Origin of the sequence: Sutcliffiella horikoshii (assembly GCF_044809035.1) — a bacterium.
In the GTDB taxonomy this organism is placed as follows: Bacteria; Bacillota; Bacilli; order Bacillales; family Bacillaceae_I; genus Sutcliffiella_A; species Sutcliffiella_A horikoshii_G.
On sequence record NZ_CP085237.1, the window covers coordinates 2,173,664 to 2,231,334 of the forward strand.

Here is a 57,671-nt window from a genome sequence, read left to right on the forward strand (position 1 = left end):
TGGACACCTGGCTTGCTTTCATATCAATCACACCAGGGCCATAAGCCCTGTCACCTTCTACCTTGAATGGCCGGCACTGAACGGTACCGTTAGGAAAAACAGTATCCATATGGGCAACAATAATTATTTTTGGTTCTTTTGCTAGCGGATGTTGAATGACCAAATGATTTCCATACTTCTCTTCTTCAAGAACTTGAACAGAAAATCCTATAGCTCTATACTCCTTTGATAGGATGGATCCTATTTGATCTATCCCTTCTTTTGAAGTAGAACCACTATCAATATTGACCAGTTTTTCGAGGAGTTCCAGCATGTTAAATTGGTTGTTTTTTAAAAACTCTTTCATCTTACTCTCTCCTGACATAATAGACGCATAAACCTTGTTCTTCTATATACATATATTTATTTACCTATACCATTATACCTTTTCTACTTATTAAGTCCTATATTTCCTTTATTCTACCTATTTTAAGAATTCAAACCTATTTTCTCATAAAAATTAATTTTATCTGAATAAACAATATATTACGCATTACTGTAAATCTATGTTATAGTAGTTAGGCGATGAGCTGAATTGTGTAAGTCGACGGACCCGCTCTTTGAGCAAGGCATGAATGTGGTCATGCTGTCCCTCGCCTCAATACGCAAAGAAGGTACCTTTTTAGGTGCCTTCTTTTTTTTTGCTACCATATCGTCATTTCTGCTATACTGTCTACATCTATGAAAGAAAGAAGGAATCACATTGATACGTTTTGGCGTAATCGGAACCAACTGGATAACAGAATCATTTATCAATGCAGCACTAGAGTCTGAAGATTTCCGTTTAACGGCTGTCTACTCTAGAAGAGAAGAAACAGCAAAAGAATTTGGAAGAAAATTCAATGTAACTTCTACATATACTGATCTGAATGAGTTTTCAAGAAGCAACGAATTCGATGCAGTTTATATAGCCAGCCCGAATTCTTTACATGCAATGCAAGCGATTGCCTGCATGAGCCAAGGTAAACATGTGTTATGCGAAAAACCGGTAGCATCAAATACTAGAGAATTATCGGAAATGATAGATACGGCAAAAAGAAATAACGTAGTTCTGATGGAGGCAATGAAAAGCACCCTCCTTCCAAATTTCTTGGCAGTTAAAGAAAACCTACAAAAAATCGGGAAAATCAGACGTTATGTAGCGAGTTATTGTCAGTATTCTTCTCGCTATGATAAGTACAAGGAAGGCACGGTACTTAATGCTTTCAAGCCTGAGTTTTCCAATGGAGCTTTAATGGACATCGGTATCTATACCATCTATCCGATGGTGGCGTTGTTTGGGAAACCGAAAGCTTTATTTGCCATGGCCCAAATGCTTGAATCGGGCGTAGATGGTCAAGGGAGTATCTTGTTCCAGTATGAAGGCATGGATGCTTCGGTTGCCTATTCTAAAATAGCAAACTCCTACCTTCCATCAGAAATACAAGGGGAAGAAGGAACCATCATTATGGATACTATCCATACGCCTGAGAAGGTGCTGATTAGATACAAAGACGGGACAGAGGAAGACATTACGGTCCCTCAAATCGATCACTCTATGTATTACGAAGCAGAAGAATTTATTCGGCTTATTAAATCTGGTGAAAAGGAATCTTCAATCAATTCTCTCACTGCCTCCCTGCAAACGATGGAATTAATAGAAGAAGCTCGATCTCAAATCGGACTGGTTTATCCAGCGGACAATTAATAAATGTTTATTCATGAAGGAATCGCCTGTTACACAAGGGCGGTTCTTTTTTATTTGAAGACCTCTCGTTCTCTTTTCGAGCTAGAGAGGTTCTCATTCTACGGAAGGACCTCTCCTCTTCCTATTTCACCCTAGAGAGGTCCTCATCGCCCAGGGTGAAACTAATCCCCTTTTAGCAGAAGCCAATCAAAAACTATTGTTTATAGCATATTTTTAATAGGCTTAACGCCTATTTTGTAAAATCTAGTAAAAATGGACGGTTGATAGAGGACATGCGTCCACTCTCTTCTCTAGTAAATACATAGTATGTGGTAGATAAGAAAAAGGGGGTGTAAGAATGGCAGATAGCAAAGATATGCAACGAGAGATTTCAAAACTAACCCAGGCAACAACTAACATGATGCTTCAAAATGTTTTAAAGAAACACAATGTAAAACTAAGTGGAGATAACTTCTCCAAAGAGCAAAAAGCGCAACTGAAGAAATTGGTTGCAGATATCCAAGATTCTTTCGGGAAAATGGAAAAACTTCAAAAAGAAGAAAAATAAAAATTTTTAAAAATGGGGGATTTAAATAATGAGTAAAGATTGGTTATTCGGTGGAAGAAGCTGCGGCTATGATAATGGCTGCGGTAATAAGGGTGAATGGAATGCTTTAGCAGCAGGAAGCAGACATCCACTTGACAATGATGGTGTAGCTCAAGAAGCTGACCAAGTAAACAAAATGATTCAAAAATCCTATGAGCAAATTGTAATTAAAGATTCTTGCGATATTGAAGTAACAACTACTGATACAAAAATTGCTGTATCATTGCAGGCTGCAATTCAAGCTGCCATCGCTTTGGTAATCAGTGTTAGTATCGCAGACAGCAATAAAGCAGAGCAAGTAATCCAAGAGTTGCTTCAAAGTTCCAAATCCGTACAAGTAAACCACCAACAAACGTATATTCAAAACTCTCGTGGTGTAAAAGTAACTACTACTGACACTGACCTAGTATTAAACATTCAGCTACTTCTTCAACTATTGATTGCCCTTGTTGTTGCTGTAGACATCTTATAATTTTGCTGAAGAATTGCCCACTTCAGCAAAAAACTGCCATGTAACACTCCTTCTTATCTAAAGTGCCGGAAAAACACCTGCAATTCCTGCCATAGCATATCATAGCCTCCTTGCTATACCCATCTTACACCACACCTACAAATAGTTCGGAAAAAAGAAGATCAGAAAGTTGGTCTTCTTTTTATTTTTCAACATTTCCAATCTAGTCATTTGCCTAGTTTTCTCTAAAACGAGCGCAAATTGAATACTATCTCATAGTATAGTATAGTTCAAAAACCTATATTAAAGAAGGAGTCAACTTATGCGAGAGAAAAATGACAACCTGCTTCCCCACCCTAAATTATTCCATCACACCACGTCCATTTCGTCTAATCAGCAGGAATTCCGAAAAAACTATTTAGAGGATATTATAAATCGGCAAGAAGAAACGAATTTGACTGTTTCTAATACAGTTAATGAAATAAATGATCATTTACAACAAAGTATTTCCATGCAAATAGACAATCATCAACTTCTGCTAAATAAGTTTAACACTCAGGAAGAAGCTCATCAGGAGCTTTCAGAATTGATAGCAACTCAGGACAATGATGTTCGTCAAGTTTATGACAAAGTACTTTTGCAAGCAAAAAGTCATGAAGACCTAGCAGAAAAAGTAAATGATCACGATAAAAACTACGAACAGCTCCTTGAATTGTTAAGAGTTCAGTCGCTAGTAAGTGAAGAACTTCAAGGTAATATCCTAACAAATGAAGAAAGCAGCAAGAAAGTAGAACAAAGACTGGATAACTTGGAGTTGTTGGTGGAAGAAGAAAAACTGTTGAGTCAAGCCACAATAGATCAATTGGCATTTCAAGAGGATTTGACACGAGGCATACACTTAAAATTGGAAAAATATGAAGAATTGTATGGAGACATTCAAGCAAAATTACATGACCAGGAACATTTTTATCAAGAGATAAATAAAAAACTGCAGGTACAAGAAATGTTTCATCAGTCTGTAATGGAACGCCTTGACAGTCAAGATATTGCCTCTCAAAAAATTGCCGATCAATTAAATATATTAAGGCAAACACTTGTTGATAAGTTGGAAACAGCCATAACATCCATTGATAGTAAATATAAACAAACCTTGCACTATCTGAGTGGCAGTATGTTTGGATTAAAGGAAAGAATCATTCAAAAGGCTCCCCTTGAATCTGACAACAATGAAGTGAAAAAAGTAGAAGTAAAGCAAGAGTAGTCTTCGGGCTGCTCTATTTTTTTGGTTTGATTTTTCTGAAGATTCATACTAATATTTAACTAGCACTTACTTTTCTATTTGGAGGTTGAAACCATGGCAAAATTAGTACATAAAACAATAGGAAATCTATTGGATGAAACAGTATCACGTTATCCTGATAAAGAAGCAGTAGTGTATATGGAAACAGGGCTACGGTACAGTTACAAAGAATTTCAACAAATTTCCAACCAAGTAGCAAAGGGTTTTATGAGTCTTGGCATTAAAAAAGGAGATCATATTGCTGTTTGGGCTTCCAATAAACCTGAGTGGTTAATTACCCAATATGCGAGTGCGAAGATCGGTGCAGTTTTAGTAACCGTAAATACTAGCTATCAATCTAAAGAACTGGAATATCTATTGCGTCAATCAGATTCCACCACCCTTCTTCTTATGGATGGTTTTAAAGGGGTCAGCTACTTGGATATGCTTCATGAACTATGTCCTGAGTTATCCACTTTTGCCCCTGGGGAACTTACCTCTAGTAGACTACCAAAGTTGAAGAACGTTATTTATATGGGAAGCGAAAGTCATCCAGGTATGTTCGTATGGGATGACCTATTGAAGGATACCTCGTCCATTACTGATGAAGAACTAATGGACCGACAGAACAGCACAAACTTTGATGAAGTGATTAATATGCAATATACTTCTGGTACGACTGGCTTCCCAAAAGGGGTTATGCTTACCCACTCAAATATTATTAATAATGCCGTTAACGTTGCGGAATGTCAAAGACTGACCGCTGATGACAGAATATGCATTCCCGTTCCATTTTTCCACTGTTTTGGTTGTGTAATGGGCACCCTTGCTGCTGTTGCTACAGGGGCGACGATGGTCCCTCTTATTATGTTCGATCCTCTTTTAGTATTAAAAGCAGTTGAACAAGAAAAATGCACGGCGCTTTACGGAGTTCCAACCATGTTTATCGCAGAACTTAATCACCCTGAATTTGAACATTACAACTTAACAAGTTTACGAACCGGTATTATGGCAGGGTCTCCTTGTCCAACGGAAATTATGAAAAGAGTGGTTCATGATATGGGAGCAAAGGAAATTACCATTGCATATGGACAAACAGAAGCATCCCCCGTTATTACACAAACGAGACCATATGACAGCATTGAGAGGCGCGTGTCCACTGTTGGAAGCGCTTTAGATAATGTCGAAGTGAAGATTATAGACCCTGCAACAGGTGAAAATGTTCCAAATGGAGTGCAAGGCGAACTTTGTACAAGAGGTTACCTTGTTATGAAGGGCTACTATAATATGGAGGAACAAACGAGAGATGCAATTGATAGCGAAGGTTGGCTCCATACAGGGGACCTTGCGACAATGGATGATAATGGGTATGTTGTCATTACAGGCAGACTAAAAGATATGATTATCCGTGGTGGGGAAAATATTTATCCGCGCGAAGTGGAAGAATTTCTATACACCCACCCTAAAGTATTTGATGTACAAATTGTCGGTGTCCCTGATGAAAGATTAGGAGAGCAAGTTGCAGCATTCATTAAGGTTAAACCAGGGGAAACCTTGAGCAGTCAAGAAGTAAAAGATTATTGCGCTGGTAAGATATCCAAATACAAAATACCTTTTTATGTGGAAATCCTTGAAGAGTATCCCATGACGGCATCCGGAAAGATTCAAAAATTCAAACTTAGAGAACATGCCGTAAAGACACTAGTCAAAATCTAAAACAGGGAGGGGCTATAAACCCCTTCCCGCTTTATTTTCTTGCATTCACAATTTCATCAATACTAGTAATGACCCTCTCCATATCCTCTCTATTCACATCATAGTGAGTAGTAAGGCGAACAAGCGTAGGTCCAAAGGTAACGGCCAACACACCTTTGTCTCTTAATGCTTGTACAAACTGCTCAGCATTTAAATCTAACTCTGCCACATCCATTACGACAATATTGGTATCAACCGAATTCACTATCTTCAATGAAAGGATGTTCCTTAATCCTTCAGCAAGAAACATAGCATTTGCATGATCTTCAGAAAGTCTTTCCGTCATTTTGGTTAACGCCAGTAATCCAGGAGCAGCGATGATGCCAACTTGCCTCAATCCACCGCCAAGACGCTTTCTCCACTTCCTGGCGCGTTTAATAAATTCATTAGGACCTGCTATGATTGACCCTACAGGAGCACCCAAACCTTTGGACAAACAGATCTGTACCGTATCGCAATGTTTGGTGAATTCTTCTATCGGGATTCCCGAACTTGCTGCAGCGTTAAACAGCCGGGCCCCATCCACATGCACGGGTATGGAATGATGTTGAGCAATTTCATAGATTTCTGCCATGTTTGTGACAGGTACTACTGCCCCGCCTGCACGATTATGTGTATTTTCGATACAAATAAGTCCAGTTTCAGGAAAGTGTTGATCTTCCCCTCGTATTGCAGCTTCTACGTCTTTAGGATTCATGATCCCGTTAATACCTGGAATTGTTCTAGTTTGGACACCCGCCAAGGCGGCTACCGCACCAGATTCATAATAAAAGATATGAGATTCTTGTTCTAGTAATATCTCGTTTCCCGGTCGGCAATGTGTTAGTACGGCAATCTGGTTTCCTTGCGTACCGCTTGTAACAAAAAGGGCCGATTCCTTCCCGAGAATCTTAGCAGCTTTTTCTTCTAATAGCGTGACCGTCGGATCTTCTCCGTACACATCATCTCCCACTTTCGCTTCATAGGAAGCCTTTCTCATTTCTTCTGTGGGTTTTGTTACCGTATCACTTCGTAAATCAATCATAACCACACCTATCCCCTTCCTTTTTTACTTCATTTTAACAGAATCCTATTTATTTCGCATTCCGTAAAATAATCTACCACCCATCCCATTCACGTGCTATGATAATTCAATATACATATGTTGGCTATTAACACCTATTACCATTAAAGGAGTTTAAATGAAAAATGCAAGCACAAAAAATTAAACTAGATACCGCAAATACCGAAAGCTCCACCGTCTATCCGATCCTTTTTATCATAGGACTCGTCCACTTGCTGAATGATGCCTTGCAGTCGGTGGTGCCCGCGTTATTCCCTGTGTTGCAAAATTCCATGGGGCTAACCTTTACCCAACTTGGACTAATTGCATTCACGCTTAATGCTACATCTTCCCTTATTCAACCTGTAGTTGGCATTATGACAGACAAAAGACCGTCCCCTTATGCACTGCCATTTGGTCTTACTTTGTCTTTATTCGGAATTATTGGCTTGGCATTGGCTTCAAACTTTTGGGTAATTATAATTTCTGTAGTATTTATTGGACTAGGTTCCGCTGCCTTTCACCCAGAAGGTTCCCGAGTAGCCTATATGGCTGCGGGAAACCGCAGAGGCCTGGCACAATCCATATACCAAGTAGGAGGCAATTCGGGTCAGGCTTTAGCTCCGTTGATGGCCGCTTATATCTTGCTTCCATTGGGTCAAATCGGCGTACTCTGGTTTACTGTGGTCGCTGCTGCCGCAGTAATCTTACTTTTCTACATTGCTGCTTGGTACAAACAACAAGTATCAAATCCTATTAGACCGGTAAAGCAAAAGAATACCACATTAACTAAAAGATCCGAAAAAGGCATCGAAAATAAACGCATTATCACCTTTTCGATCTGTTTGCTGATTTTCCTTGTATTTGCGCGGTCATGGTTCCATGCTGGTATCACCAATTTCTACGCATTTTATGCCATTGAGAACTATGGAATACCTATAGCAGACTCACAACTATATATTTTCGTATTTTTAGGTGCAGGTGCAGTGGGAACATTCTTTGGGGGACCGCTGGCAGATCGTTTCGGCAAGAGACTTATTATTTCTCTTTCCATGCTTGGTTCCGCTCCACTTGCCTTGCTGTTACCTTTTGTAGGTCCTATATTTGCCTATATACTTGTTGCCATAATTGGATTCATCATTCTTTCTAGCTTCTCGGTAACAGTAGTATATGCACAGGAATTAGTCCCTGGCCGGATCGGGTTGGTTTCCGGACTGATTGTAGGACTTGCATTCGGAATGGGAGCAGTTGGATCTGTAGCTCTTGGGGTGCTGGCTGATTGGGTAGGATTAACAGATACCATCCTTTTCACTGTATGCTTACCATTCATCGGATTATTAACATTCCTCCTTCCTAGTGATCAAAAGGTAAGGGAAATGCATCAATAATGTAGAAGAAAGGGTTCCTGTTGACCCTTTCTTTTCTTTTGCCTATACTTGGTTAAGTGCTTACAGATACCTTAGTGAAAATGGTGATAAAGATGGATTTTGATATAAAGACATTAGCCTTTTACCTGATTGAAGTAGAAGGCAGTGGAGACAATGCAAAAAAACAAATCAAACCTATGGCAGTATTAGATGAAAATACATATGAAGAGAGCGCATTAAAACCTTTCCTGGATGGGGAGTTGATGAAAATTACAAAAAGGAAAGTAGATCGGCATCCTAAAAATGAACAAGTACCAACGAAAATTGGCAGATTTATAGTGGAACCTGGTTACGACCTTGGTTCAAACCCCAATTATAATCAATTTAATCGGATCAAACAGGCCGATAACTTAGAGACATTTTCCGCTGCTGCTGAAGAAATAGCGACCACGTATACGGACACAACTGCAGTAAGAGGCGGCGTGCTTATTGTTACTAGGGCTAAATTGAATAAGTATTTTGACGAACCATTTGTATTTATATTGAAATGTGATTTTGAACAAAAGGTAGCCTCCATCACAGATGAACGGACGCTTATCCATAACGTTCAGATGGCAATCACCACAAAAAACATGAAGTCCATCCAATATCCTTTTATGGTTGAGGATGGAATGGTGGAAGAAGGAGAATTAAAGATTCACCAGTCCTCTCATTCCCGTTACTTTGAAGACTTCTTGAAGTATGTAGAATATGGTGAATCGATGCCTGAAATCATTAAGAACCAAGTGATGGGAATGGTGCATCAAGAAATCTCCGAAACCTATCAAGAGGAAAGCGAAGAAAAGGAAAAAGTGGAGCAGGCAATGGAAGCCTGGGCAACTTCACCTAAACGCGAACTTCAGGAGCGTTGGTCCGACGAACAAGTGATAGAGGCTTCCTCCTCCATCATTGAACAGACACCTGATATTGAACTGAAATTCAAGCTCGACCATATTTCTGTTAAAAGCTTGCTGGCGGACTTTGGTGAGAATGTTCATATAGCAAAGATCAATGACCGATATGTTGTACTTCTTGAAGGAGATTTTCTTCAATTTGAAAAGAATATCTCGCCTGTTGAAATGCTAAAGCCGAGTGAATTGACGATGATATTAGAGCGATTAAATAAAAAGTATAGTTCGTAAACGAAGGTAAGAATAATTTTAACAAACATTGAGAAAATAAGAACAAATACCTTTTAGGGGTGACTCTCATGGAATGGATGTCCATCATTCGGTATACTTGTTCTCTCACTGGAATTGTTTGTCTTGGCTTCACTTATAAACATATGCTAAAAAGTTCACGAGAAAAAGGAAAGTCTATGGATAGGAAGTAAAAAGACTTGGCAATCGCCTGGTCTTTTTCCCAATTATTTTAGTTGGTTGGGTAATCGCCGCTGTTCCTTTCCGCAAATGTCTTCGCTTTCCGCGGGACGGTGCTTGAGCCTCCTCACAACGCTTCAGGGGTCTCAACCTACCGTTACTCCCCCGCTGGAGTCTCCGCCATTTGCTCCAATCCACAGCTGAGAATTTCGAAAATGCTCTGTAAATGCTTATCCAGTTAATTAGGTTAGATGCCTTTTCTTTACCTTTTAGATGAATGAAACCACCTAGTTGATTGGAGTGGAAGGCGCGTAGACGCCCGCGGGAGGAAGGGACAGGTGAGACCCCGGAAGGCGAAGCCTGAGGAGGCTCACGGACCGCCCGCAGGCAAGCGAAGCGCCGGAACGGAAATCAACTGTTTTTCGGATTCTTATCATAAAAAAAGGGCGGGGAATTTATCCCTGCCTTCTCTTTATGTTGCCGGTGTTTCAAATAATTCTATCCATTCTCCGTCAGGCCCTGCAAAAAAGATATATCTTGCGCCATTTGGCAATGTCGTAATCTCTTGTTCGATAAACGTAACATCCAGGCTTTTCAACCTTTCATGTTCTGCCTCTACATCATCCACCGTTAATGCAATATGATGCACCTTTCCTTCTACCGGCAAATCGGAATTGTAACCCTGAATAAGCTCCAACTCTGTTTCATCACTTTCATTAAATCCTAAAAATGCAAGCTTTATTATTCCATTCGGGTGATCTAACTGACCTTTTAAAGAAAACCCGACCACTTGTGTATAGAACTCTATCGATGACTGAATATCTTTCACCATAATTCCCACATGTTCTAATCTTTTAATTGCCATAGTTATCTCTCCCCGGTTCTTCTTTTAGTTTGCTCTTAACCTTCTAATGTTTTCAACTAAGAAATTGACATATTCTTCGTCTTTTACCAACCATGCCGCATACTTTCTTTTAATGAATGTTTCTGCTTCTTGAAAAGAGGAAAACAATTTATCCATAAATTTTTCTTTGTTTTCCACCTTCCATGTCCCGTCCTCTTTTGGCAAAAGAAATAATGTCCCTTTTTCTTTTGAATCATATAAAACTCCATTAGATGATTCTTTAACATTAAAAACGTTATGACGAGCATCTTGTTTAAGTGATTCTAACGGAAAAGCTTCCGCAACAAATAGTTTGTACGCCTGGTCATTCAAACTGCAGCCAGATGCCTTAGCATGGCCTCCCCCGTCAAACTTTCCAGCCACTTGTGAAACATCTACATCATCATGAATCGTGCGAAGACTGATTCGTTTGCTTCCCATATTAATCATTGCTATATAGTCCAAATGGGGATTCTCTTTGCCTAATGCATTACCAAGCTCTGAGAGAAAAGATTCTGCATGGACAATTCCTACCCATTTGTCTTCTACAGGCTTTTGAACAATTTCTCTGCGTTTTTTACGCAAATATCTTTCAAGTTTTTGCTCTTCCATGTCGAGTATTTGTGTTTCAAAGTCATCGAAATCGAATTTCGCTGCACTTGTCAACTTCTGGAGCATTCTCTCTTCAAAATCTTCAATGGAAATCATGTAAAGAAGATCGTTTAACCTTTTTGCCTTTGTATTATTATTCTGATCCCATTCCCAGGTATCATATTGACGGATAAGTTCCACTACTTCATCTAATGGTTCAGACTGTGTAATTAAACCTTTTTCTAATAAATACTCGTAAAATAAGGATGTAGCACTTGTTAATCTACCATCTTCATATTCGACGGTAACAGACGCCCAATCGTACTCATTAAGATGAAGGGCTGTTTTATGATGGTCAATGAATTGAACAGATCCTTCCTGTTGTTTCACGAAGTATTCCAGTTTTTTAGCATTTTCTTCGTTGACCGACAAATCAGTTATGTATATTTGATGCCTTGGGGTTGCTTCCTCCATAAAATCAGCAACCTGATAATTTAAACTTCCCACTGAGTTATAATGAACCTTAACCTTTTCTTTAAACGCAAGTTTTGCTAATATCCCGCAGCCTACCCCGTCCAAATCATTATGTGTAAAAAGATGAATCAAATGTAGTCCCCCTTATGTGTGATGGGCAAGCCTTGCTCAACCCAATCCTTACTTTACTTTGTATATTCTTCTCCCCAATATGTTTTTATATGAGCATCTCTACCGGATTCTTGGCGTTCCTGCTTATATTTTTCAGGGTTTTTCTGATAAAATTTCTGATGATATTCTTCCGCTTCATAAAATGGCACGGCCGGCTTTATTTCCGTTACAATTGGTTTTTTAAATCTTCCGCTTGCTTCTATATCCTGTTTAGCTTTTTCTGCAAGTTTTTGCTGGTTATCATTATGATAGAAGATTGCCGTTCGATACTGACTTCCTCTATCAAAAAATTGTCCTCCGTCATCGGTTGGATCTATTTGTGGCCAATACAACTCCAACAATTTTTCATAAGGAAAAACATCTGGGTTAAATTCAATTTGGACTGCTTCGTAATGCCCGCTATTCCCTTTTTTAATTTCTTCGTATGTAGGATTTTCTGAATCCCCGCCCGTATAACCTGAAACCACACTTTCTATTCCCGGCATCTGATCAAAAGGTTTGACCATGCACCAGAAACACCCTCCCGCAAAGGTGGCTAGTTCTGTATTGTTTGATGTCATAGTTTCGTGTTCCTCCTTCTTTAAAGTGTGTGTTTGATGGAATTTTACACTATCCCAAAGTTAGATACAATAACAACGCTCATAACAGACGCAAGATGTTTACATAATGAAATTATATAACACCTTATATTAATTAAATAGTTAAACATTTTTATGGTGACGTTTACATTGATTTACACTTTGTCAAGAATATTGTACGATATTTCTTTGTGAAAAAATGAACGATAGGAGTCTGATTGATAAGATGATTGAACAATTTTCAAATATTGAATTAATAAATCAGTTCTGGCTGATACTATTCTTCCTAATTCCCATAGTATTGGTATCCAGGATGGTTGTGGCAGGAACAAGATTTTCCCCCATTCTTATTATTGTAATACTAGGTTTGGGTATGGGCTACTTACTTGTAGACACGGGAGTTGCGACACCTGGTTTAAGTGAATACCCCTTCATTGATTTTATGGCGAGAACCACAATTATCGCCTTGACCGTATCATTTTTCGTAGGTGGTCAAGAACTGCGAAAAATTTTAGGTAATAAAGACTTGGATGTGGAAGATACGGTGGTCGTTTCAAATGAAGAGACCTTCCTAGGTACTTCAAGAACACAATTCTTCTTTATTGTACGTGCTTTTTTCCTATTATTCGGACTTGAAGGAATTACGCGCATGCTTCTTTCTGACGGTACTCAAAGTTTAGATAGTGTTTATCCTTTGATTGCTTTCATTGGAATTATTGGATCCATCCTTTTCATTGATAACAAAGCTAAAATTCAAAATAAGAAACAATATATGAAAAAAGGCATAGTGGAATTGCTGGCGATTATTCTATTACTAGTGATTTCTTATCACATTGCCATGTGGGTAAAGCCACTTATTGCCTTGCCACAAATTTTCTTTGCTATGATGATTGCTGCTGGTTTTGGCGCAATTTTCTATAATTGGAGTTTCGGTCCCACCATTCGTGCCCTTTTAATCGCAGGTATTCCAGTTGTATTGGCAGCCAACTTTATGGTTGGTGGTTCAAGAATTGGAGACGCTTTTGCAATTGACGGAATGAATGCAGTATTGGCCTATGGATTCTTTGGACAATTGTTCTGGATGTTTGGTGGAATTGCATTAATTATGTTCTTTGCAAAGAATGCCAACACACGAAACCTAGCACCTGGTATGGCTGGTTCTCTGTCACATTCAGGATTAACAGGCGCTTGTACAGCAGGTGATTTTGGAAAAACTGCTGCCCAACGTGCTCCAATTATGATTAACATCCCGTTTTTCGGTCATATTTTTGTCTTTTCTGTGCTAGCAATTAGTGCGGAAAGAGGAAGTCTTTGGATCCTCCCTTCCATGTTAATTGTTGCAGTAGGGGTTGGTTTGACCATTCTGGCATTGTTTAACTTGCGAAAGGCCAATGGCGAAGATAAAAAAGAAGTAAAGGCATTGATGCAGTTTTCTTTTGGCTGGCAAATGTGTGCAGTGTTTGGAGGATTGGCTTTACTAAGCCTAAGTACCATGACGATTGACTATGCTGCTATGGCTCAATCATCTGCAATATCCCATTTCGGCTTATTCGCCGCAATACAAGGAGAAATGTTCGGAGCTGATGCTGCCGCTTTAATTCCATTCATCTTCTCTATGCCATTCCTAGTTCACCCGCTTGTATTTTTCCTGTTCGGAAAGGCAATGGAGAACAATGGCGAAATGCCAGTAAAACCTGTTTACTCTCTTGCTTTAGTAGGAGTAATCGGTGTGGCTTACGCGATATTTTTCGTTTAATGTCCATGGAAAAGGCGTTCGGTTTATACCGAACGCCTTTTTTTATTGCATTTTTTTATTATAATACTCTACTGAATATTGGGCTCCCTCACTAACCATGTTGTTATCTTGAATATCTTCTGGATCAGGGTTGCCTGCTTTTTCTAGTGGCAAATCCGTCTTTCTGAATTTCAACGGTATTAGTTTATTTTTAACTTTCTTTGAGTACTGAACAATTTTTTCTCGATAAGGTTTATATGCTAACAGTCCTGCCCCGGTGAGGCTTGCAGCTCCTGCCACGATTAAAGGTTTCTTTAGTTGACGTGCATTCATTATAAACGCCTCCTGTTTAATAGTAATATCTATAAAACTGATATTCCCGACAGGAAAAAAACTAAACATTTTAAGGAACGTCTACCTAAATATTTTTTATATCATTTCATGCTTAGCCATTACCGCTTTTATGGCTAAATAATCAACTTCCTCCGGTAAATTGTCCTTTATCGGCTTCAATTTTTCAGTGCCTACTTCCTTAATGACTCTAATTATATCTTCCTCATAATTTTCTGGAATAAGAGAGTCCCAGTCAACATTTACGTCTTCATCACTTGCACATTTAAAGAGGTGGTTTTGGACAGTGATCAAGCTCATCCCGCGTTCCTTGGCTATTTCTTTAAAGGACATACCCTCTTGTAGCAGTCTAAAAGTAAACATATGACTTGATTCCCCAGGGTTCATTGGAATGGAAGGCTTCTGGATCTTTTTGGTGGTAACTGTTTTTGGGATGGAGGTATTTGTGGTAGAGATTTCTTCCCCCATAAACTTAGCTATCTCTCGCAAAAATAAGTCTCCATACTTCTCAAATTTTAAGGAACCTACCCCTTTAATTTCTAACATGCCCGATTCATCTCTTGGCAGGACCTCACTCATTTCCCTTAAAGTGCTGTCAGAGAATATAACATAAGGAGGTACCCCTTCTTCTTTTGATAGGTTTCTCCTTAACTCACGCAAGGAATCAAATAATTCATTATCCTCAACGACAGATTTGACTTGCTCTTTCACTTTAAAAAGTACCTTTTCCTTGCCTTTTAAAACAGGAACAGCACGCGCGCCCAACTTCACAATCGGATATTGCCCTTCAGTCAGGATTAAATATCCCTCTGCAATCAAAATATTAATCAGATCAACCAATTCCTTTTCTGTATAGCTATTCATTAATCCATAAGTCGGCAAGCTATCAAAACGGAATTGCTGGATGCGTTTATCTTTCGATCCTTTTAACACTTTAGCTACCAAGATTGCTCCAAACCTTTCGTTCATACGATGAATACAGCTAAATATCTTCTGTGCTTCAAGCGTAATATCCTGTTCAACATAGTCAGTGGAACAGTTACTGCATTTACCGCAAGTTAGATCTGTCTCTTGGCCGAAATATTGTACAATATATGCTTGCAGGCAACGCTGCGTATAGCAATAGTCCATCATTGCTTGAAGTTTTTTATATTCTTGCATTTTTCTTTCCGGTGAGCGGATGCTCTCTTCAATCAAAAATTTTTGAATCTGAATATCCCTCGCATTAAATAAGAGGATGCACTCGCTTTCCTCTCCGTCCCTTCCGGCTCTTCCTGCTTCTTGATAATACGACTCTACATTTTTGGGCATATTGTAATGGATAACGAACCGTACATTAGACTTATCAATCCCCATACCAAACGCATTCGTCGCCACCATCAGTTTTAGGCGATCATGTAGAAATTCTTCCTGATATTCTTTCCGTTCCTCTTCTGAAAGCCCAGCATGATACTTTCCGATCTTATATCCTTTTTTTGATAAAGTTGAAAATATCTGATCGACCTCTTTTCTGGTAGTTGCATAGATTATCCCGGATTCTTCCTTGTTCGCTTTCAGGAGTTTCTCTAGAAAATTGTCCTTATTTTGCCCGCGCAAGACGGAGAATGTCAGGTTATCACGGGAAAAACCTGTTACATATGTATGTTCTGGTGCTATTCCCAGCATCATTTGAATGTCTTCAATAACCTGTTTGGTTGCAGTCGCAGTAAAAGCTGTTATGGTTGGTCTTCCTGGGATCCTTTTTATGAAAGTTCCCACTTCACGATAACTTGGTCTAAAGTCATGGCCCCATTGAGACATACAATGTGCTTCATCGATTGCAACAATCGAAACCTCAACAGTTGATAAAATGGATTGGAAATCGTAAGAATCGAGTCTTTCTGGAGCAAGGTATAACAGTTTGATTTCGCCTTGTTCCACTTGCTGAATCCTTTCTCTTATTTCTCCTGCATTTAAAGAACTATTAATATAAGTCGCCTCTACTCCTATATTAATCAAGGAGTCTACTTGGTCTTTCATTAGAGAGATTAGTGGAGAGATGACAATCGTCAATCCACTTTCCAAAAGGGCCGGCACTTGATAGCAAATGGACTTGCCTCCACCAGTCGGCATTACCCCTAGCGTATTGGATTTATTTAAAATACTTTTAATAATATTCTTCTGGCCAGGTCTAAAATCTTCATAACCAAAATATTTTTTTAATATAATTTTTCCTTGTTCGTACATAGTACACCTCGTTTTTATATGGGAAATGTTTTGAAGGTAAGTGGGGTTAAGTAAATGAAGGAGTATTCCCTGTTGCCATTTCATTTTAACTGAATGAGTAAGGACCTGCAACCAAAGTGAGATGGAGCATAATAATCATTATTTACTGAGAAAATCTTTTCTCTTGCAATTTATTATCAGAATGTTTAAAATTCATTTTACAGTAGGTTGTCTAACCTCTTTCTTTTTTTGCGTAAATTGAATGCGCTTACATAACGAAGGTTACTAAGATAATCTATTAATCTATTTTGAGGGGGAATTTTCAAATGATTTATACTAATCCAGGTGAAAAAGATTCAAAAGTCTCTTTTAAAAACCGCTATGACAATTTTATTGGCGGCGAGTGGGTCGCTCCAGTAAAAGGTGAATATTTTGAAAATGTCACTCCCGTTACTGGCCAGGTGTTTTGCGAAGTTGCTCGTTCCACTGCAGAAGACATTGAATTGGCATTGGATGCAGCACATAAAGCAAAGTCAGCTTGGGGACAAACCTCAGTAGCTGAAAGAGCCAACATTTTGAATAAAATTGCTGATCGTATGGAAGAAAACTTAGAGATGCTTGCTGTTGCGGAAACATGGGAGAACGGAAAGCCTGTTCGTGAGACAATGGCAGCAGATCTTCCTCTAGCAGTCGATCATTTTAGATATTTTGCAGGTTGTATTAGAGCTCAAGAAGGCTCGCTTGGAGAAATCGATAACGACACTATTGCATACCATTTCCATGAACCATTAGGGGTTGTCGGTCAGATTATCCCTTGGAACTTTCCGTTATTAATGGCCACTTGGAAGCTTGCTCCAGCGTTAGCAGCAGGTAACTGTGTGGTTTTAAAGCCAGCTGAACAGACACCTGCTTCCATCATGGTATTGGCAGAACTAATTTCAGATTTGCTCCCTCCTGGTGTGTTGAATATCGTTAATGGGTTCGGTGTGGAAGCAGGAAAACCTCTTGCATCCAGTGACAGAATTGCAAAAATTGCCTTTACCGGAGAAACCACAACCGGCCGTTTGATCATGCAATATGCTTCTCAAAACATAATTCCTGTAACATTAGAACTTGGCGGAAAATCCCCGAATATTTTCTTTGAGGACGTCTTGGCGCATGATGATGATTTCTTTGATAAAGCGGTGGAAGGGTTCGTAATGTTTGCGCTCAACCAGGGAGAAGTATGTACTTGCCCTTCCCGTGCCCTGATTCATGAATCCATTTATGATAAGTTTATGGAGCGTGCACTAGAGAGGGTTTCTCAAATCAAACAAGGAAATCCACTTGATACAGAAACGATGATTGGAGCACAGGCCTCTTCCGAACAGCTAGAAAAGATCCTCTCCTATCTCGAGATCGGAAAAGAAGAAGGTGCTGAGCTTCTTGCAGGCGGAGAACGTAATATGCTCGAAGGCGACCTTGCTAACGGGTATTATGTGAAACCAACCGTTTTTAAAGGCAATAACAAAATGAGAATTTTCCAGGAAGAGATATTTGGTCCTGTTGTTTCTGTCACTACTTTCAAAACGGCTGAGGAAGCATTGGAAATTGCCAATAATTCTTTATACGGACTTGGAGCAGGCGTTTGGACGAGAGATGTTAACACTGCATATCGTTTCGGTCGTCAAATTGAAGCAGGTCGTGTTTGGACTAACTGCTACCACGCCTACCCTGCCAATGCTGCATTTGGCGGATATAAGATGAGTGGAATCGGACGCGAAAACCACAAAATGATGCTTTCCCACTACCAGCAAACGAAGAACTTACTTGTAAGCTATAGTCCAAAGAAATTAGGATTCTTTTAATATGGATAAAGTACTGGCTACCGATTCTGCCCGTGAATTGATTAATAAGTTGGTAGGGAAACACGGACCTGTACTATTCCATCAATCTGGAGGCTGCTGCGATGGCAGCTCCCCTATGTGCTATCCAAAGGGAGACTTTATGATTGGTGATTCTGATGTTCTTCTTGGCGAAATAGGCGGGGCTCCCTTTTATATGAATAAAAAGCAGTATGAGTATTGGAAGCATACACAGCTAATTATTGATGTTGTTCCTGGAAGGGGTGGCATGTTTTCCTTAGAAGGTCCAGAAGGAGTCCGTTTTCTAACCAGATCAAAAGTCTTCCCTAAATGACGAAAGGCGTCCGTAGATGGACGGCCTTTCGTTTTCTATTTTGTGCTTTTTATTGACTGCGGGGGTTCTTCCATCCAGCCGTTCTTAACCATTAACTTTCCGCCATCTTTGGCAAAATCAAATATATCTTTTGCAATTAATGTCATCTTTCTCGGTAAATCCGAGCGAAGACTGAATGATGTGCCTAGGGCATTACTTGTAAGTCCAAAGCTGCTTAGCAGGTTTGTCAGGTACATCATGAGCTTCTCTGAATATGGGGATTCTGTTGACAAGGTTGGATTTCCCCAAGCAACTTTCGGTGGCTGAATATCACTCACATCGCTTTCGACCTATCCAACAGGCACTACAATATTTTCTTGATTAAACAGCACCGTTAAATCATTTATAAAATTAATTTCTTGATCGTAGTAGGTTTGTACCAAATTGTGTACTTCTTCATTTTGTTTGTTCGCAAGAAAGTGCTCTAATAGCCTTGCCAGCATCGTTTTTTGTTGGTGCGTTATCCACAGATTACCTATTTCAGACGAAGACAGCTGCTTATCCATTTAGACTTGCCCCTCCCAAGATTAATTTTTTTAGTATATCCCACAAAAAATATTCGTCTCTATTTAAAAAAGTAGACAACCCTCTCCCCTTCCCAGCATACACATCTAAGTAGAAGACAAGCAAAAGAAGGGGTGGCGTATACATGAGATTTTTTGTGATTAAAAAAAGCTTTGTAATTATGATTGCACTATGTTTAATTGCTGGATTAGGCGGATGGTATGTTGTTAATAAAGGGGTAATCCCCACTACTGGCAAACCTTCTGAAGAAGAAAAGTTAGTATTTAATATGATTACTTCTGAGTTTAAGACGAAATTGGAAGACGGTACAGAAATCGAAGCCTATCGCTTCGATCCTGGTACAATTACCGTTCCAAGAGGCAAAGAAGTAACACTAAGTATATTTGGAGTCAATGGAAGTGAACATCCTTATTCGATTGAGGGAACAGATATTAACGGAGTTATAAAAAAAGGCGAGGAAACATTAATTGATGTACGCTTTGACAAAGCTGGTGTATACAAACTAATCTGTTCTACCCATTCTCACCATAACGGACATCATAGCCCTCCAATGGTGGCATATATTTACGTTTATTAATTGATATAATCTCCAAATGACCAGTCAAAACGGTGACTGGTCATATTTATTTACATAAATAATGCTTCTATAGTAAATGAATCTTTTGCAACGTCCTCATTTAATGGTATAATTTCAACGACATTAATTTTGGAGGAAACTAAATACATGCTTACAGTTACGAATATAGGATTACGTTATGGCGATCGAAAGTTATTTGAAGATGTTAATATAAAATTCACCCCTGGTAACTGCTACGGGTTAATTGGCGCAAATGGTGCGGGAAAATCAACGTTCTTAAAAATCCTTTCCGGTGAAGTGGAAGCACAAACCGGCGATGTACACATGAATAAGGATGAGCGTATGGCTATCCTGAAACAGAACCACTTTGAGTATGAAGAGCACGAAGTTCTTAAAGTCGTAATCATGGGTCATAGCCGTCTTTATGAAGTGATGCAGGAAAAAGATGCTATCTACATGAAAGAAGACTTTTCAGATGAAGATGGCATGAGAGCTGCAGAGCTTGAAGGAGAATTTGCTGAATTAAATGGTTGGGAAGCAGAATCAGAAGCGGCAATCCTCTTAAAAGGTCTAGGAATTTCTGAGGATCTTCACACAAAGAAAATGGCCGATATCACTGGTGGAGAAAAGGTAAAAGTACTTTTGGCACAAGCTCTTTTTGGTAAACCTGATGTACTATTACTGGATGAGCCTACCAACCACTTGGACATCAAAGCAATTCAATGGTTAGAAGAGTTCCTTATCAACTTTGAGAATACAGTCATTGTAGTATCCCATGACCGTCACTTCTTAAACAAAGTTTGTACACATATTGCTGACTTAGACTATGGAAAAATTCAAATCTATGTTGGTAACTATGACTTCTGGTATGAGTCCAGTCAGCTTGCGTCAAGATTGGCATCTGATGTAAACCGTAAAAAAGAAGAAAAAATTAAAGAGTTACAAGCGTTTATCGCCCGATTCAGTGCAAATGCATCTAAATCCAAACAGGCTACATCGCGAAAGAAGCTTTTGGATAAGATTTCTTTGGATGATATCAAACCTTCTTCCCGTCGTTACCCTTACGTGAATTTCACACCGGAACGCGAAATTGGAAATGACCTTTTACGTGTTGAAGGGTTGACTAAAACCATTGACGGAGTGAAAGTCCTGGATAATGTAAGTTTTATCATGAATAAAGATGATAAAATTGCCCTTGTTGGTGGAAATGAAATCGCAAATACCACTCTTTTAAAAATCATCTCTGGTGAGATGGAACCTGATAGTGGAACATTTAAGTGGGGGATCACGACAACCCAGGCTTATTTCCCAAGAGACAATTCCAGTTACTTCGAGGGTGTAGATATGAACCTTGTAGATTGGTTGCGTCAATACTCCCCTAACGACCAAACCGAGAGCTTCCTGCGGGGCTTCCTAGGTAGAATGTTGTTCTCTGGTGAAGAAGTAATGAAAAAAGCAAGTGTACTATCTGGGGGAGAAAAAGTACGTTGTATGCTTTCTAAGATGATGCTTTCAGGATCAAACGTACTATTGCTTGATGACCCTACGAACCACTTGGATCTAGAATCTATTACTGCTCTTAATAATGGCCTAATTAATTTCAAGGGCTCCATTGTTTTCACGTCTCATGATCATCAGTTTATTGAAACGATTGCAAATCGAATCATTGAAATCACACCTAAAGGTATGGTAGATAAACAGATGACGTATGATGAATATCTAGAGGATGCAAGTGTACAAAAGCAATTAGCTGATCTTCAATCTTAATATTGTAAAAGCCCTTTTTATAAGGGCTTTTTTCAAATTTTGAAACCTTTTTATGATTATTTCGTATTAGTATTATTCCCTATCTACCTATATACTTAAGACTAACAATTAAATATTTAGAATGAATGAGGTGTAGAAATGCCGCAAACGAAGTGGTTTAAGGTTGGCTATGGAATTATTGTCATACTGTTAATTATTTTTTTAGCATCACTGGTAGATTTTATCTTCACCCCTCTCACCGTGATGATAAGCACGTTATTTGCACCAATTATTCTTGCAGGTGTGCTTTACTATTTACTTAGACCCCTTGTAAATCTTGCTGATCGATATGTACCAAGAGGGTTGGCTATACTAAGTATTTACCTTATGTTTATAGGGCTAATTACTTTACTCTTGTTTTTAATTGGTCCAACGTTACAACAACAGGTTAACAGTCTTGTTAAAAATACGCCTGAAATTATTAATGAAATTAGAGATTACACGATCGAATTGCAGGAAAATGAATATATCGCAAGATTTCAACAGGATGAACGTTTCTCCTTGGAAGAAATTTCAGGAAAGATTGCTGATAATTTGAATGCTTACCTTACAGCGTTCGGCTCTAATGTGGTAAACGTCATTAGTGCGATTACAGGATTCCTTATTCTGCTTGTAATCATTCCTTTTGTCCTTTTTTACATGTTAAAGGATGGAGATAGATTGCCTGATCAGGTACTTAAAATCATTCCTCGTCAACATGAAAAGGAAGGCCGAAATGTATTAAAAGATATGGACATAGCTTTAAGTTCCTATATTCAAGGACAAATCATTGTCAGTGTTTTTGTTGGTGTTTTAATTTACATTGGTTTCCTTATCATCGGACTTGAGTATTCCCTCGTCTTGGCTTTAATTGCGATGTTTACAAATGTCATACCATTTATTGGTCCATTCATCGGAACGATACCAAGTATTGTCGTAGCCTTTTTTGACGAACCTATTATGGCTTTATGGGTACTCCTAGTAGTTGTCATTGTTCAACAGATAGAGAGCAATTTGATCTCACCGCAAGTTATGGGTAAGAAATTGGATGTTCACCCTTTGACAATTATTTTACTTTTACTTGTGGCTAGTAAGTTTGCAGGGTTGCTTGGCCTACTGCTTGCCGTACCAACCTACGCAGTTTCTAAAGTGATAGTCCTGCATACGATACGATTTATCAAACTGAGAAAAATTAAAGTTACCGAAGATTCACTACTATAATTAGTAATAAGCATGTCATGCAAAGTTGATTTCACTTTCATGGCATGCTTTTTTATTGGAAAAAAGTACTTATAGTTGTTATGATGATAAAGAACGAATTAGTTTAGTTCATTAAACGACAAAAGTGAGATGATAAAAATGGCTCAAACACATACCTTTACAAAAGGAGAAGAAATTGCAAATACAATTACACATGGAATAGGAATTTTAACGAGTATTGCAGCCCTTGTTTTATTGATAGTGTTTTCTGCTATCAACGGAACTCCTCTTCACTTGGCTACTTTTATCGTTTATGGCATTACCATGCTGATGCTTTATACATCCTCAACGTTATTACATGCATTGCCAAAAGGAAGGGCAAAAAATGTTTTTGAGATACTCGATCATTCCTCTATCTACTTTTTTATTGCAGGAAGTTACACTCCCATCACCCTCATCATTATGGATGGTGCCCTCGGATGGACACTTTTTGGAATCGTATGGGGACTCGCTATAGCAGGAACGGTCTTTAAAGTGTTTTTTGTGAAAAGATTTATTTTGGCTTCTACCCTTCTTTATGTATTGATGGGCTGGCTTGCAGTGTTTGGATGGAATGATATTACTTCTACCGTGGATGCTGCCGGTATTGCCTATTTAGTTGCCGGAGGGGTTGTTTATAGTTTAGGAGCTGTTTTTTATGTGTGGCGTGCGTTTCCGTATCATCATGCGGTTTGGCATGTTTTTGTGTTAGGCGGGACTGTGCTGCATTTCTTTTTTGTTTTGTTGTATGTTTTACCTATACAATAAGCTGTCCAAGAACCTGGACAGCTTTTTTAATTCCTATTATCCCTTTAACTGTTGATATCCGTTCCAGCGCGCCTTCCACTCCAATCAACTTGGCTACTGCATTAATTAGTAGGTGGTAAATCTGAATAATTTTTGGAGACGGTACATGGCTTTTTTGGCTATAGTCATTTCATCCTTATAGGCATCGTACGGTAAGGTGTACTCCTGATCTTGGTTACTCCATAACCTCAAGTAATAATCATTCATGTCTTTCATAACCTGCTCATTGTTATTGGCCGTTATTTTTATATCCGTTTCTAAATTAAGATCATAAAGATTTCTTCTTGTGAAGTTCGCAGATCCACTTATAATGGTAGATTCCTCCGCCCTCTTGAAATAAATCATTTTTGGATGGTATTGCTCACCTTGAGTATTATACCATCGTAATTCAATATTTCCTTGTCCTTCTTCAAGCAATTCTGCTGCAACTGGTCGGTTCGGGAGACCGATTTTCTGTTGACCAAATGCATGTTCATTAGGGTCAAGAATCAAGTTAACCGTCACTCCGCGATCTGCAGCGTCTATTAGTTCCTCAATGATCTTTCTTTCAGCCAAATAGAACATTCCTACCCAGATCTCTTCCTTATCCTTTGATTTTTTAATTTCCTCCAGAACATGATCTAATATTTTCCTTTCGGTTAACAATTTTACCGCAATGTCACCTTCTTCTGCCTGGCCCGTATATTTTGGTAGTGTTCCACCTCCGGAAAAATCAAGGATTGCCTGTTCTGTTTTTAAAATATCACCGATGATGTTTCCGGAAACTTCAAACGCGGTATTAGAATGCAATCCGCTTGCATCATGTGGGTTTGCGGACGAGATGATGGCGCTTTTATCAGTCGCAAGTACCTTTCGGTGATTTGCCTTTATGTTTAGTAGCTTTAAATAGGATCTCACGGTCGTCTCAGGGGCGCTTTTAGCCATGGGGTTTTGAATCCAACCAGACCCACCTTGGCCAAACCATTGAAAGAAAACTCTCCAGACACCCGAATATAACGGGTTTGAATCGCGAAGAACCTTGACGTTTGTTTCAATTACTCTTATTCCATTATCTTGGAGTTTTGACAATTCTTCCGCCTCATGTGATCCATATGTGGTATTAACTTCATCTGTTATAAAAACAATATCCACTTCCGGGTTGTCTTGCTTTTTGGAGATAAGGGTATTCATCAAATCAGCACTAAGAGGTGGGTAGTCCATCTCCCCATCGTTATAACCGTTAAACAAGAACATATCAATCACAATAAATTCTTCCGCTTCCTCTATAACCTCAAATATGCGGTTGAATATTTCATGTTCTGTTGTTACTTCTTTCTTTTCTCCGTAAGTTATATCAGATAAAAGATTTACTTCATTTACATAGTGAACATCTCCTTCAAACGAAACCCCCTCCGGCAAAGGCTTATAACTGTGATAGACGCTTGTTACTATTACAATAAGAATGAGAAATATTATAAATGTCAGCATTTTATTTTTCTTTATATAGTTTTTCATCTTGTATTGTTCCCCCTAAAATAGTGGCGAGAGCCCGACCAGTCAATCAACCGAAAGCTCTAATTTGATCAGCTGGTCATCATCTGGGACAGGGTTTCCCCTTCCATCTGTGTTATTGGTTATAAAATAAATAGAATCCCCCTCCTTCCATACATCCCTAATGCGTCCATTATCTTTCCAAAGGACAGATTGTAGTTTGGAGCCAATGTCAAAAGCTCTTACCATTTCACCCCTTAAGCTTGCTGCATATAGAATTCCGTTCTCGACGACAATGCCAGATGGAGCCCAAGTATCAGTCCCAGAGTGAAATAATGGCGCTTCTACTTCTTCCGCATGGTCATCTCCTGTATAGGTTGGCCAACCGTAATTCCCCCCCTTTTTTATAATATTTATCTCATCAAATGCGGATGGTCCATGCTCTGATGCATACATCTCACCGGTTTCTTTGTCCCATGCTATCCCTTGAGGATTTCGATGGCCATAACTGTAAACATAAGATCCTAGAAATGGATTATCCTCGGGAACGCTACCATCCAGATTCATTCGAAGAATGCTACCAGTGAGTAACTCTTTATCTTGCGCAGACTCAGGTACATTGGCATCTCCGACTGTTACATATAACTTGTCATCAGGGCCGACTTTTACACGGCCGCCGTTGTGAAAAATTGCGCCATCTATGTCTTCCAAGAGAACTCCTGTTTCTTTCCAGACTGTCCCGTCGTATTTTAACGTAACAATCCTATTCTTCACTGCTTCTTCCGTCCCATATGTATGAAAAGCAAACGCGAGTCCGTTTTCTTGAAAGTCAGGATGTAGTTCCATACCAAGTAACCCGCCCTCCCCATAGATCAATAACGGTTTTTCCAGTTGGATATCTTCCCTGGTCATGCCGTCTTTATCTATTTTCACAATCTTTCCTGTTCTTTCGGTAATGTAAAATGTATCTCCTGATTTAGTGATAGACCAAGGCACATTTAATTTGGTCGCTATTATTTCTTTATTACTGATGCTAGATTGTTGATCTTCAGGTGAAGTGTTCGTTTCTAACGCCTCTTTATTATTCTCACTTTCCCTTTCCAGCACAGAAGTACAACCTGTTAAAAAGAGACACAGCAAAGCAATAATTAGTCCGAAATTTTTCAAAAAAGTCACCACTCTACTCTTTTCCCCTCATCTTTCAAGTCTAATCCAAATAACGAATGAAAATACAAAAAAACAAGACGTGTGAGCGCCTTGTTTCTTTAAATGTTATGCTTTTTCAAAATAGGTTTTATAATATCCGCCAATATGGCCGCTGTTGTCTTTTACGAAAATAAACTCTTCCGTTTCATTCTTCACTTCGTACGTTTGTCCGACAGTCAGCATATTGCTAACTAGATATTTTTTTGCGTCTGTATGTACACACTTTACGTGCTGTACCGTTTCTTTTTTATCCCAGGAATTATGTATCATTTGCTTTGCACCTCCACAGTTATCTCTCAACTATTTTACCTCATCTTTTATTAATGAACAAACACAACTGTTTTCTCATATGATTAGGTGAGGTGAAAATGTATGACCAATAAAGCGTATACGGATCTACTGGCTTTACTTGGGATTGGTGGTGCTCATCCTGGAGGGATAGAGCTTACAAAAACCATCCTATTAAAAGAAAGTCTTGAAGATAAGAAACTACTCGAAATTGGGTGTGGCACGGGACAAACGTCTTTGTTCCTGCATGCAATGAACGTAGATATTACACCCATCGACAATCATCCTATAATGATTAAAAAAGCCAACCATCGATTGGCTGAACAACAAGCAGATATAAAGGCCCTACAAATGGATATTGAAGAGACAGAGTTTGGTGATAGCACTTTTGATTTAATTCTTTCTGAATCTGTTTTATCCTTTACCAATACAGTCAAAACACTTCCGGAATTGCATCGATTGCTTAAAGCGGACGGTGTTCTGCTAGCGTTTGAAATGACGAAGAAAGATACCATGCAGCATGAGTTGGAAGACAGAATGAAACAATTTTATAATATGCCTAATATTTTCAGTAAAAAGGATTGGAAAGAAGCACTTGAACAATGTGGATTTAAGAAGGTGGAAATCACTCCTCTGGCGATAGGAGAATTAGAACCATCTGAACCAGATATCAACCCTTCTGAAATAATAGAAGAGAAGTATTTTGAAGTGATGCACCAACATGAACAGCTAACTTATGAATCACAAGAACATATTGAATTAAGTGTTATTCGGGCACAACGGTAAAAAGCTGGAGCTTAAGTATGCTTCAGCTTTCTTTTGTGACAGTTTGACTGTGCTCCATAAAGTCTTCCCTACATACGATGGAAATTCCGTTTTTCTTACCAAATAGATGTAATTGATCATACATATTATCCGGTTTAAAATTTATTAATCGAATGGGGAAAAGTTTGTCTGTATAAATGAATGCCCCTCTGGCTGACCATCCCACCCGTTTAAATACGATTTTCCTTATATCACTGGCAACTATTTTTTTCGAATAAAACGTATGTCCTAAAAACAGTATTTCGTACTGCACTGTTGTTTCATCTAACTTTATTTCATATCGAATGAAATAGGAAAACAAGATAATCATTCCTATGGACAGCTGTACCACTCCCCTTCCATAATGAGCTTGCAACATTTGATAGGTTCCTTGGATCAGCATCAAGGATAAAATAAAGCTGTGGACTGCTGTAGGATACTTTGCTATATAGCGCAATAAAACATCTCCCATCAATTTGGATTAGGTTATACTTGGCGTAATGAACTTATTTTCCCACCTTTATCCCAACATTATCCTCTTAATTGTGAAATGTAGGTAATATCTACAATATATATCATCCCATGCCAACATTTATACAGTGAAATAGTTGTATATACTTGTTACGATATTTTCTAGAGCGTCCGAGAGTTGATGATTATCCACAACACAAGGAGGAATTACTTTATGAAAAAACTTATTGCAATCTCTACTGCAGCTGCAGCATTATTTGCCGGAACAGGATTTGATGCACAAGCAGCTGGTTCACATAACGTACAATCAGGCGATACGCTTTGGAATATAGGAAAATCATACGGAGTTTCTGTAAAAGAAATGAAGGAATTAAATAATAAAAACAATCATTTAATTTTTCCTGGAGAAGCATTGCAACTTCCAGATAAGGTTTCTAAAGAAGATAAAGAATTGTTGGCACGACTAGTTCATGCGGAATCCAAAGGAGAACCATATGAAGGAAAGGTTGCTGTAGCAACAGTTGTTTTAAATCGCGTTGATAGTGAGCAATTCCCTGACTCTATCAAGGAAGTTGTATATGAAACGTCTGCTGGTGGAATTTATCAGTTCTCACCTGTTGGGAATGGTCAAATTGATAAAGCAGCAGATGAAGAGGCACTAAAAGCTGTGGAAGAAGCCATTGCATTCCGTGGTGATGGCAACAACTCACTTTATTTCTTTAACCCAGACAAAACAAGTGATGAGTGGATTCGTACAAGAAAAGTAACGAAAACAATTGGTAATCACGTATTTGCACAGTAATTTTACGTAAGAAAGGCACCGGATTTATGTCCGGTGCCTTTTTCCTTATTTATAGCGCTTTGTAGTTTTTATGGTTGATAACGGTACGAATAGGTTCGCCTGTATTAGGATTTTTACCGAGTTCAACGATTACCGAGCTGTCTCTGACAACAATAACCGTGCCTTTACTACCTTTTTTCGACCCTTTATTAATTTGAATCGTATCTCCAACTTGAACGCTAGTTGTTTTTGTTTCTTCCATGTTCTAACTCCACCTTTTTATTGATTCTTTATTCTCTTCTATCCTTATTATCCCCAATGGCTGATAAATATCTTTTAATATGTGTAAAAGTTATATCCCTAATTATTGCCGTTTCATTGAAAAGTTGATGGTTACCCCCATCGATAAGAATACAAGTTGAATTTGGGTATTTTTTAATAATAAAATTTAAATTATACCTCCAATCAACTGTTGTGTCTCTATTCCCCTGAATGATAAGTAAGGCTTTCTCACTACCAGAAAGTTGTTCCGACAAACCGAAGTTCCACCGGTCTAGAGATTGAAGCCAACCTATAGGTAACCTAGTGAATTGAAGCGGATCCCTTTTCACAAGTGCTAAGTACTCTGGATCTGAAGAGTTCTTTCTAAATGTCCTGTTAAAATGAAATTTTTTCTCCCCAATGAGTTTAACACCAAATTTTGAAAATGACCACAAATATGGCTGAATCAAGGGTGCAACTAGAATAATTTTATCAAATGAGCATTCATACTCGTTCATGTAAGTTAAAATGATGGCAGCACCGGTACTATGACCCATTATTGACCATCTTTTATGTGTTATTCCTTTTTGTAAGAGGTGAGAATGGACGACATATAGGACTTGGACATACTCAGAGAAATCTTTAATATCTCCCCGGTCTCCACTTGAGTGACCATGGCCCGGCAAGTCAAACGTGATAACGCCGTATCCATCAGAAACTAATGTATGAATGATCTTGGATAGTGCACCTGAATGGTCAAGATAACCGTGAACAATGGTTACTAGTCCTTTATTCTTTTCAGGTAAAAATGTCTGTATGAAAATTTGGTGGTGTTCGTGGGTAATCATTTCACCACTATGTATGGAACCCAATGTATCCAAACCATAGAAATGTAAATATTCTTCCCTGTCATACGTTACCATAGCTGACCTCTCTTCGCTCATAAAGAAGATTACTTATTCTTATCTTACCTTAATTTTAGAACAAAAAACCGAATAATTCCCTCCCTCTTGTTGAAACATAAAGATAAATATGATGAAAGAGGTGTAGAGAATTGAACATTAAAGGATTTTTAGTAACTGGACTTGTCATGACGATGGTGATGGCAGGATGTGGTAATGTAGATGACTATGGTACAGCAAGGAATGACAATCCTAATGACGCTCTAAATGTAAATTACGATAACATGGGGCGTTACAATAGGAATGTAAGAAATGGTGACATTAACCCACGGAGAGTTAATGATACCAACGAACCAAGGCTTGAAGTGGCGGATGAAGCTACCAAAAATATTACCGATCTAAAAGAGGTAGAGTCTTGCAGTGTTCTCGTAACTAACCGCAACGCTTATGTGGCAGCTGTTTTAGAAGGAAAAGGCAAAAAGGAATTAACGAAAGATGTGGAAAAGAAGATAGCAGATCAGGTGCGTAAATCAGACGGTAACATCCGCAATGTGTATGTGTCTGTAAATCCTGAGTTTGTCGATCGTATGGAAGGTTATACGAATGATATTAGAGAAGGCAGACCCGTTGCCGGTATTTTTGATGAGTTTACGGAAGTAGTACAACGAATATTCCCGACTTCTAGATAATGTAGGAGTGGTATGAAAAGTCAAAAACCCAGATTTAAGGTCTGGGTTTTTGTTTGCATGAAGAAGGTAGTTATATCTCTTTTACTACTTTACACGGGTTTCCAACAGCTAATGAGTTTTCAGGTATAGATTTTGTCACAACACTGCCCGCTCCTATTACAGCATTATCTCCTATCGTAACACCAGGTAGTATGACAGCGTTCCCGCCTATCCACACGTTATCACCGATAGTGACTGACTTCGTCAATGTTTGATACGGCGCCTCATTTGGGCCATGTTGAAGATTAATTCGTTCAGTCGCTTTAAGAGGCTGAGTTGCTGAGTAAATTTGGACATTAGGTGCTATCAGTACATTCTCACCAATTTTCACTTTATTTGTATTTAATATTGTACAATTAAAGTTAATAAATGTATTTTTTCCTATTTCACTTCAATTGTTCATTCAGCCCATGCCAAACATAGTATACCTCATCTGCAAGCTTTGCGGCGTCTTGTGAAACCCATCCTGCAATATCACGAAGTCTTCTTTCCTGTTTATCAATGGGTACAATTCCCCGGCCCAATTCTAGCATGATTAGAATTATTTCTTCGCCCCTCTTTTGTTCTTCCTCTTTCAACTCGGAAAAAAATAAATAAAAAAATTGCCGAATGGTATCATCATTTTGTTCAGATAGTAAAGCTTTCATAATCCACTTTTCCCAGCCTTCTAAAACTAATGAAGTATCGCTTTCCCATTGTAATTTCCAGTCGTTCAAGCTACGTTCATCGTAAGCAGAAACCCAGCTTAGTTCCTCAGAATGAAGGGCTCTTACTGTAGATCTTTTCCCGCTGAAGGCACCACCGATAATGAGTTGCACTCCCACTCCCCCTTCAGATTTACCAATTTCAATAAAACACCCTTTCCATGTGTAACAGCAGGTGATTCCCAAAATGAATTTGAGGCTTTAAACTTACTAAGCATGTAGCGTATCACTCCACCGTGGGTCATTACCAGAATGGTTGTTTTTTCTCCGCAAAGCTTGTCGCTATCCAACATATTCGAAACAAACTCGTCCACTCTCTGTTGGAACATTTTCGCGCTCTCACCATTAGGCGTGGTATGTGATTCCCAATTATCAAGCCAATTCTGGTAATAAGCATCCTCCTTCAACTCATCGTATTTCTTCCCTTCCCAATCACCAAAATTCAATTCTCTTAACCTCGGATCAAGGTTTGAAGAATGGCATAAATGCAAGCACTCCAAAGTCTCTTGACATCTTATCAGGTCACTTGAATAGATGGCATCAAATGATAGACTTTCTAGTTCTTTTTTAAGTAATTCTAACTCAATTATTCCATCTAATAGAATATTTTGGTCAGTGTGTCCAAGGTAACGTTTCTCCTTGTTCCAATCTGTTATCCAATGACGAATGAGATATAGGTCCACATAACGATCAGCCCGCATAGCTCTCCCCCTTCAATGGCTGTCCCCAAAAGATCTCCATTACTTCCCTTAAAATGTTTCATCATCCAATGCCCATAACACCATGTGAATACGAAATAGCTCGGCAATAAGATTAGATATTCGGGAAGAAATAGAAACAGTGCAGCTATAGGCAACAAAGCAACGATTAGATCAATTCTTGTAAGGTTTTTCTTCCATTCAAAGGCTAAACCCTCCTGCTGAGCAGTTGGAAAAAGATACATCAGATAGACCGCGATGCCCCTTGAACAGGCAAGGATGATCACGCAACACATCATATTTTTATAGGACTCATTCAATAGTAAATAGATAAAGGTTGCTTTCCAAACGACCAGAAACAGTAAACTCAGGATTCCAAAGCTTCCAACCCGCGGGTCTTTCATAATCTCCCACTTTTTCTCAAGTGTTGCATTCGAGCCAACTGCATCCGCTACATCCATCCAGCCATCCAGATGCAAGCCTCCTGTAATCCAAATCCAGATGGTCAAAATAAGCAGTGCCAGCATCCATGAGGGCAAAACAGCTTGCAATAGAAATACAATTAAAACTAGAATCACTCCCAAAAACATACCTGTCAGTGGATAACATCTAAGAGCCCACCTGCTTGTACCCTTATTCCAAGGGCACTTTACAGGTACAGGAATCCTAGTTAAAAATTGAAGAGATAAACATAATCCATACAAGCTATTCTTCAAAAGGACACCCCTCTTCCTTTCCAATACTTTGGAATGCCAGCCTTGACCTGTACCGCTATATCAGCTTGCTTGACGATATGTTGATGAAGTAATTCCAACATACATACATAGGAGCGGACCGTTTTATACCGGGATGAAGGTTCTTCGTTCAGGTCATTTGAAACAATCAACAAAGTCAGCTCTTTCTTTCTGGCATGTGTACTCCACTCTTTGACCGCTGCAACTAGTTCTTCTTTTTCCCTTGGGATTCCATCAAATAGCATGTTACTAAGCCAGATTGTAAGGCAATCCAAGAGGATCACATCGCCTTTTTGCGCACGCTGTATGCTTCCGCCAACCTCTACCGGTGTCTCTTCTAATTGCCACTCCTTCCCCCGCTGTTCTTTATGCATCGCTATTCGCCGCTCCATTTCTTTATCACTCTTTTTAGAGGTTGCCAAATAAATCAGCTGAGTGGTGGGATTTTGAATATGTAAGGATAGAGCCAGCTTTTCCGCATAGCTACTCTTACCTGATCGAGCCCCTCCAGAGATAAAAATAATCATTTTTGCTCCCTCCACTTTTTTAAAATGGCAAGCAATTGATCATTCTCTTCCTCCGAACGTATGGCAACCCTTACGTGGCTACCTTCCAACCCTTTGAAATTATATGTATGTCTTGCCAAAATACCGTGTTGAAACAAAAAAGTGAAAAGAGATTCCGTTTTTTCCGGATTTCTATTATCTTGAAGTAGATAGAAATTGACCGATGTGTTAGAAAGATAGAAGTCATTCTTCTCTGAAAAGGTCCGCAATATCCTTGTCTGCTCATCAAGCCAACGGAGGGTTTGCCTAGCAAATTCTTTATCCTTTAATAGAATCGGAGCGATAGCACTTGCCAAAGCATTCACACTCCAAGGTAACTGGAAGCTTTTCATTTCATTTATGACTGTTTCACTAGCCATCATATAACCTAACCGAAGGCCGGGAATCGTGTACATTTTTGTCAGCGACCGGAGTAAAATTAGATTAGGATATTCTTTTAGCAACGGAGTCAACGACTCAGATGGGACAAAATCCACGAACGCTTCATCTATAACAAGGAATGTATGATCATGAAGCCCCTGTTCCAATAACATTTTTATTTCCGCTTTCGGAATGACCACCCCTGTCGGATTGTTTGGACGACATAGGAAGAGGACATCCAACTCTGGTAGTGTATCAAGCAGTTGATTCATCGGCAACCGAAAATCGTCCACAGTCGATGTTAAAAAGTCTGTTACCACTAGATGATAATGCCTGCATGCCCGTTCATATTCCGAAAAAGCAGGATGCACGACCCCTGCCCTTTTCCCTTCAAAGAATTTAGCCGCAAGGAAGATAGCTTCCGCTCCTCCATTTGTAAGAAGCATTTCCTCCTCACGGATTCCCTCCAACCATGCCAATGCACTAGTGCTATACGTATAGTCAGGATCCGGATAACACAGCAGCTTCTTCCACTGTGCCTCCAATTCATCCCGCAACCATTCAGGGGGCCCCAAAGGGTTAAGATTCGCACTAAAGTCCAAGACTTCTTGCTCTTCTGCATGCAATAGCTGCTTCATCAAATCTGGCTGACCGCCATGTTCTGGCCACTTCATCCTCAACCCCTCATTTCTGTCCCAGTAAAAATAGTAATAGAATTTCTAATCCTAAAAACACGCCCCAACCACCATGCATGTATAAAATGGATCTTGGGATATCCCCTGCTACTAGCTTTCTATGAAAATCGCCCATCGTTTTCCTGTTAGATTCAATTCCTTTATAATAATTTACGCCACCTAATTGGATCCCCATCAAGCCTGCCGTCATCGCTTCCGGCCAACCGCTATTGGGACTGGGGTGTTTCTTTGCATCCCGCATGGTAATATTCCATCCGGCTTTTCTATTAGATCCTTTTATAAAAATAGAAGATATCCAGATGGACAAAGCTGTCAACCTGGCAGGGATAAAGTTAGCCATATCATCCAGCCTAGCAGAGGCCCAACCGAAATCCAGAAATCTTTCATTCTTATACCCTACCATTGAATCCAAGGTATTGACGGCTCGGTATGCCATGGCAAGAGGGGCCCCACCAAGCAATGCCCAGAACAAAGGGGAGGTAATGCCGTCTACAGTATTCTCTGCTATGGTTTCCACCGTACCCCTGACAATTTCACTCTCTGACAAGTTCTCTGTATCTCTTCCCACAATCATGCTAAGGGCCTTCCTAGCCTCTTTCAGCTTACCATCTAGTAGCGGGATTAAGACACTTTTCCCTGCATCTGATAATCCCTTGATGGCGATGGTTGTCCATATAAAATAGGTTTCCATCAGTACACCTGCATAAAAATGGAGCTTATAGGATAGTGTTACGATTAGGAATACAGAGCCATATACTATGAGGACCACGCTTAATGCTAGAAATACGCCCTTCCATTTTCGCTTCCGCCCTTTGTTTAAGGACCTTTCCAAGAAGGAGATAATTTTCCCCATCTGTATCACAGGATGTGGCAACCAGCGTGGATCGCCCAGGAGCACATCCAACACTATCGCTGCAACCAAAATAAAAATACTTATATAGAAAACATAAGCTATCATATTTGCTGTCCTATTCTCTTTTGATATTTCTGTATTGCTTTTGTTACCCCTTCATAGACAAGATGTCCGATTCCTTTACCTATAAGGGTTCCAGATCCAGCATAAGGTGTCTTTTCCCCTTGTTGGGTGACAGCTAGAACCATGGCATCGGTGGAAGTCCCTGATGCAATGGTGCCGGTCTTCGGATCTTGCACCTTTAAATCATGGAGCGCCTTCACTTTTGCCTCGGTGGCTGACATCATTGCATTGACCAGCCCACCATCTGTTAAATGTGCATCGATAAAAAGCATGATGTTAATGGTCCCAATGGTCACCGGGGTCTGACACAGCTCAGATTTTGTGATATCAACCGCATTGCCAACACCTGCTGTAACCACTGCCATGAACTCCATTCCCTCGATTTTCTTTTTGCTTATCACAACATCCGAAAGCTTGACCGCCGTCATCATCCCGACTGACTGTTCAGTCGTAATTTCCCTTTCACGTAGCCATTCCCGGATATCTTTTAGAGGATGATCACAGTTATAATCCTTATCTACATGAAAATTGCAGAAATGCTTCTGCCATTGAATCCCTTCGCCAATCACTCCATTGGAGATTGTTCGTAACGTCTTCAAGGATTGCACATGGACGCACTTATCATCCATGTCAAATGTAAAATTATCACCAAAACTATAAAATTCTTTTTTATCCTCCAACTTTGGCGTCATTAGAAGCTGTGGCTTCGGTACAACTGGATGTGGTCCTGCTTTAATTAGCACATCATATACTCTTTCAAGTTGCTCCTCTTTTCGGAGTGTGTCAGAGTCCCCCACCTCCAGAAACCTTCCATTATGTAAAAGTGCCAAACGATCTGCATACAAGGATGCCACATTCAAATCATGCAGGATGGCAAAGACAGTCAAGCCTTTCGTATGCTGCCATTCTTTGATAAGGTCCAACATATGGAAGGTGTGCTTAATATCAAGATGGTTGGTCGGCTCATCCAACAGGAGGATTTCCGGTTCCTGAGCAAGGGACTTTGCAAGAAGTACCCGTTGCTTCTCTCCCCCGCTCAATTTTCGGAACTGCTTATTTTTGTACACGGTCACCTCGGTAATATCCATCACCTGCTGCATGATTTCCTTATCTTTATTAGTAAGGCTCTTAAGCAATCCTTTTTGGTGTGGGTACCGTCCAAGACTGATGATTTCTTCAACAGTATAATCAAAAGAAACCTGTAGTTCCTGTGTGAGCACCGCAATTTTTTTAGCCTTTTCCAACTTTGTAAAAGAGGAGAGCTGCCTCCCTGAAAGCAACAGTTCCCCCTCTACCACCGGAAGCTGGCCTGTCACAAGTTTGAAGAGGGTGGTCTTTCCACTTCCGTTCGGCCCTAGCAGCGCGAAAAATTCCCCTTTCCGTATAGCCAGATCCACCCCGTTTATAATCGGCTTTTCCAGTCGATAGCCACCGACAAGCCGCTTTAGTTCAATCATTTCCTTTCCCCTTCCCAACCCTTTCTCTGATTAGAAGACCAGCAAATACTGGCGCACCAATCAAAGCGGTAATAACTCCTATCGGCAGTTCTTTTGGTGCAATGATGGTTCTTGCAAGTAAATCCGCCAACACTAGGAACCCCCCACCAATAAGCATAGAAAAAGGGAGTACGTGACGATGATTGGGCCCAGTCAGTAGCCTCACCAAATGAGGAATCACCAGCCCGACAAATCCGATAGAGCCTGACACGGCAACAGCGGAACCTGTCAGAAGCGAGGCACTAAATAAGATGAGTATTTTTCCTCGTTTCACATTTACTCCGATATGGTCTGCCGCTTCTTCCCCCAGTGCCATTGCATTCAATTCACGATAATGCAGAAACAAAAGGATGGAACCAGCCAACATAAACGGGAAAATAAGTTGTACATGCCCCCAACTTCTCATCCCCACACTTCCGTATAGCCAATAAATGATTTGGGTCATTGCTTCTTTATCCCCAAGGGCAATGATCAATGAAATGATGGAACTGATAAAAGCGCTGATGATGATTCCCGCCAGGATGATGGTTTCAATCGCCAACGCCCGGCTGCTCAACCTGACTAGCCCGAACACAAGGAGCAAACATAACAGTCCACTGACAATGGCTACAACTGGAAGGGTGTAATTACCCAGCCCGATGATGGTAATATTAAAAAAAAGCACTGCAACCGCCCCCAATGCAGCTCCGGAGGAAACCCCGATGGTGTAGGGATCAGCAAGGGGATTCCTTAACAACCCCTGAAAAGCTGCGCCAGCTAGCGCAAGGGAAGCACCGACAAACATGGCAAGCAACACACGCGGAAAGCGGATATTCCAAATAATCATTTCTTCATTCTTCGGTATGTCAGGTAGCCATCCCATCCCAAGTGTATTTTCCGTCAAGATATGCAAAATAGTTGGAATCGGGATGGAGACACTGCTGTTCAATAAACCAAGGAGGGCTGCACCAAGTACAAACCCTCCGCTACCAAGATATAACCAAAATAGCCTATTACTCAAAAATCTCCGGATAGATAAGTTTCGCAAGGTGCTCCACCCCTTCAATCAAGCGAGGTCCAGGCCTTGTAACAGTATCACTGTCCACATCATGGACATTTCCATCTTTGATCGCAGGAACTTCCCCCCATCCAGAACGGGCCATGACACCCTCTTTTGGGTTGTCCACATAATAGCCATAGGTAGTGATGATTACATCTGGATTTAACTGGACAATTTCCTCTTCGGTCAGTTTCACCCATCCCTCCTGATTGCCGGCAGCATTTTCAGCTTGTATCGACTCCAGCATTTCATGCATGAATGTCCCTTGACCTGTCGTAAAAATATCCGGCGCAGGAGAAACCTCTACCCAAACTCTTTTCTTTTCTGTCACTTGCTTTGCTTTTTCTTCCACTGCAAGTAATCGTTCCTTCATATCGGCAACCAGCTTTTCAGCTTCTGCAGTTGTACCGGTTGCTTTTCCAATCAATTGAATTGTTTCATATACATCTGCAAACGAGGATTCGCTGCCAATGACAATGACACTTATTCCCGCTTCTTCATACTGCTGGAGGATGGCATCATGATTCTGATGATGATAATCCGTTACAAAAATCACGTCAGGCATCAGAGTCAAAATCATTTCCGCATTCATGTCCTGGCCGCCAACCTTTTCCACATCTGCGGTTTCCACTGGATAGTTACAATAATCGGACACACCGATCATTTTGTCTCCAAGGCCAAGAGCATAAGCAATTTCCGTATTGCTAGGTTGCATGGATATGATGCTTTCAGGCTCTTTTTCAATGGTAATTTCCTGACCTGAATCGTCCGTTATTGTGATAGGAAAGGCGGAACTCTGAGATTGCTCCTCACCGCTTGTACTTTCATCGATTGCTGCATCATTAACATTGCCGTTTGTTTGCTCAGAGGTCGACCCGCATCCTGATAAAATTCCAACAATTAAAATTAAAGCAAGACCGATAATTCCCCATTTTTGTTTTATTTGTTCCATCTCTTTTTCTCCTCTACTTATTCTAAATTTTTTCTGCAATACCTGCGGATTCAAATGTCGCCATTTCTTTTACAATGTTAGTTGCTGCCTCTAGGACTGGAAAGGCGAGAGCCGCTCCCGTCCCTTCCCCAAGCCGGAGACCGAGATTCAGGATCGGCTTTTTTTCCAGCAACATGATAGCATGCTTATGACCAGCCTCCATGGATTGATGGCCGATGAAAAGGTATCCCTTTACTTCAGGGTATAGTCTCTGGGCAACCAGGGCAGCAACGGTGCTGATGAAACCATCCACAAGTACAGGGATTTTACTTTCCGTTGCCGATAAAATGGCCCCAACCATTCCGGCAATCTCAAGACCACCGACCTTTGATAGAGTATCGATTGGATCGTTCGGGTCAGGATTTCGTTCCTGAAGCGCCTGGCGGATAACTTGCTGTTTCCTTTTCAATTGGCCTGGAGTTATCCCGGTTCCAGTCCCGATGACATTCTCTACATCCAACCCACTTAGGGCTGCCAGGATAGCACTGCTACTCGTGGTGTTGCCAATTCCCATTTCCCCGATAATCAGACATTTCGCCCCGCTCTCGATGACACTTGTTGCCATGTCGCTTCCCACTTCAATCGCCTGCCATGCCTCCTCCCTGGTCATGGCGTCCCCCTTCAGGAAGTTTGCTGTCCCATGACGGATTTTTTTCCTATGAAGTCCTACCCGGTCCACATCTGCCGCCACCCCTATATCGACAATTTCAACTTTTGCCCCGATATGCTTCCCTAATACATTTATGGCCGCCCCACCATCAAGGAAATTATGAACCATCTGCACAGTCACTTCCTGAGGGTATGCGGACACTCCCTCTGAAGCGACTCCATGATCAGCAGCAAAAACAATGATTCCTGGAGGTGTCACTTCAGGAAAAACCTCACCTGTAATCTGCGCAAGCTGTATGGCAATTTCCTCCACAGCCCCTAAACTTCCTTGGGGCTTGGTCAAGGTGTTTAAATACTCCTCCATCTTCTCCCCTTGCATCTGGTTAATGGGCTTTATGTTATAGACTTTCCCCATGCGCTTCCCCCACCTTCTTTTTGTTTAACCTCTGAAATTCAACCATTTTTCCCTTAATCTTATCCATAGCAAGATGCATGCTCACCACATCTGCCAATCTATCAAACGACTCTTCTCTTTTTCTCTCAAAAGAGGATCTGTTTGTAATGGGAGACAGCCCTTTCTTCCGCCGTAATGTGTTCAACAATCCCTCTCTGAATCTGTCATTATGAAAGAGACCATGAAAGTATGTACCGATTATATTCCCCATTTGTACTCCATCTGTTCGGTCTGCTAACACAACAAACGGCAGAATATCTTCTCTTTCATGGACGGTAGTTACTCCCATATGGATTTCATAACCTTTTAGAGGTAAGTTCTTTCCCTCAACCTCCACCATCCCCTCTGAAAGAACCGTTTTCTTCTCCTTTGTCAGGTGCGTTTTCACAGGGATGAGATGAAGACCGGAAATCACTTTTAGCAAAGATTCCACCTCATATTCATCCACAACTTCCTCACCAAGCATTTGATATCCCCCGCAAATCCCGATTATTTGTGTCTTTTGATCTGCCAGCGTCTGTATCCGGTTCCCAAGGCCACTTTCATTCAAGAATTGCAAATCACCTAACGTATTTTTACTGCCAGGGAGAATGACCAAGTCCGGTTTTCCGAGTTCTTCCGCCTTCTGCACGTACCTCACATGGCAATCTTCCTCGGAAAAGAGTGGATCCATATCAGTGAAGTTCGAGATGTATGGGAAGCGGATCACTGCAATATCCAAGTCTTTCGTATCATCTTTATCTTTGGAAAAACTATCAAGGACGACAGAATCCTCCGCTTCAATATGTAAACCAGTTACATAAGGGATTACACCTAATACTGGCATGCCGGTATATGCTTCAAACCATTTCAATCCAGGCTCAAGCAGGGTTACATCTCCCCTGAATTTATTGATGACAACGCCGATGACTCTTTTGAGATCTTCCTCTTCTAAGAGCTGCAATGTTCCGACAAGGCTTGCAAATACACCACCCTTTTCAATATCACCGACAAGAATGACAGGTGCATCGGTCAATCTGGCAATACGCATGTTCACAAGCTCCCGATCATTGAGGTTGACTTCAGCAGGGCTCCCCGCTCCTTCTATCACCAGGATCTCGTATTCCCTTTGAAGGCGAAGATAGCTCTCTGTTATGACTTGCAAACCTTTCTCGTAAAATTCTTGCCGATATTCACCTGCCTTCATATTTTGAAAAGGTTTGCCATGCACCACAATTTGCGATTGATAGTCGCCGGTAGGCTTAATCAGAATGGGGTTCATGTCAGTGGTTGCCACCACACCAGCTGCTTCCGCCTGAACACCCTGTGCCCTGCCAATTTCCTTGCCATCTCTAGTAATATAGGAATTAAGCGCCATGTTTTGTGATTTGAACGGTGCGGTTTTATAACCTTCTCTAGCAAATATTCTGCACAATGCCGTTACAACAGCGCTTTTTCCTGCATCGGAATGCGTTCCTTGGATCATTAAAGGCGTCCCTTTAAACATGCAGTTTCACCTCCAGACATCTTTGAATCCAGTTATCCACGACCTTTGGGTTAGAACCAAAATGAATATGCGTATAACCAGCAACTAGGTTTTTGCTGATATACCCGTCTGTACCTTTTCCTCTCATTCCTTTTGTTTCGAAGGCGGCGGGTAGCTCTGTTTCGTGATGAAAGATGGAATAGTGGAACTCATGCCCCTTTGCCACCTCTCCCTCCTTCAAGAGAAAATTTCCGTTTAGCCCTTTGATCTCCCTGTATCCAAGGGCAGCGAGCCTGGTTTGCATATGCACAATACCAGGAATGATCCCTACCATTGGATAAGTCTCTCCTCCTGCGGTCACGAGCTCTTTGCATAAGTACATATAGCCTCCACATTCCGCAAAGGTTGGGATCTCCCTTTTTACAACTGCCTGATAGATGCTATCCAAGCTTTTGGTATTAGATGAAAGCCTAGGTGCAAATTCCTCCGGGAAACCTCCACCAAGATACAAACCATCCACATCATGTGGGACCTCCTCATTTTTCAAAGGGGAGAAGAAGGTCAATTCCGCCCCTCTCATTTGCAGAAGTTCTAAGTTTTCTTCGTAATAAAAATGAAAGGCAGTATCATAGGCGACAGCTATACGGACCTTTTTGTAGGGATATGAAGTAAAAACGGTAGGCTTAGTCATGGCTGGAATCTCGGAAGCTTGGTCCGCAAGCTCATATAAACGCTCGACATCTACCGTTGTTGCTACACGCTCACCCAATAGATGAAAAAACCCTTCAAGCTCCCCTCGTTCAATGGATGGTACAAGCCCTAAATGTCGTTCTGGCATCTCAAGTTCAGACTCTCGTGTCATATAGCCAATAACAGGAATCTTACATTCCGATTCCACCGCGGCCTTAATCAAATGAAAATGTCCTTCGCTTCCCACTTTATTCGCGATCACCCCAACAATGTTCACTTGACCTGACAATGCCTGATACCCCTTGACCATCGCAGCCGCACTCCTTGCCATTCCGGAACAATCCACTACAAGCACAACCGGAGTGCCTGTGAGGATGCTTATTTCTGCACTGCTTCCCTCATCAGAAAGCGGATCTTTTCCATCATAGAAGCCCATCACCCCTTCTATGATGGAAATATCGGCACCCTCACTTCCACGGACCAAGACTTCTCTCACACAATCAGGCGAAAGCATCCAACTATCCAGGTTTCGCGACTTTCTGCCTGTCACCGCTGTGTGGTAAGAGGTGTCGATATAGTCTGGACCGCATTTAAACCCTTGAACACAAAGGCCCTTTTTCCGCATCGATGCCATCAAGCCGATTGTGATGGTGGTTTTTCCTACCCCACTGCCCGTTCCTGCTATAAGAATCCTTCTATTCCCCATTTTTATCCCCACCACCTTCTTAAAATTCCACACCTTTAACTGCTGGTATTCCCTTATCGTAATAATGCTTTTCGGCATGAACGACGGAGACAAGATCAGCTGCCTCTTTGACTTGTTCAGGTGCATCTCTTCCGGTAAGGACAAGATGGACGTGCTCAGGCTTGTTCCTAATAAGCTCCAAGACTTCTGTTAATGGTAGGACATCATCAACCGGAAAACCCTGAATCGATAAAGCGTTATTTAATTCATCCAAAACAACAATGTCATAGTCCCCACTCATGACAGCTTCTTTCGCTTTTGGCCAACCGATGCGAAGTGCTTCACGATGCTCCTCAGGAGTCTTTGTCCAGGTGAATCCTATTCCCAGCTGCTCCATCTCCACTCCTATTTTACTCAGGGAAATCTGTTCGCCGTATGTACGATTTGGTGATTTGATGAACTGATATATCTTCACCTTCATCCCCCTGCCTACCGCGCGAACAGCCAAACCAATTGCCGAAGTTGTTTTGCCTTTGCCATCTCCTGTGTATACCAGTGTCAAGCCTTTTTGTTTTGTTTTCCCACTCATCCAACATGCCTCCCTGTTTTTCCCCAATAAAAAACGCCTTTCTGCTTATAGCAAAAAGACGTTTAAAGGTCCATCCAATCCAGTTCTTTTTAAAAGCTCTTAATAAAAATCGCTTAAAATATAAAAACTGAATAAAAATAAATGAATGTCACTTCAAGCATTCTTTCCTCGCAGAATCCTTAAAAACAAATAGGCAGGTCTCCTGACTTGCGTTTCAAGCACATTGCCGACCCTTCCCATGCTTTTGCACAGTGGATATCTCGGCAATATTCAACGCTTACAGTGGCGGGGTCCGTGCTGGATTTTCACCAGCTTCCCTTTTAACCTTTCTTCACAAAGGCACCTAAATGTTGTATTATATCAATCAAAATATGAAATTTAGTTTGTTGTTATTAACTATCCAAGCTTAAATTAACAACGAATTTATTGTAGCCTATTTTCTTTCTAATGTCTTTAATAAATTTTGCCGTTGTTTAAAAAGTTTAATAGTTCTATAAAATTCGAACCACCAATGATTCGACTATTTTACTTGTCCACATAGAAAATATCCCTTTCATACTAATGTTTAGTTAAAAAAAGGTTTATTCCAAATAATTATGAAAACACCAGACAATAAGAAACATACTCACAATTCCCCAAGCTGTAGTACTATATATCCACCAAATTATCGATCTAGCTTTTGTTGAACTTTCCTCGCCTTCCGTATTTGCTGTTATAAAAGCGAGCTTACTTTCCATCCCTTTTTTCATAGAAATGAGAACAACAAATCCGGTAATTATGAAGCTAATAGTTATCCAAAATAATAAGTCCACCTTTTACACCTCACTTTTTCAATTATCCTGCCCACCCAATTACTTAATACCAATTATTTCAAACCTTTAACACTTACTCAAGGGTATTTTCCCATAAAAACTTAAAAATCCAAGTCGTAAGTTTCCCGGGTTATTACATTTTTATAAACTTTTTCCCCTTGATGCGTTTGTATTATTTCAAAGATTCCATATCCAAGTGCCATGACTGTATAGATTTCATCTTCTGTTTCTTGATCAGCAAGAATTAACACATATTCCTTTTCTGGCACCATTTTGTAGTTGTAGTCAGAAGTGTAAGAGATAAACTTGCTTTCTTGTTCTTCTCTAGGAAGTTTGGTTAGACCCATTTTTTCTAGCCCTTCATATTCAGTCCCAATCCAAGAATCTAACAGGTTGGAGATCCTAATGTCTCCCCCTCCAATATAAATCGTCTTTTTACCAGATAAATCTTTGCCGTAAATGGTATCCAAAATTTCCACATCCAATGGTGTATAGGGTATAAAGTTATAGAAGTTTTCATATTTAGGAAGTATTTCAGCTTCCCTGATGCTTAGAACTTTTATGTGTACAATAGAAGTCCCTTCGATAATTAAATTCCTTGGTTCTCTAGGATCAACCGCCCAGCTATTTTGGTTTTGAGAAACTGAATAAATATCCTCAGGGCTAATTTCTTCCTGCATGCTAACGTAAGGTTTGTTCTCTATAGTTAGTAATTTATCAATATGTATTCCAGCAAACTGTTGAATGTTACTCTCTTGTCCATTAAAACTCCAAATTAAGGTGGCTGCCATTGTCAAAGTAAGCAATGAAATGGCGACTATTTTTCTAGTGATGTATATTCTTTTTTGGTCTTCACCCTTACTCATAGCAGTTCATTATTAATATGATTAGTGATACTGTTGAAGCTTTTTTCATTTAATCTATGATCCTTATGAAAAGATTGTAGTTCATTGTGGAGTCTGGAATCTTTCATATTTCTCGCCCTCCCATCTTTTTCTTCAGCGCTTTTAATGCCCTATGGTAGCTGAGACTCACTTTACTCTCACTCCAATTCAGCGCTTGGGCAGTCTCTTGTACAAAATCCTCAACATCTATCCCGTCCGTAATAGATTAGGAAATTGTATATGTCATTGTGATATTCTTTGAACCAATCAGATATCTCGTTTTCTTCTCTCATTCCTTCTCACCCGTCAACTATATACTTATTAGACGATAGTTTTCATTAAGACTTTCACATAAATTTAAATTAATTTCATATGTAATTAGTTATGTTTGATACTAGAAAGTGTCCTCATAGAAAAAGACACGTTGTATTTACAACGCGCCAAGTAGTAGAGATTTTGTAATTGACTGCACATTTACTTCTTAAAAGCGCCAGATTGTTGAATATAGGAATTCATTTTGGATTGATTCAATTTAAGGTTTTAGAATTACTTTTATACAATTATCAGTCCTAGTGTCAAAAACTTCGTATCCATGTTTTGCCTGGTCTAATGGAATTATATGTGTAATTACATCACCAATATCAACCTTTCCTTCAGATATAAGATTATAAAGAAAAGGCATATACGGAATAACTGGGGCCTGACCAGTTTTAATGTCAACATTTCTTTGGAAAATGTCGCCTAATGGGAAACCATTATAACGCCCCCCATAAACACCTGTTATTTGAATGGTCCCAGCTTTGCGTACAGCCTGTGACGCAATAACCAGCCCGCCCATTGCACCTCCATGAAGCTTCATTCCGGATGCAAGATATTCAAGAGGCGTCATCTTGCCGCTCATACCTGAACAATCAATAACGATATCTGCTCCACCTTGTGTTATCTCTCTTAAATATTCGCCAACGTTTTCATGTTCTTCAAAATTTACAGTCTCCACTTTGTTGGTCCGTTTCGCATGCTCAAGCCGGTATTTGAGATAATCGACCGCAATAACACGTTCAGCACCTTTAAACCAGGCAAATTTTTGAGCAAGGAGACCTACTGGACCACATCCTAAAACGATGACAGTATCACCAGCTTTGACACCAGAGTGATCTACACTCCAATAGGCTGTTGAGGCTGCATCTGCAAGTAAAACTAACTTTTCATCTTCTACTTCGCAATTCTCAGGTATTTTAAAGGGAGTAAAGTTCCCATATGGAACTCGCATATACTCAGCTTGTCCGCCAGCAAATCCACCGGTTGTTTCTGAATATCCAAAGAAACCGCCCATTTCACCATGCGGGTTTGAATTATCACATTGGCTGGTTATATCATGGTTACAGTACCAGCAATGCCCACAACTTACATTAAAAGGAATGATTACCCGATCCCCTTTTTTCAATTTTGTTACTTCCGGTCCTACTTCTTCGACTACCCCCATCGGTTCATGGCCTATTACATAATCAGTTGGCATATTGGGAATCATTTGATGAATCAAATGCAAATCGGATCCGCATATAGCAGAAGTTGTTACTTTTACAATGATATCATCGCCATTTTTGATTTTTGGGTCTTTTACTTCTTTAACCTGGACATTTTTATTCCCCTGGTATGTGACAGCTTTCATTTTTCTCTAACCTCCCTTATTTATTAGGCGTTGCGAACATTCCAAGTCTATCCGTATCATTCGGGAATAAGTTCATCCCGGCAATCATTAAAGCATTGTCGGCAGATTTAAGATCCAACTCAACTTGCTTGCCGATATCGTTCGGATATAACCAACCCTTGCTTATCATCAATTCAGATATTTTTGTGTGTAAATCAATAGATAGTTCCATTTGCCTGTATAATGCCTCTCTTAACTCCGGGCTCGATGTTTCAGTTAACGCAATGGCATATGTATGAATGCCAGTTTTAACTGAAAGAAGAAACTCCAATGCAATGCCCGAATCTGCCATTTCTGGCATATGTTCAGCCCCTTGGGGATCCAAATAATCCATTTCCATTTTTTTCACCTCATTCTATATAATTAGTTCTTGCCCCTTTATAAAATTCTTTAAGTTCATTTATTGCTGCAATTGACTGCTGAACATTTATTTCCATCAGTGCTTTTAAATCATTATCGAAACAAAGGCCCTGCATAAGCTTTGATTTCAATAAGCATATAGTATTTAAGTTTAATACCTCATGTGTTTCCATTGTTTCATGATAAGCTAAGCTATTCTTTTCCATGACTTCACCTCCCAAAATTTAAAATTCCTTTAATATGTGAAAATTATTCAATGAAGCATTACTGGATATGGAATATTTTTGGTGGAATGGGGATCTCCTATCTGAAGCAAGATAAGAGAAAGTTTATAAAGATTGGAGAGTTACTCTTGACAAAATATTTGGGACTTCATGAAACTCTGGAGACACTCGAGTTAATTGCATTTAAAACTGTATGTTTAACAAAAGCTGTAACTATGAGCAAATTGCTTTCTGATGGAGATCTTAAAACGATTCTTTCTAGTGATTTAGAATCAGGAAGTCAAGAACTGAAGCAACTTACTACCTTTATTACAAACCGGGAGGAGACTCAAAATGACTAATCTCCTGCAAAATATAGCTGGAATGGGAGGATTATCAGAACGGGCAATCGCCTCGGATTTTCTGATTTCATCTAAGTCTGCCGTTAGAAATCTCGCATTTGCTATTACGGAAACAGCTACACCTGAACTGAAATCAGCTCTTCGCGAGCAATTAAGAAATGCAGTGGATACACATGCTAAGATAACAGAGTTTATGACTGCCAATGGATATTATCACCCTAATCATTTAGGTGAACAATTAAATGTAAGACTGCAGGATGCACAAACCGCTTTAAACCTTAAAAATCAATAGGGGCAGTATCGTATGTTTTCTGCAATAAAAATAATCAGCTGATATTAAACAGCTGATTTTTCTTTCAATATAAGTTTGGGGTTACTTCTGATTCAAATATCCTTGGTTTATGGAGCTCCAACAAGAGTTCATTTTTAAAGTGAGTTTTCAAATAATATCCAATGACATTTTCCTATTAGGTTCAGGAAATACTTGATCAAGTCTATTGAGATCTTCTTCAGTAAACTCAATTGTTGCCGCTTCAGCATTTGCTAAAACATGTTCTTCTTGAACCGCTTTTGGAATGGCGATGACGTTATTCGAACGGATGGTCCAAGCAAGAGCGATTTGTAATGGTTGGACATTGTATTTGTCAGCAATATCATGAATAGTAGGATCATTTAAGAGCTGTTTTCTTAAAGTGCCTCCTTGGGCAAGGGGACTGTATGCCATGATTGGCATGTTATGTTTACTCTGCCATGGTATGAGATCGAAGTCGATTCCTCTTGATCCTAAGTGGTATAGTACTTGATTCGTAACGCTATTTTTTCCATTCTTTGTGTTCCATAGCTCTTCCATATCCGCTGTGTCAAAATTAGAGACGCCCCATCTTAAAATTTTCCCTTCTTTACGCAGTTTTTCCATTCCTTCAATTGTTTCCGCTAAAGGAACACGCCCTCTCCAGTGGAGAAGGTATAAATCTAAGTGGTCTGTTTCGAGTCGTTTTAAGCTGTTTTCACATGCTTTTGAAATCATATCTAAACCTGCATGATGGGGATAAACTTTTGAGACTAAAAAGACTTGATTTCTACGTCCTTTAATGGCCTCGCCAACTAAACGTTCAGAATCGCCATTTCCGTACATTTCAGCAGTGTCAATAAGTGTCATGCCCAATTCAATACCGAGCTGCAAGGCTTTTATTTCTTTGTCTTTTACTTGGGGATTTTCCCCCATGTACCATGTTCCTTGTCCTAACCTAGGTAAAGAAGTGCCATCAGGCAGGGTCACCACGTGTTTGGCTAATGCATTTTTAATTTCCGCTCTTTTCTTTTCATCCATTAGGCTCGACCCTTTCTTTTATGTATTTAGGTGTCTTGGAATGTATAATGTTAATGTCTCTTCGTATAATGATTTTCTGGCATTCCGCAGTAAAGAGGAACGTCAACGATACTAGGAAACCACGTATACTCTGATAGGTGCCAGGTCTACTGAAAGTCCCCGTACTAATCCATCGATTGCAATGGAAGCTAGGGTCCTATAGTTTTGCGGATTCTGATTAGAGAATCCGCGAGTTAGAAATATTTATGTTTTTACAACAGGATTATTATCTAGCTAAAAGTTTTAGTGATTCACGATTAAATGCTGGAATATCTTTTGGTTCTCGACTTGTTACAATATTATTGCTGATGACAACTTCTTCGTCTTTATAATTTGCACCAGCATTTTTCAAATCGTTGCGAATAGATTTATAGCCAGTGATATCTACACCTTTTAAAAGGGCTTTATCAATTAACACTTGTGGTCCATGACAAATGGCAAAAACAGGTTTTCCATCTTGGATAAATGCTTTTGCAAATTCACCAAAGCGATCGTCATCACGCAATAAATCGGGAGAGAATCCACCAGGGATAAACAAAGCATCAAAGTCTGAGGGATGAACTTCATCAATGGATTTATCAATATTTACCGTTGCGCTATTTTTCCCGGTTACTTGGTTACCTGATTGTTTGTCAATCGTGATAATTTCATGACCAGCTTCTTTAAAGGCTTGTGCTGGTTCAGTATACTCCACATCTTCAAATAGGTTTGTTATAAGTGTAGCGATTTTTTTACTCATGCTCATTCACCTCCTTTCAATGACAAATGAAGTAAAAATATTTTCTTCATTCCCCATCTTAAAATGTCTAATGGTATAAGTGTCTATTCATCTTAACTACCCTCGCTTAAGATGAATTGGTTGAGGTGTGGATGTTAGTATAATATCTACCACATAAAATTAAAAGTAAGCACTTTTATGTTATATAGTATACAAAAATATATTTAGTATACTTTTATATACTAATGAGAGTATGTGATTTTCCATTAGGGGATTTAAACCAGAAAAATCCCCGTTAATGTACGAGGATCTTTCTGAATTGGCTTGGAGTCATGATTTAAATAATAGTGTTTGATCAAGGTAATATACACAATTTCTCTTCTCTAGTATCAATCAGGCTGCTAACAAATGAAATCAAATATTATGAAACATTGTTAGATGTGTTTGCTTTCGGTAATATAAGCGACCTATCTATACCAGATGTTTCACAAACATAGGTATCATTCAAAAAAATTAACGAATTCGATCTAATACTTCCCGGTAATATTCCCTTAATTCAGCTGAATTATCTTTCCTATCAACTGGATGTCCGTTGACTATCTGGTAAAGTACATCAAGACATCTATGCCATCCTGCTGCTGTATTAACTGCCCATGAACCATCGTTAAAAGTATGGGTAAATATCATTCGACAACCTTTACCCTCTTCCCTCAATGAAATGTTTATTAAATCATCAACTTCACGAAATCCAAATAAATATGGCTTTTCTAACTCTGTAACGGTAGCGTTATATGTAGTTCCTTCACCATCATCGAAGGCAATCTTACCATCGAGTCTGAGGTCCATCTCCCCTGTTGCAAAAGGGTACCATTGGGAGAAGTAAATAGGATTTGTAATGACACGGAAAACCTCTTCTGGATTATGAGGAAAAAATCGTTCAAATTTTAAAGCATAACGACCGTTTGACTCATGTAATGTAACATATTCATTCATCATATCATCATCCTTCTTATATTCTTGTAGTCTTGTTATTCACTATAGACTCAGAAAAATTATCAACAATATTTTATAGGACCAAAAATTTTATATAACTAAAAAACATAAAATAGTTTTCTTGTTCTTCCACCCTAAAATATATAATGAGCGTGATTCATGTTCCTTGATTGCGCCCGATTACTGAATAACCAATTCCTATAGTCCTTATCGGTAATCATTATGCCTAGGTTGAAATAATTCTTCTTGTGCACTTCTAACATCAGAAAAATGGTCGACATTATAATGGCCATCAAGAATTTCATTATGATGCATGATAATCTGTTTGGCAGTTAAAGTTGAGGAATCAGTGGTTGAATGACCGTCCTGAACTAAAGTGACATCAAAATTATTGACTGTAGCAGCTCTTACAGCTGTATCTATACAATGTTCTGTTTTGCATCCCATAATAACTAAATGTTCTATCTTACTTTCTTTTAAATAATTTAATAATGGAGTGCCATAAAACGAATTTGTTGCTTTTTTATCAAATATTTTTGAATCAGTAGGTACTTTAATATCCTTATGTATTTGAAATCCTGTTCCTTCGCCTCCTGCTACGTCTTTATCTCTAATAAAAACCACTAAAGAATTGGATTCTATCGCCTTTTTTATAACCAAATTAATATTTTTTACTAGCTTTTCCTTTTCAAAAACACTTGTTTCATTCTGATTACCATCAATTAATTCTTGCTGCGCATCAATAACTAACAAAGCTTGTTTCAATTTCAAACCTCCTTTTGGCTATTATTTAACTCTGTTCTCCTAGGTGGTTTTCATTTTTATTGTGCATAGTATAGAACTCACATAAAACCTTATTTCGTTAAATAGCTTATATACTCCTCTTTTTATATTACCAATTTCCTTTTCTCGCTCACCAAACAATCTGGCTAAGAATGCAAAATAGTCGCCGATCCTTGTTACACGATAGCGCCTGTCGTTGAATATCATTTATCTATGAACAGTAGGAGAAATTAGTTTTGGAAAGGCTGTAAACATATACCACATTATATGAGGGGAAAGGAGATCCACGATAGCGTACACCTATTTTTTTATATTTTAAGCTGTTCTTCAATTTCTTCCCCTTTAATACCAAGGTATATAATCTTTTTTTCTTTTATATACACACGATAGGTGATAATCCCTGCTTCAGCAATCTCTTGTAAGAAGTCTAAGAAAGGAAGAGAAATGTTTGTGATTGCCTCAAGCACCTTATTTCTATTAAAATCTTCTGAAATCATTAAATTCACTTGAGAATCTGTTTTGAATTCTGAATATGCTCCTTTATATGTGGCTTGCCCCGTTGCAACTTCTATTTCGTATTCAATTATCCCTCTTTGTGATAATTCATCTAAGAATTGGGGGAAATCTATTACACCATTACTTCTTCTGAGTAGAATTTCACGAAATTCACTATCAGTTATCTTGTCCTTCATAAAAAGTACCTCCAATTATCATTTAGCATTAAACTCTTTCCATAACATATTTTCTATTAGTCCTAAAAATTGATATGGACTTTGGTCTTGAATATTTAAAATTCTATACCAGTCAGATTTTTCCAAAAATCTATTCATCCTATACTTGTCCCTGCTACCTCTCTAGGATGAATCTTTTTCCACTGAAAAAGAACTTCTGGTTTAAAAAACACTAATACAGAAGAAATATTCTCTGCCTTCTGAAAAGTTTTTGGAGCTGAATCAAATAAAAAATGTGGCTATACATTGTTGTAGTATAGCCACAAAAATAACATTATAATCTCACTTACACCAAGTGAGCCCCGCCATCAATAAGAAGAGCAGTACCAGTTGTAAAACCATTTTTCACTAAGTACACGTACGACTCAGCAATGTCTTCAGGCTGTGCCACGCGATTAACAGGTAGCTGCTGTGCGATTTGGCTGTATAAATTCTGTCTTTGCTCGTCAGGCATCCCTCCGTAGAGCGGGGTGTCTACGATACCAGGTGAAACAACATTTACCCTTATAGGAGCTAGATCTACTGAAAGCCCTCTAACCAATCCACCGATCGCTGAATTGATCGAAGCAAGTGTAGTTGCCCCCTGTGGTGGACGAATTCCATAAACACCAGAGGTCAATGTAATAGAACTGGTATCATTTAAGTACGGAATAGCAGCACGAACGGTTAAGTATTGCCCCCAAAACTTACTATCGAACGCTTCTCTAACATCCGCAACAGGTAAGTCACTAAAATGACCCATTGCACCTTCACCTGCCGTAACGACAAGGTGATCAAAATTCCCTACCATTTTAAAAAAGTCAGTTAGTTTTTCTTCACTGCGAAAATCAATATTGTATGCTTCCACATTACCACCAAGTACATTCTTTGCCTCTGATAGTTTCGCATCAGAACGACTTGCAATAATGACTTGAGCAGATTCATCAAGAAATGCCTTGGCTGCGGATAATCCGATACCAGAAGTACCTCCTATTACGACCACACGTTTTCCTTTTAATGACATTGTATGAATCCTCCAATTAAATTCTTTTTAGGTTGTATCTGAAAACAATATTACATATTACTTTTAGTGAAAATAGTTTTTAATGTTTATAAAATATATAAAATTACCTCCTTTTTTTAAGTGTAACAAAAAAAGTTACATTTTACTTTTATATTACGTACTGTAATAAAATAGTTTACAGTATAGACATTACAAAGCAATGGTCTGGTAAATGTCCCTAACAAACTAAACTATTTTAAAAGCCGCTTTTCAAATTGATTGCTTCCTGTTCAGCAGGAATAACTGTAATTTTAATGTTTACAGTTTATTAAGTCAAGAAAATTAACTCGATATTCTCAAATTCCACTATAGTGGGTATACACCGACGAAAAGTATGTAAGTCTTAATAAAAGTTTACGGGTGAACTTTATGTTTAAAAGAAATACCTCGTCCTAATTTTGACTTTCATCTAGCAAGAACGTTCAAATATCATTAGACCATTTTAACTCCAGCATATCATTCATACGTTTCCAAAACTTGTCTGTTTTTTGATGTTAGGAAACGTTTAAATCAACACTGGCGATTAAATCAGGATGCAAATGTGTCTAAGAAATGCAAAACTCACCTGAAAGAACAAAATCGCCAACGCGACTTAAACCACGTCCCAAGTGAGCAACATTCACTTGGGGCTTTTCCTCGCTTCAAACATGGTGCTACCACAACGCGGACATTCCACTTTAACCTTTTCTCCACCATAAATTAGGGCAAATCAAAATGTTTTAACCAGTTATCCCCTTTTCTTATTAGTTTAAAAGGATGAATTGAAAGTTGGCATAATAGCGAACCCTAAGCGGCATGTTGAATAGACTTCCACACTGTGTATAGAAATCTTTTTGTCTGTTCTTATTTAGATTATTGGATAATTCAGCTCGTAACTTGGGTAGCAATAGTAAGGTGGTCTAAGTCCTATTTTAGACATTGGCCAGGAATCCTCCATAAACACCATCTTTACTTTTTCATTGGAATGGTTTACTAGCAACAGCTTTACTTCTGGATTAAATTCATATCTCAAAATGGTAACCCCCTTCCATTAGGAATGTGTGGATTCTCCCCCATCAACATGAAGGACTTGACCAGTAACAAAACGAGAATCATCAGAAGCAAGATAGACAAAGGTTGGTGCAAGTTCAAATGGATGGGCAACACGTTCCATTGGATTAAACGCTCCATATACAGCGACTTGGTCTGACGAGAAACTTGCTGCAATAAGCGGGGTCCAAATTCGGCCGGGGGCGACGGCATTGACTCGGATCCCCTGTTTCACGACATTATTAGCCAAGGCACGTGTCCAACCAACTATTGCGCCTTTTGTGGCAGTATAATCAATCATTTGCTGCTCACCTACATACGTTACCACAGAAGTAGTGCCAATGATTGAGCTGCCTGGTTTTAAATGAGGAAGCGCTGCTCTGGTTGTGTAAAAATGAGAGTATATATTAACTTTAAAAGTATCATCGAATTGCTCATCTGTAATGTCAAGCAGGCTTAATTGTTGGAATTGGATACCAACGTGGTTACAAAGAATATCGAGACGTCCAAACGTATCTACTGTTTGTTCTACAATCGAGATACACTGTTGTTTGTCTCGCAAGTCACCAGGCATTAGTAAACAACGTTGTCCGAGTTGTTCAATCCTCGTTTTTGTCCTATTTGCATCCTCATGTTCATCTAAGTATGAAACAGCAACATCTGCTCCCTCTTTAGCAAACGCAATTGCTACTGCTGCACCAATACCACTGTCACCCCCTGTAATGAGTGCTACTTTTCCTGTTAACTTTCCACTCCCTATATAGTTTGGGTTTTCGATAATTGGAAGGGGTACCATTAATTTTTCCACTCCGGGATGGCGCAGCTGGCGTTGTTCAGGCAAACTTATCGGAATTTCTTCGTAGCGTGTGATTTTCCCATAGTTAGGGTACATGGGATAAGGTTGAGTTTTCATGTTCGCTTTAAACATTTGTTGCATTTGCTTTATTTGGTCTAATTGACGACTTTGATCGTTTTGATCCATAAAAACCTCCTATAGAAATAATTTTCTTCTAGAGAATGTATATGTTGTTCACTACAAATAATGTAATAAAGGTGTGAAAAAAGTTTATTGTTTTCAACACAGAAACGTATTCTGTTTCCAAAGAGACACCTTTTTCCTTTATTGCACCGATCCTCAGGGCAAGGAGCTTAACTCAACATTCTTCTTCCTTTAAAGCTTTTTCCTAGCCCTGTCTAAAGCATAAAATTTGATTTTGGCTATAAAGGGTAATAATATAGAGATATCGTAAATTATCAATATCCTTTGTTAGATTAGTGAAGGTCAGAAAGGGGCGGGCAGTGATGAATCAGGAATCAAATATGATAAATGACGAACAGGCAGTTGAAATATTTAAGGCTCTGTCAAATCAAATAAGAGTAAATATCCTGCAAATGTTGAAAGAACCTGATACTAATTTTTCCCCGCAGGCCCATGTCATCAAAGAAAAAGGCTTTGATGGAGGTGTTTGTGTCAGTGATATACACAGTACAGTAGGACTATCACAGTCTACCACCTCCCAATATTTGTCTATCCTTTTGCAAAGCGGGCTGGTGGAAATGAAACGAATCGGACAATGGACATATTATCGACGTAATGAAGAAACCATTAAACAATTTGAAAAATATATAGGCTTAAAAATATAACCTTTTAAGGAGGACCAAGAGTGAGTTTTCAAAATCATCTTGCTTATAACAGCATGTACCAGAAAGACAAAATGACACTCGGATTTGTCCTCCCGACTGCAAGGATGTCTAAAAATCCGATTATGGAGAATCAGTTGGAGCTTGCCCTTAAAATTGAGGAATATGGCTTTGCTTCATTATGGCTCCGTGATGTTACAATGCAGAATTTGAATATTGATGATAACGGCCAAAAGTACGATTTATGGATTTATTTGACGTATCTTGCTGCCTATACGAAGCATATTGCGTTGGTGACAGGAAGTGTAGTTCTCCCTTTGCGCCACCCCGTCAGGGTAGCCAAGGAAGCTGCATCAATCGATCAATTGTTTCCTGGTCGATTGATTATGGGAGTGGCATCAGGGGACAGGGAAAAAGACTTTACAGCTTTGGGAATAACCAAGCAAGAAACCGGTCTGTTATTTAAAGAAAATTTCAAAATTCTAGACCGGCTTTTAAAAGAGGATCAGCCGACAATCCACAGCCACAGCGGGCTGATCGATGGTACAGATATGAGGTTAATCCCAAAGCCTGTATCTTCTATTCCGACCATGGTGACTGGATTTAGCAATCAGTCTATCAATTGGATAGCCAGGAATGGGGATGGGTGGCTTCAATACCCAAGAAGCATTACTCAACAGGCGCAGCTTATCCAGGATTATCGTGCTTTAACTGAAGCCGATGCTCCAGGAGATTTTAAACCCGTCTCTCAAAGCTTGTTCATCGATTTATCGGAAAATCCCGATGAAAGGCCTGTTCCCATACCTTTGGGTTATTCCGTGGGAAGAAACCGTTTAGTTGATCTACTTCATCAATTTCAAGCGATTGGTGTCAACCATTTAGCTTTTGTTCTGTACTTTTCCAAGCGCCCTCCAGAAGAAGTAATCCAGGAACTTGGTGAATTTGTATTACCCTACTTTCCAACCCTTAAGGTACAAGCAGGATAAAAAAATTAATTGTATATAAGTAGGAAGAATTAAGACGTAGAAAATAGAACTATCCCTTCAAAACATGCTTGATCTAACAAAGAAATCAAAGCATGGGGATAATAAAGGATGTATTTTCTTCAAATAATTAACCAGTCAAATTAATGTGATTTATATTGAAGCATTTAAAAAAGACAAAGAAAACAACCTGTAAATTGTTTTATAGGATTTGAATGAAATTTTTTTAAGAAAGAAGATGAGCATATGCCTGAAAATGATACAAAACAAATTACGAATATTCCTTTCTCGGTCCTGGATCTCTCTCCAATTTCAGAGGGAAGTACGCCGGCAGACTCTTTTCGCAATACTTTGGAGCTGGCCAGGCTAGCTGAAAAGCTGGGGTATAACCGATATTGGCTCGCTGAGCATCATAATATGCCATTTATCGCCAGCTCTGCAACTTCGGTAGTCATTTCCCATGTTGCAGCAGGTACATCAAAAATCCGGGTAGGTTCAGGCGGCATAATGCTGCCGAATCATGCACCTCTTGTTATTGCTGAGCAATTTGGTACTCTGGAATCATTATATCCAGGACGTATTGATCTTGGACTAGGCCGTGCACCAGGCACTGATCAGCTTACCGCACGTGCATTAAGACGTGACTTGAGAAGTTCAGGAGAAGATTTCCCTGAGCAGCTGGCTGAGCT

62 protein-coding genes, 1 pseudogene and 1 riboswitch (2 of these 64 running past the window's edge) are annotated in these 57,671 nt (G+C 39.5%); of the genes and pseudogenes, 22 read left to right on the top strand and 41 right to left on the bottom strand.

Annotated features, from left to right (window positions below; all coding sequences use genetic code 11):
- Window positions 1–346, bottom strand: partial view of a M20 family metallopeptidase gene (locus LG307_RS11275; protein WP_404441853.1) — the start only. It extends 788 nt beyond the left edge of the window; 346 of the gene's 1,134 nt are visible here — the first part of the coding sequence; the start codon lies at window positions 344–346; the stop codon falls past the left edge of the window.
- A 396-nt stretch (window positions 347–742) separates the two neighbouring features.
- Here LG307_RS11275 and LG307_RS11280 point away from each other — a divergent pair, with 396 nt between their 5' ends.
- The 5 genes from LG307_RS11280 (at window position 743) to LG307_RS11300 (ending at window position 5,758) form a co-directional block, all read left to right on the top strand.
- The gene (locus LG307_RS11280) at window positions 743–1,726 is read left to right on the top strand and encodes a Gfo/Idh/MocA family protein (protein WP_404441855.1); all 984 of its coding nucleotides are present in this window, start codon (window positions 743–745) and stop codon (window positions 1,724–1,726) included.
- Between the two features lie 337 nt (window positions 1,727–2,063).
- Complete coding sequence (locus LG307_RS11285; protein WP_223489179.1) at window positions 2,064–2,273, top strand: hypothetical protein; 210 nt, start codon at window positions 2,064–2,066, stop codon at window positions 2,271–2,273.
- Window positions 2,274–2,301: 28 nt separating this feature from the next.
- The gene (locus LG307_RS11290; protein WP_404441857.1) at window positions 2,302–2,784 is read left to right on the top strand and encodes a spore coat protein; all 483 of its coding nucleotides are present in this window, start codon (window positions 2,302–2,304) and stop codon (window positions 2,782–2,784) included.
- A 301-nt stretch (window positions 2,785–3,085) separates the two neighbouring features.
- Window positions 3,086–4,024, top strand: coding sequence for a hypothetical protein (locus LG307_RS11295; RefSeq protein WP_404441859.1), 939 nt, complete (start codon window positions 3,086–3,088; stop codon window positions 4,022–4,024).
- 78 nt (window positions 4,025–4,102) lie between these two features.
- A complete protein-coding gene (locus tag LG307_RS11300; RefSeq protein ID WP_404441861.1) occupies window positions 4,103–5,758 on the top strand; it encodes an AMP-binding protein in 1,656 nt (551 codons plus the stop codon).
- Between the two features lie 31 nt (window positions 5,759–5,789).
- Here the strand turns inward: LG307_RS11300 and ltaE are convergent, their stop codons facing one another.
- Window positions 5,790–6,821 (bottom strand): low-specificity L-threonine aldolase, encoded by a 1,032-nt coding sequence (ltaE, locus tag LG307_RS11305; RefSeq protein WP_404441863.1) that lies wholly within the window; start codon window positions 6,819–6,821, stop codon window positions 5,790–5,792.
- A gap of 164 nt (window positions 6,822–6,985) precedes the next feature.
- Between ltaE and LG307_RS11310 the strand changes: the two genes are divergently transcribed.
- Together LG307_RS11310 and LG307_RS11315 are read left to right on the top strand one after the other, a co-directional pair.
- A complete protein-coding gene (locus LG307_RS11310) occupies window positions 6,986–8,227 on the top strand; it encodes an MFS transporter (RefSeq protein WP_404441864.1) in 1,242 nt (413 codons plus the stop codon).
- A 92-nt stretch (window positions 8,228–8,319) separates the two neighbouring features.
- Entirely contained in the window at window positions 8,320–9,387 is a 1,068-nt protein-coding gene (locus LG307_RS11315) for a DUF3900 domain-containing protein (protein WP_404441866.1), read from the top strand.
- Window positions 9,388–10,036: 649 nt separating this feature from the next.
- Here the strand turns inward: LG307_RS11315 and LG307_RS11320 are convergent.
- The 3 genes from LG307_RS11320 to msrA are packed head-to-tail and all read right to left on the bottom strand — an operon-like array spanning window position 10,037 to window position 12,243.
- Entirely contained in the window at window positions 10,037–10,429 is a 393-nt protein-coding gene (locus LG307_RS11320) for a VOC family protein (RefSeq protein ID WP_404441867.1), read from the bottom strand.
- Between the two features lie 24 nt (window positions 10,430–10,453).
- Window positions 10,454–11,644: a DHH family phosphoesterase gene (locus tag LG307_RS11325; RefSeq protein WP_404441869.1), complete on the bottom strand. Its 1,191-nt coding sequence runs from the start codon at window positions 11,642–11,644 to the stop codon at window positions 10,454–10,456.
- A gap of 53 nt (window positions 11,645–11,697) precedes the next feature.
- Window positions 11,698–12,243 carry a peptide-methionine (S)-S-oxide reductase MsrA gene (gene msrA / locus LG307_RS11330; protein WP_404441870.1) on the bottom strand — a complete coding sequence of 182 codons (546 nt, stop codon included), beginning with the start codon at window positions 12,241–12,243 and terminating at the stop codon, window positions 11,698–11,700.
- A gap of 244 nt (window positions 12,244–12,487) precedes the next feature.
- On the opposite strand from msrA, the gene LG307_RS11335 reads away from it, so the two are divergent.
- On the top strand, window positions 12,488–14,017 hold the full coding sequence (locus LG307_RS11335) for a hypothetical protein (RefSeq protein WP_404441872.1): 1,530 nt from the start codon (window positions 12,488–12,490) through the stop codon (window positions 14,015–14,017).
- Between the two features lie 42 nt (window positions 14,018–14,059).
- Here the strand turns inward: LG307_RS11335 and LG307_RS11340 are convergent, their stop codons facing one another.
- Window positions 14,060–14,329, bottom strand: a complete 270-nt coding sequence (locus tag LG307_RS11340; RefSeq protein ID WP_404441874.1) for a hypothetical protein — start codon at window positions 14,327–14,329, stop codon at window positions 14,060–14,062.
- Window positions 14,330–14,425: 96 nt separating this feature from the next.
- Window positions 14,426–16,573, bottom strand: coding sequence for a DNA helicase RecQ (gene recQ, locus LG307_RS11345; protein WP_404441875.1), 2,148 nt, complete (start codon window positions 16,571–16,573; stop codon window positions 14,426–14,428).
- 305 nt (window positions 16,574–16,878) lie between these two features.
- Between recQ and adh the strand changes: the two genes are divergently transcribed.
- Both adh and LG307_RS11355 read left to right on the top strand, forming a co-directional pair.
- Complete coding sequence (gene adh, locus LG307_RS11350; protein ID WP_404441876.1) at window positions 16,879–18,399, top strand: aldehyde dehydrogenase; 1,521 nt, start codon at window positions 16,879–16,881, stop codon at window positions 18,397–18,399.
- Between the two features lies 1 nt (window position 18,400).
- The gene (locus tag LG307_RS11355) at window positions 18,401–18,730 is read left to right on the top strand and encodes a DUF779 domain-containing protein (RefSeq protein WP_404441878.1); all 330 of its coding nucleotides are present in this window, start codon (window positions 18,401–18,403) and stop codon (window positions 18,728–18,730) included.
- 35 nt (window positions 18,731–18,765) lie between these two features.
- On the opposite strand, the pseudogene LG307_RS11360 reads toward LG307_RS11355, so the two are convergent.
- Window positions 18,766–19,275: pseudogene (locus LG307_RS11360) on the bottom strand (DUF3231 family protein).
- A 143-nt stretch (window positions 19,276–19,418) separates the two neighbouring features.
- On the opposite strand from LG307_RS11360, the gene LG307_RS11365 reads away from it, so the two are divergent.
- The 4 genes from LG307_RS11365 to LG307_RS11380 all read left to right on the top strand — a co-directional run bounded on the left by LG307_RS11365 (window position 19,419) and on the right by LG307_RS11380 (window position 23,663).
- Complete coding sequence (locus LG307_RS11365) at window positions 19,419–19,871, top strand: cupredoxin domain-containing protein (protein WP_404441880.1); 453 nt, start codon at window positions 19,419–19,421, stop codon at window positions 19,869–19,871.
- 147 nt (window positions 19,872–20,018) lie between these two features.
- Window positions 20,019–21,638: an ABC-F family ATP-binding cassette domain-containing protein gene (locus tag LG307_RS11370; protein WP_404441882.1), complete on the top strand. Its 1,620-nt coding sequence runs from the start codon at window positions 20,019–20,021 to the stop codon at window positions 21,636–21,638.
- A gap of 138 nt (window positions 21,639–21,776) precedes the next feature.
- Window positions 21,777–22,877 (top strand): AI-2E family transporter, encoded by a 1,101-nt coding sequence (locus LG307_RS11375; RefSeq protein ID WP_404441884.1) that lies wholly within the window; start codon window positions 21,777–21,779, stop codon window positions 22,875–22,877.
- Window positions 22,878–23,015: 138 nt separating this feature from the next.
- Window positions 23,016–23,663, top strand: coding sequence for a hemolysin III family protein (locus LG307_RS11380; protein WP_404441886.1), 648 nt, complete (start codon window positions 23,016–23,018; stop codon window positions 23,661–23,663).
- A 105-nt stretch (window positions 23,664–23,768) separates the two neighbouring features.
- Here the strand turns inward: LG307_RS11380 and LG307_RS11385 are convergent, their stop codons facing one another.
- From LG307_RS11385 to LG307_RS11395, 3 genes are all read right to left on the bottom strand, one after another.
- Window positions 23,769–25,196: a phospholipase D family protein gene (locus LG307_RS11385; RefSeq protein WP_404441888.1), complete on the bottom strand. Its 1,428-nt coding sequence runs from the start codon at window positions 25,194–25,196 to the stop codon at window positions 23,769–23,771.
- Between the two features lie 42 nt (window positions 25,197–25,238).
- Complete coding sequence (locus LG307_RS11390; RefSeq protein ID WP_404450437.1) at window positions 25,239–26,339, bottom strand: PQQ-dependent sugar dehydrogenase; 1,101 nt, start codon at window positions 26,337–26,339, stop codon at window positions 25,239–25,241.
- Window positions 26,340–26,444: 105 nt separating this feature from the next.
- Complete coding sequence (locus LG307_RS11395) at window positions 26,445–26,648, bottom strand: DUF6501 family protein (RefSeq protein ID WP_010199386.1); 204 nt, start codon at window positions 26,646–26,648, stop codon at window positions 26,445–26,447.
- Window positions 26,649–26,750: 102 nt separating this feature from the next.
- On the opposite strand from LG307_RS11395, the gene LG307_RS11400 reads away from it, so the two are divergent.
- Window positions 26,751–27,452, top strand: coding sequence for a class I SAM-dependent methyltransferase (locus tag LG307_RS11400; RefSeq protein ID WP_404441890.1), 702 nt, complete (start codon window positions 26,751–26,753; stop codon window positions 27,450–27,452).
- Window positions 27,453–27,474: 22 nt separating this feature from the next.
- Here LG307_RS11400 and LG307_RS11405 read toward each other — a convergent pair whose 3' ends face one another.
- Window positions 27,475–27,927, bottom strand: coding sequence for a hypothetical protein (locus tag LG307_RS11405; protein WP_404441891.1), 453 nt, complete (start codon window positions 27,925–27,927; stop codon window positions 27,475–27,477).
- A 228-nt stretch (window positions 27,928–28,155) separates the two neighbouring features.
- Between LG307_RS11405 and LG307_RS11410 the strand changes: the two genes are divergently transcribed.
- Entirely contained in the window at window positions 28,156–28,743 is a 588-nt protein-coding gene (locus LG307_RS11410; protein ID WP_404441892.1) for a cell wall hydrolase, read from the top strand.
- 49 nt (window positions 28,744–28,792) lie between these two features.
- Here the strand turns inward: LG307_RS11410 and LG307_RS11415 are convergent, their stop codons facing one another.
- Both LG307_RS11415 and LG307_RS11420 read right to left on the bottom strand, forming a co-directional pair.
- Window positions 28,793–28,984, bottom strand: a complete 192-nt coding sequence (locus tag LG307_RS11415; protein WP_404441894.1) for a DUF2187 family protein — start codon at window positions 28,982–28,984, stop codon at window positions 28,793–28,795.
- A 28-nt stretch (window positions 28,985–29,012) separates the two neighbouring features.
- Window positions 29,013–29,906: an alpha/beta hydrolase gene (locus LG307_RS11420; protein WP_404441896.1), complete on the bottom strand. Its 894-nt coding sequence runs from the start codon at window positions 29,904–29,906 to the stop codon at window positions 29,013–29,015.
- Window positions 29,907–30,037: 131 nt separating this feature from the next.
- Between LG307_RS11420 and LG307_RS11425 the strand changes: the two genes are divergently transcribed.
- Window positions 30,038–30,574: a YhcN/YlaJ family sporulation lipoprotein gene (locus LG307_RS11425; RefSeq protein ID WP_404441897.1), complete on the top strand. Its 537-nt coding sequence runs from the start codon at window positions 30,038–30,040 to the stop codon at window positions 30,572–30,574.
- A 70-nt stretch (window positions 30,575–30,644) separates the two neighbouring features.
- On the opposite strand, the gene LG307_RS11430 is transcribed toward LG307_RS11425, so the two are convergent.
- From LG307_RS11430 to LG307_RS11520, 19 genes are all read right to left on the bottom strand, one after another.
- Window positions 30,645–30,821: a DapH/DapD/GlmU-related protein gene (locus tag LG307_RS11430; RefSeq protein ID WP_404441898.1), complete on the bottom strand. Its 177-nt coding sequence runs from the start codon at window positions 30,819–30,821 to the stop codon at window positions 30,645–30,647.
- 178 nt (window positions 30,822–30,999) lie between these two features.
- Window positions 31,000–31,431, bottom strand: a complete 432-nt coding sequence (locus LG307_RS11435; protein WP_404441900.1) for a bifunctional adenosylcobinamide kinase/adenosylcobinamide-phosphate guanylyltransferase — start codon at window positions 31,429–31,431, stop codon at window positions 31,000–31,002.
- Window positions 31,383–32,018, bottom strand: a complete 636-nt coding sequence (locus tag LG307_RS11440) for a histidine phosphatase family protein (RefSeq protein ID WP_404441902.1) — start codon at window positions 32,016–32,018, stop codon at window positions 31,383–31,385. The genes LG307_RS11435 and LG307_RS11440 overlap by 49 nt, the downstream gene beginning before the upstream one ends.
- The gene (gene cobS / locus LG307_RS11445) at window positions 31,970–32,731 is read right to left on the bottom strand and encodes an adenosylcobinamide-GDP ribazoletransferase (protein ID WP_404441904.1); all 762 of its coding nucleotides are present in this window, start codon (window positions 32,729–32,731) and stop codon (window positions 31,970–31,972) included. Before cobS ends, LG307_RS11440 begins: the two co-directional genes overlap by 49 nt.
- Entirely contained in the window at window positions 32,728–33,276 is a 549-nt protein-coding gene (locus LG307_RS11450) for a bifunctional adenosylcobinamide kinase/adenosylcobinamide-phosphate guanylyltransferase (protein WP_404441905.1), read from the bottom strand. Before LG307_RS11450 ends, cobS begins: the two co-directional genes overlap by 4 nt.
- The gene (cobD, locus tag LG307_RS11455) at window positions 33,273–34,349 is read right to left on the bottom strand and encodes a threonine-phosphate decarboxylase CobD (RefSeq protein ID WP_404441907.1); all 1,077 of its coding nucleotides are present in this window, start codon (window positions 34,347–34,349) and stop codon (window positions 33,273–33,275) included. Before cobD ends, LG307_RS11450 begins: the two co-directional genes overlap by 4 nt.
- A 10-nt stretch (window positions 34,350–34,359) precedes the next feature.
- Window positions 34,360–35,328, bottom strand: a complete 969-nt coding sequence (cbiB, locus tag LG307_RS11460) for an adenosylcobinamide-phosphate synthase CbiB (RefSeq protein WP_404441909.1) — start codon at window positions 35,326–35,328, stop codon at window positions 34,360–34,362.
- Window positions 35,325–36,803 (bottom strand): adenosylcobinamide amidohydrolase, encoded by a 1,479-nt coding sequence (locus tag LG307_RS11465; RefSeq protein WP_404441910.1) that lies wholly within the window; start codon window positions 36,801–36,803, stop codon window positions 35,325–35,327. Before LG307_RS11465 ends, cbiB begins: the two co-directional genes overlap by 4 nt.
- Window positions 36,796–37,869 carry a FecCD family ABC transporter permease gene (locus LG307_RS11470; RefSeq protein WP_404441912.1) on the bottom strand — a complete coding sequence of 358 codons (1,074 nt, stop codon included), beginning with the start codon at window positions 37,867–37,869 and terminating at the stop codon, window positions 36,796–36,798. The genes LG307_RS11465 and LG307_RS11470 overlap by 8 nt, the downstream gene beginning before the upstream one ends.
- Window positions 37,835–38,833, bottom strand: a complete 999-nt coding sequence (locus LG307_RS11475; protein ID WP_404441914.1) for an ABC transporter substrate-binding protein — start codon at window positions 38,831–38,833, stop codon at window positions 37,835–37,837. The genes LG307_RS11470 and LG307_RS11475 overlap by 35 nt, the downstream gene beginning before the upstream one ends.
- 22 nt (window positions 38,834–38,855) lie before the next feature.
- The gene (gene cobT, locus LG307_RS11480; RefSeq protein WP_404441915.1) at window positions 38,856–39,896 is read right to left on the bottom strand and encodes a nicotinate-nucleotide--dimethylbenzimidazole phosphoribosyltransferase; all 1,041 of its coding nucleotides are present in this window, start codon (window positions 39,894–39,896) and stop codon (window positions 38,856–38,858) included.
- Window positions 39,880–41,421 (bottom strand): cobyric acid synthase, encoded by a 1,542-nt coding sequence (locus LG307_RS11485; RefSeq protein ID WP_404441916.1) that lies wholly within the window; start codon window positions 41,419–41,421, stop codon window positions 39,880–39,882. The genes cobT and LG307_RS11485 overlap by 17 nt, the downstream gene beginning before the upstream one ends.
- Window positions 41,414–42,796 carry a cobyrinate a,c-diamide synthase gene (locus LG307_RS11490; RefSeq protein ID WP_404441917.1) on the bottom strand — a complete coding sequence of 461 codons (1,383 nt, stop codon included), beginning with the start codon at window positions 42,794–42,796 and terminating at the stop codon, window positions 41,414–41,416. The genes LG307_RS11485 and LG307_RS11490 overlap by 8 nt, the downstream gene beginning before the upstream one ends.
- A 19-nt stretch (window positions 42,797–42,815) precedes the next feature.
- Window positions 42,816–43,364: a cob(I)yrinic acid a,c-diamide adenosyltransferase gene (locus LG307_RS11495; protein WP_404441918.1), complete on the bottom strand. Its 549-nt coding sequence runs from the start codon at window positions 43,362–43,364 to the stop codon at window positions 42,816–42,818.
- 174 nt (window positions 43,365–43,538) lie between these two features.
- Window positions 43,539–43,726: riboswitch (cobalamin riboswitch) on the bottom strand.
- A gap of 219 nt (window positions 43,727–43,945) precedes the next feature.
- Window positions 43,946–44,176: a hypothetical protein gene (locus tag LG307_RS11500; RefSeq protein WP_404441919.1), complete on the bottom strand. Its 231-nt coding sequence runs from the start codon at window positions 44,174–44,176 to the stop codon at window positions 43,946–43,948.
- Window positions 44,177–44,277: 101 nt separating this feature from the next.
- Window positions 44,278–45,042, bottom strand: coding sequence for a hypothetical protein (locus tag LG307_RS11505; protein WP_404441921.1), 765 nt, complete (start codon window positions 45,040–45,042; stop codon window positions 44,278–44,280).
- 550 nt (window positions 45,043–45,592) lie between these two features.
- The gene (locus LG307_RS11510) at window positions 45,593–46,729 is read right to left on the bottom strand and encodes a zinc-dependent alcohol dehydrogenase (protein WP_404441923.1); all 1,137 of its coding nucleotides are present in this window, start codon (window positions 46,727–46,729) and stop codon (window positions 45,593–45,595) included.
- A gap of 16 nt (window positions 46,730–46,745) precedes the next feature.
- Window positions 46,746–47,108 (bottom strand): spore coat protein, encoded by a 363-nt coding sequence (locus tag LG307_RS11515; RefSeq protein ID WP_404441924.1) that lies wholly within the window; start codon window positions 47,106–47,108, stop codon window positions 46,746–46,748.
- A 10-nt stretch (window positions 47,109–47,118) separates the two neighbouring features.
- On the bottom strand, window positions 47,119–47,334 hold the full coding sequence (locus LG307_RS11520) for a spore coat protein (RefSeq protein WP_404441926.1): 216 nt from the start codon (window positions 47,332–47,334) through the stop codon (window positions 47,119–47,121).
- 146 nt (window positions 47,335–47,480) lie between these two features.
- Between LG307_RS11520 and LG307_RS11525 the strand changes: the two genes are divergently transcribed.
- A complete protein-coding gene (locus LG307_RS11525) occupies window positions 47,481–47,693 on the top strand; it encodes a hypothetical protein (RefSeq protein WP_404441928.1) in 213 nt (70 codons plus the stop codon).
- Window positions 47,686–47,985 carry a spore coat protein gene (locus LG307_RS11530; RefSeq protein WP_404441930.1) on the top strand — a complete coding sequence of 100 codons (300 nt, stop codon included), beginning with the start codon at window positions 47,686–47,688 and terminating at the stop codon, window positions 47,983–47,985. Before LG307_RS11525 ends, LG307_RS11530 begins: the two co-directional genes overlap by 8 nt.
- A 147-nt stretch (window positions 47,986–48,132) precedes the next feature.
- On the opposite strand, the gene LG307_RS11535 is transcribed toward LG307_RS11530, so the two are convergent.
- The 8 genes from LG307_RS11535 to LG307_RS11570 form a co-directional block, all read right to left on the bottom strand.
- Complete coding sequence (locus LG307_RS11535) at window positions 48,133–49,023, bottom strand: aldo/keto reductase (RefSeq protein ID WP_404441932.1); 891 nt, start codon at window positions 49,021–49,023, stop codon at window positions 48,133–48,135.
- Between the two features lie 265 nt (window positions 49,024–49,288).
- Window positions 49,289–49,801 carry a type 1 glutamine amidotransferase domain-containing protein gene (locus LG307_RS11540; RefSeq protein ID WP_404441933.1) on the bottom strand — a complete coding sequence of 171 codons (513 nt, stop codon included), beginning with the start codon at window positions 49,799–49,801 and terminating at the stop codon, window positions 49,289–49,291.
- A gap of 492 nt (window positions 49,802–50,293) precedes the next feature.
- Window positions 50,294–50,776, bottom strand: coding sequence for an SRPBCC family protein (locus LG307_RS11545; protein WP_404441935.1), 483 nt, complete (start codon window positions 50,774–50,776; stop codon window positions 50,294–50,296).
- A gap of 204 nt (window positions 50,777–50,980) precedes the next feature.
- Window positions 50,981–51,538, bottom strand: coding sequence for an isochorismatase family protein (locus tag LG307_RS11550; protein WP_404441937.1), 558 nt, complete (start codon window positions 51,536–51,538; stop codon window positions 50,981–50,983).
- A gap of 326 nt (window positions 51,539–51,864) precedes the next feature.
- Window positions 51,865–52,248 carry a DUF1398 family protein gene (locus tag LG307_RS11555; RefSeq protein ID WP_404441938.1) on the bottom strand — a complete coding sequence of 128 codons (384 nt, stop codon included), beginning with the start codon at window positions 52,246–52,248 and terminating at the stop codon, window positions 51,865–51,867.
- Window positions 52,249–52,573: 325 nt separating this feature from the next.
- The gene (locus tag LG307_RS11560) at window positions 52,574–53,290 is read right to left on the bottom strand and encodes an SDR family oxidoreductase (RefSeq protein ID WP_404441939.1); all 717 of its coding nucleotides are present in this window, start codon (window positions 53,288–53,290) and stop codon (window positions 52,574–52,576) included.
- Window positions 53,291–54,176: 886 nt separating this feature from the next.
- On the bottom strand, window positions 54,177–54,341 hold the full coding sequence (locus LG307_RS11565) for a hypothetical protein (protein ID WP_404441941.1): 165 nt from the start codon (window positions 54,339–54,341) through the stop codon (window positions 54,177–54,179).
- 18 nt (window positions 54,342–54,359) lie between these two features.
- Window positions 54,360–55,340 (bottom strand): SDR family oxidoreductase, encoded by a 981-nt coding sequence (locus LG307_RS11570; protein WP_404441943.1) that lies wholly within the window; start codon window positions 55,338–55,340, stop codon window positions 54,360–54,362.
- A 338-nt stretch (window positions 55,341–55,678) separates the two neighbouring features.
- Here LG307_RS11570 and LG307_RS11575 point away from each other — a divergent pair, with 338 nt between their 5' ends.
- The 3 genes from LG307_RS11575 to LG307_RS11585 all read left to right on the top strand — a co-directional run.
- Window positions 55,679–56,002, top strand: coding sequence for an ArsR/SmtB family transcription factor (locus LG307_RS11575; RefSeq protein ID WP_404450438.1), 324 nt, complete (start codon window positions 55,679–55,681; stop codon window positions 56,000–56,002).
- A gap of 20 nt (window positions 56,003–56,022) precedes the next feature.
- Window positions 56,023–56,985, top strand: coding sequence for a TIGR03571 family LLM class oxidoreductase (locus LG307_RS11580; RefSeq protein WP_404441945.1), 963 nt, complete (start codon window positions 56,023–56,025; stop codon window positions 56,983–56,985).
- A 243-nt stretch (window positions 56,986–57,228) separates the two neighbouring features.
- Window positions 57,229–57,671: the 5' end (the start) of an LLM class flavin-dependent oxidoreductase gene (locus LG307_RS11585; protein WP_404441946.1), read on the top strand. Its footprint extends 583 nt past the window's final position; only the first 443 of its 1,026 coding nucleotides appear in the window; the start codon lies at window positions 57,229–57,231; its stop codon lies off the right edge, out of view.

Excerpts from the sequence above, each read along its gene's own strand:
- LG307_RS11285 (WP_223489179.1), top strand. The coding sequence starts at position 2,064 with ATGGCAGATAGCAAAGATATGCAACGAGAGATTTCAAAACTAACCCAG.
- LG307_RS11290 (WP_404441857.1), top strand. The coding sequence starts at position 2,302 with ATGAGTAAAGATTGGTTATTCGGTGGAAGAAGCTGCGGCTATGATAAT.
- LG307_RS11295 (WP_404441859.1), top strand. The coding sequence starts at position 3,086 with ATGCGAGAGAAAAATGACAACCTGCTTCCCCACCCTAAATTATTCCAT.
- ltaE (WP_404441863.1), bottom strand. The coding sequence starts at position 6,821 with ATGATTGATTTACGAAGTGATACGGTAACAAAACCCACAGAAGAAATG.
- LG307_RS11310 (WP_404441864.1), top strand. The coding sequence starts at position 6,986 with ATGCAAGCACAAAAAATTAAACTAGATACCGCAAATACCGAAAGCTCC.
- LG307_RS11315 (WP_404441866.1), top strand. The coding sequence starts at position 8,320 with ATGGATTTTGATATAAAGACATTAGCCTTTTACCTGATTGAAGTAGAA.
- LG307_RS11320 (WP_404441867.1), bottom strand. The coding sequence starts at position 10,429 with ATGGCAATTAAAAGATTAGAACATGTGGGAATTATGGTGAAAGATATT.
- msrA (WP_404441870.1), bottom strand. The coding sequence starts at position 12,243 with ATGACATCAAACAATACAGAACTAGCCACCTTTGCGGGAGGGTGTTTC.
- LG307_RS11335 (WP_404441872.1), top strand. The coding sequence starts at position 12,488 with ATGATTGAACAATTTTCAAATATTGAATTAATAAATCAGTTCTGGCTG.
- LG307_RS11340 (WP_404441874.1), bottom strand. The coding sequence starts at position 14,329 with ATGAATGCACGTCAACTAAAGAAACCTTTAATCGTGGCAGGAGCTGCA.
- recQ (WP_404441875.1), bottom strand. The coding sequence starts at position 16,573 with ATGTACGAACAAGGAAAAATTATATTAAAAAAATATTTTGGTTATGAA.
- adh (WP_404441876.1), top strand. The coding sequence starts at position 16,879 with ATGATTTATACTAATCCAGGTGAAAAAGATTCAAAAGTCTCTTTTAAA.
- LG307_RS11355 (WP_404441878.1), top strand. The coding sequence starts at position 18,401 with ATGGATAAAGTACTGGCTACCGATTCTGCCCGTGAATTGATTAATAAG.
- LG307_RS11365 (WP_404441880.1), top strand. The coding sequence starts at position 19,419 with ATGAGATTTTTTGTGATTAAAAAAAGCTTTGTAATTATGATTGCACTA.
- LG307_RS11370 (WP_404441882.1), top strand. The coding sequence starts at position 20,019 with ATGCTTACAGTTACGAATATAGGATTACGTTATGGCGATCGAAAGTTA.
- LG307_RS11375 (WP_404441884.1), top strand. The coding sequence starts at position 21,777 with ATGCCGCAAACGAAGTGGTTTAAGGTTGGCTATGGAATTATTGTCATA.
- LG307_RS11380 (WP_404441886.1), top strand. The coding sequence starts at position 23,016 with ATGGCTCAAACACATACCTTTACAAAAGGAGAAGAAATTGCAAATACA.
- LG307_RS11385 (WP_404441888.1), bottom strand. The coding sequence starts at position 25,196 with ATGAAAAACTATATAAAGAAAAATAAAATGCTGACATTTATAATATTT.
- LG307_RS11395 (WP_010199386.1), bottom strand. The coding sequence starts at position 26,648 with ATGATACATAATTCCTGGGATAAAAAAGAAACGGTACAGCACGTAAAG.
- LG307_RS11400 (WP_404441890.1), top strand. The coding sequence starts at position 26,751 with ATGACCAATAAAGCGTATACGGATCTACTGGCTTTACTTGGGATTGGT.
- LG307_RS11410 (WP_404441892.1), top strand. The coding sequence starts at position 28,156 with ATGAAAAAACTTATTGCAATCTCTACTGCAGCTGCAGCATTATTTGCC.
- LG307_RS11415 (WP_404441894.1), bottom strand. The coding sequence starts at position 28,984 with ATGGAAGAAACAAAAACAACTAGCGTTCAAGTTGGAGATACGATTCAA.
- LG307_RS11420 (WP_404441896.1), bottom strand. The coding sequence starts at position 29,906 with ATGGTAACGTATGACAGGGAAGAATATTTACATTTCTATGGTTTGGAT.
- LG307_RS11440 (WP_404441902.1), bottom strand. The coding sequence starts at position 32,018 with ATGCGGGCTGATCGTTATGTGGACCTATATCTCATTCGTCATTGGATA.
- LG307_RS11450 (WP_404441905.1), bottom strand. The coding sequence starts at position 33,276 with ATGATTATTTTTATCTCTGGAGGGGCTCGATCAGGTAAGAGTAGCTAT.
- cobD (WP_404441907.1), bottom strand. The coding sequence starts at position 34,349 with ATGAAGTGGCCAGAACATGGCGGTCAGCCAGATTTGATGAAGCAGCTA.
- cbiB (WP_404441909.1), bottom strand. The coding sequence starts at position 35,328 with ATGATAGCTTATGTTTTCTATATAAGTATTTTTATTTTGGTTGCAGCG.
- LG307_RS11465 (WP_404441910.1), bottom strand. The coding sequence starts at position 36,803 with ATGATTGAACTAAAGCGGCTTGTCGGTGGCTATCGACTGGAAAAGCCG.
- LG307_RS11475 (WP_404441914.1), bottom strand. The coding sequence starts at position 38,833 with ATGGAACAAATAAAACAAAAATGGGGAATTATCGGTCTTGCTTTAATT.
- cobT (WP_404441915.1), bottom strand. The coding sequence starts at position 39,896 with ATGGGGAAAGTCTATAACATAAAGCCCATTAACCAGATGCAAGGGGAG.
- LG307_RS11485 (WP_404441916.1), bottom strand. The coding sequence starts at position 41,421 with ATGTTTAAAGGGACGCCTTTAATGATCCAAGGAACGCATTCCGATGCA.
- LG307_RS11490 (WP_404441917.1), bottom strand. The coding sequence starts at position 42,796 with ATGGGGAATAGAAGGATTCTTATAGCAGGAACGGGCAGTGGGGTAGGA.
- LG307_RS11495 (WP_404441918.1), bottom strand. The coding sequence starts at position 43,364 with ATGAGTGGGAAAACAAAACAAAAAGGCTTGACACTGGTATACACAGGA.
- LG307_RS11505 (WP_404441921.1), bottom strand. The coding sequence starts at position 45,042 with ATGAGTAAGGGTGAAGACCAAAAAAGAATATACATCACTAGAAAAATA.
- LG307_RS11510 (WP_404441923.1), bottom strand. The coding sequence starts at position 46,729 with ATGAAAGCTGTCACATACCAGGGGAATAAAAATGTCCAGGTTAAAGAA.
- LG307_RS11515 (WP_404441924.1), bottom strand. The coding sequence starts at position 47,108 with ATGGAAATGGATTATTTGGATCCCCAAGGGGCTGAACATATGCCAGAA.
- LG307_RS11520 (WP_404441926.1), bottom strand. The coding sequence starts at position 47,334 with ATGGAAAAGAATAGCTTAGCTTATCATGAAACAATGGAAACACATGAG.
- LG307_RS11530 (WP_404441930.1), top strand. The coding sequence starts at position 47,686 with ATGACTAATCTCCTGCAAAATATAGCTGGAATGGGAGGATTATCAGAA.
- LG307_RS11535 (WP_404441932.1), bottom strand. The coding sequence starts at position 49,023 with ATGGATGAAAAGAAAAGAGCGGAAATTAAAAATGCATTAGCCAAACAC.
- LG307_RS11540 (WP_404441933.1), bottom strand. The coding sequence starts at position 49,801 with ATGAGTAAAAAAATCGCTACACTTATAACAAACCTATTTGAAGATGTG.
- LG307_RS11545 (WP_404441935.1), bottom strand. The coding sequence starts at position 50,776 with ATGATGAATGAATATGTTACATTACATGAGTCAAACGGTCGTTATGCT.
- LG307_RS11555 (WP_404441938.1), bottom strand. The coding sequence starts at position 52,248 with ATGAAGGACAAGATAACTGATAGTGAATTTCGTGAAATTCTACTCAGA.
- LG307_RS11560 (WP_404441939.1), bottom strand. The coding sequence starts at position 53,290 with ATGTCATTAAAAGGAAAACGTGTGGTCGTAATAGGAGGTACTTCTGGT.
- LG307_RS11570 (WP_404441943.1), bottom strand. The coding sequence starts at position 55,340 with ATGGATCAAAACGATCAAAGTCGTCAATTAGACCAAATAAAGCAAATG.
- LG307_RS11575 (WP_404450438.1), top strand. The coding sequence starts at position 55,679 with ATGATAAATGACGAACAGGCAGTTGAAATATTTAAGGCTCTGTCAAAT.